The organism is Elioraea thermophila (ex Habib et al. 2022), from assembly GCF_003336755.1.
Taxonomy (GTDB): Bacteria; Pseudomonadota; Alphaproteobacteria; order Acetobacterales; family Acetobacteraceae; genus Elioraea; species Elioraea thermophila.
The window spans coordinates 112,118-168,240 of record NZ_QMDI01000013.1; the positions used below are offsets into that span (position 1 = coordinate 112,118).

Genomic DNA, 56,123 nt, shown 5'->3' on the forward strand with positions numbered 1-56,123 from the left:
GATGCCGTAGCCCGCGAGAAACGCGCCGCCGAGAAACCCCCGCCGGGCGCGCAGCCGGCCGTTCCGCGACAACAGAGCCATGACCGCGAACAGCACCAGCCCCTCGAGCACGGCCTGGTAGAGCTGGCTCGGGTGCCGCGCCAGCTGCAGGGGATCGGCCGGGAAGACCATCGACCACGGCCCGTCCCAGGGCCGGCCCCAGAGCTCGCCGTTGATGAAGTTGGCGATGCGCCCGAGCCCGAGCCCGATCGGGGTCGCCACCGCCACCCGGTCGATGAAGGCGTAGAAGTCGATCCCCCGCGCGCGGCAGAACAGGAGCGTGGCGAGGATCACGCCGATGAGGCCGCCGTGGAAGGCCATGCCCCCCTTCCACACCATCAGCGCCTCGAGCGGGTTCGCGAGGTAGTACGAGGGGCGATAGAAGAGGACGTAGCCGAGGCGGCCGCCGAGAATCACGCCGAGCACGGCCCAGGTCAGAAAGTCGTCGACCTGCTCCCTGCTCGCCGCGCGAGGCTCCTGCTCCACCAGGCGGCGCACCAGGCGCCAGCCGAGCACGATGCCGGCGATGTAGGCGAGCGCGTACCAGCGGATGGCGAACGGCCCGATGGAGACCAGGACCGGGTCGATCGCCGGGTAGGGGATCACGGCGCGCGTCCCTGATGGGCCGGCAGCAAATGCTCGCGCACGTAACGGGCCACGCCGTCCTCGAGCGGGGTGAAGGGTCGCGTGTAGCCCGCCGCCCGCAGCCGCTCGAGGCGGGCCTCGGTGAAGTATTGGTACTGCGCGCGCAAATGCGCGGGCGTGTCGATGAACGAAATGGCCGGTTCCCGCCCCAGCGCGGCGAAAATCGCGTGCACGAGGTCGAGATAGGTCCGTGCGCGGCCGGTGCCGACGTTGAACAGGCCCGAGACCTCGGGGTGATCGAGCAGCCAGAGCACGACGTCGACGCAATCCCCGACCCAGACGAAGTCGCGCGCCTGGTGTCCGTCCGCGATGTCGGGGCGGTGGCTGCGGAACAGGGTGGCGGGGCGGCCCGAGAGGATCTCGTCCGTCTTCACCTTCACCACGGAGATCATCGCGCCCTTGTGGTCCTCGCCCGGCCCGTAGACGTTGAAGAACTTCAGCCCCGCCCACTGCGGCGGGCGGGGACGGCCGCGCGCGATGAGGTCGGCGACGCGCCGGTCGAAGGCATGCTTCGACCAGCCGTAAAGGTTGAGGGGCCGCAGCCGAGCGAGATGATCCGGCGAGGAGTCGTCGTCGAAGCCGGCAGAGCCGTCGCCGTAGGTCGCAGCGGAGGAGGCGTAGATCAGCGGCACGTCCTTGCGCGCCGCCCATTCCCATAGCCGCAGCGAGAGCGAGACGTTGGTGTGTACGGCACGGTCGCCGTCCGTCTCCGTGGTGGACGAGACGGCCCCCATGTGCACGATGGCGGACAGAGGCGGCGACCGCCCGAGCCAGGCGTCGAGATCGTCGGGCAGGACGAACTCGGCAACGAGCGTGCGCGCCAGGTTCCGCCACTTCGGCCCCGCCCGCAGCCGGTCGCAAACGACCACCTCTTCGCCGCGTCCCGCGAGGGCGGCGGCGATGTTCGAGCCGATGAAGCCGGCACCGCCGGTGACGAGGATCATGGGGCGAGCATGCTGGGAAGGACGGGGGGACTCGGGCCGGTTGCCGCCGCGGCGTCGCGCTTATACGGTCCGCCGCCGGCCGGAAACAACGGCGCGGCAAGGAGGGGTCCAATGCGCGGGCGAACGATGCTCGACGATGCGGCGGGCGTGGCCGGGGGAGCGGTGTCGCTCCTTGTCGGCCTGCGGCGGGAGATGGAGGCGATGGCGCGCGCGGCGGCGGAGGCGGTGATCCGTCGCCTCGATCTCGTCACCCGCGAGGAGTTCGAGGTGGTGCGTGAGATGGCGCAGCGGGCGCGCGAGGAGAACGAGCGGCTGGCGGCCCGCGTCGCCGCCCTCGAGGGCCATGCGCCGCCGCCGCGGGACGAGGTGGAGGGCACCGCCCCCTGAGCCCCGCCGCGTGACGGCCGCGTGAAGTCTCATCGCCGGTGGAAGCACTTTCTTGCGCCGACGCGAGTCGGGTCCGTAGCCTAAGGGTGGTGGTGCGCGGCGGGGCGTTCCCCAACATCTCGCCGCTGCGACGCCGCCTCGCCCCCTCAGGACAGGGAGCCCAAGGCCATGGCCGACCGTCTCGCCCTGCGCGACCCGGATGTCACCCCGAACCCGCTCGACCTCCTCGAACAGATCGTCGCCGCCAACGACTGGACCTTCGACCGCCGCGGCGAGGACGCGATGGCGGTCGAGGTGCCCGGCAAGTGGTGCGACTACACGCTTTATTTCTCGTGGTGCGAGGAGATCAGCGCGCTGCATTTTTTCTGCGCCTTCGAGCTGAAGGTGCCGCCACCGCGGCGCGCGGCGGTGCATGAGCTGCTCGCGCTCGCCAACGAGAAGCTCTGGTTCGGGCATTTCGGCGTGTGGTCGGAGGAAAATACCCCCGTGTTCCGGCACTCGGTGCTGCTGCGCGGGGCGGGCGGGCTCTCCGTCGAGGCGCTCGAGGACATGGTCGACATCGCGGTAACGGAGTGCGAGCGCTTCTACCCGGCCTTCCAATACGTGCTGTGGGGCGGCAAGTCGCCCGCCGAGGCGCTCTCTGCCGCGATGCTGGAGTGTGCCGGCGAGGCCTGAGCGGGAGAGCCTCGGCGTGACGGCAAAGGACCGCCCGATCCTCCTCGTCGGCTGCGGCAAGATGGGCGGGGCCATGCGCGCCGGGTGGCTGGAGGCCGGGCGTGCGGTCGTGGTGGTCGAGCCGGGGCCCCACGCTCCCGACGGTGCCGTGTCATCCCCCGAGGCGCTTCCGCCGGACCTGGCGCCAGCCGCCGTGGTGTTTGCGGTCAAGCCGCAGGATGCCGCGAAGGTTTTGCCGGCCTATGCCCGGTTCGCGGGCGCAGCCGTGTTCCTCTCCATCATGGCCGGGCGAACCATCGCCGGCATGCGCGCGCTCCTCGGCGAGCGGGCGGCGGTGGTGCGGGCCATGCCGAACCTGCCGGCCTCGATCCGGCGCGGTGTGACCGTCGCCTGCGCCGGGCCCGGCGTGGGCGAGGCCGAGCGCGCGCTGAGCGACGCGCTCCTTCGTGCCATCGGGACCGTCGGCTGGGTCGAGGAGGAGGGGCTGATGGATGCGGTGACCGCGGTGTCCGGCTCAGGCCCGGCTTACGTCTTCCTGCTCGCCGAACTGATGGAGGCCGCTGGCCGCGCGCAAGGCCTGCCGCCCGATCTCGCCCGGCTGCTGGCGCGCGAGACGGTCGCCGGGGCTGGCGCGCTGCTCGCCGCCTCGAGCGAGGATGCCGCCGATCTGCGCCGTGCCGTGACCAGCCCGGGCGGCACGACGGCGGCCGCGCTTGCGGTGCTGATGGCCGAGGACGCCTGGCCGAAAGCGGTGGCTGAGGCGATCGCCGCCGCCGCCCGGCGTTCCCGCGAACTGGCAGGCTGAGCTGGCCGGGGCTATGTGAGCGGCATGGACGCGATCGACGCTTTCGACCGGGACGTCACCGCCGCGCTGATGCGGGTCGCCGCCCGCGAGGGCTGGACGAACACCACGCTCGCCGAGGTCGCGCGCGAGGCCGGAACCACGCTCGCCGCCCTTCGGCCACGCTTCCGCGATCGGGCCGACGTGCTCGACCGCTTCGGCATGGTGATCGACGCCACCGTGCTCGCCGGCACCCCGCCGCTCAACGAGGCGGACACGGTGAAGGACCGTCTGTTCGACATCCTGATGCGCCGGTTCGACGCCCTCGCCCCGCACCGGGCGGGCGTGCTCGAGGTGTGGCGGGCGATGCGGCGCGATCCCCTCTTCGCCGCCGCCCGCGTGCCGCCGACCATCCTGTCGATGCGGTGGATGCTGGAAGCGGCCGGCGTGCCCTCGTCAGGGCCGACGGGGCTCCTCCGCGCGCACGCGCTGTTCGCGGTCTGGCTCGCCGCCTTCCGCGCCTGGGAGACGGACGAGACGCCCGACATGGCGCCGACCATGGCCGCGCTCGACAAGGGGCTGACGCGGGCCGAGAGCCTGGCCGAGACGGTGGAGCCTTGGCTCGGCGGACGCGCCTTCTCCCCACCGCCGCCGCCCGAGACGCCGCGGGCCCCGCTGGGTGCCGCCTCGGAACCCTCCGGCGTCTAGACCTTCGAAGCGCGCCGTCCGTTTCGTTGTTGCGCTGCACAAGAACGTTTGACGGCGGCGGCGGCGCCCGCTAGACGCGCCGCGGCAGCCGGTGCCCTTCCCATGCTCGGCCCGGCCCGCCCACCCGATCCGCCAGCGAGGAGCCCGCGCCGATGACCAAGAAGCCAGAGAGCCTGTTCGACATGGACTTCACCAAGATCATGGCCGAGTTCAAGCTGCCTCAGGTCGACGTCGAAGCCCTGGTCGCCGCCCAGCGCAAGAACATCGAGAGCCTGTCCACCGCGAACCGCCTCGCCCTTGAGGGCATGCAGGCAGTGGCCAAGCGCAACATGGAGATCATGCAGGCGACACTCGCCGACCTGACGGAGGCGATGAAGGCGCTCGCCGCCGCCGAGGCCCCGCAGGCGAAGGCCGCCAAGCAGGCCGAGCTGATGAAGCAGACCTACGAGAAGGCCATGCAGCACATCCGTGAGCTGCAGGACATGATCCAGAAGATGTCCGGCGAGGCGATGAACGTGTTGAACAAGCGCATCGCCGAAGCACTCGACGAGGTGAAGGCGATGATGGAGAAGGCGAAGGCCTGAGCGGCGCCTGCCCCTCCCGTCGGTCGGCAAGGGCGCCCGCGGGCGCCCTTCCTGTTTGCGGGTTCAGGCGGGAAGCCTGATCCGCGCCCTCAGGCCTCCTTGGGGACTGTCCTCGAGCAGGATCTCGCCGCCATGCGCGCGCACGATGTCGCGCGCGATGGTGAGCCCGAGCCCCGTGTGCCCTGGGCCCGCGCTGTCGCCGAGGCGGACGAACGGTCGGAATGCCTCCTCCCGCCGTTCGGGCGGGATGCCCGGCCCGTCATCGTCGATGGTGATTTCCACCGCCTCGCCGCCCGGTCGCGCCACCCGCCGCGCCGCCAGCCACACCTTCTTGGCGTGACGACGCGCGTTGTCGATCAGGTTGGTCAGGCACCGGCGCATGGAGTCCGGCCGAAGCAGCAGCACGATCGGCGCCCCGCCCTCCCCCTCCACCTCGACCACGGCGCCCGAGGCACGGGCCTTCGCCGCCGCCTCGCCGAGCAGGGCGACGATGTCGGTCGGCTGCGCCTGCTCCGCCGCCTCGCCGCGGGCGAAGGCGAGGTAGCCCTCGATCATCCGCTCCATCTCGGCGACGTCCTCCTCCAGGGCGGCGATCTCCTCCGCCTCCTCCGGGTTGCGGCGTGCGAGCACCGCGAGAGCAAGCCGCATCCGCGTGAGCGGCGTGCGGAGATCATGACTCACCCCGGCCAGCATCTCGGTGCGCTGGGCGAGGAAACGGCGGATGCGCTCCTGCATCCGGTTGAAGGCGGCCGCCGCCTGGCGAATCTCGGTCGCACCCTCCGGCTTGATCGGGCCCGGATCCGCCCCCTTGCCGAAGGCTTCCGCCGCCGCCGCCAGCCGCCGCACGGGCTTGACTTGGTTGCGCATGAAGAGCGCGGCGATCGCGAACAGGATCAGCGCCGAACCGATCAGCCACAGCACGAACACGGTGACCGTTCCGGTGAAGAGCCGTTTCGCCGGCGCCTCGACGTGCAGAACCCCGTCCGGCAACTGCACCTGGATCTGCACCTCGCGATCGGTCCGGCTCGACCAGTCGATGCGAAACGGCAGGCCGAGCCGCTCGGCCAGCGCCGTGCGCAGCTCCGCCTCCGTCGGTCCCTCCAGCACGTCGGGTGGAGAGGCGGGCAGCGTCTCGCCCGGGGCGAAGCGGATGGCGAGATCGGTGCGGGCGAGGAATTGCCGTGTGAGCCACTCGCGGTCGGCCTCCGTGGGGAAGCGCTCGAGCGTGGCGACGGCGAGTGCGACGTCGCCCGCCACCGCATGCGCAAGCCGCCGCGACACCACCTCCCAGTGCGTGCCGTAGAACATCTGCAGGGCGATCGCCTGCAGCACCACGAGGGGCGTGACGATGATGAGAACGCTGCGCCCGAACAGCGTCCGCGGCAGGAAGCGTTTCAGTGCCGTCACGAGGGCTTCAACACGTAGCCCCGCCCGCGCACCGTCTGCAGGAAGATCGGTTCGCGCGGATCGGGCTCGATCTTGCGGCGAAGCCGCGTCACCTGCACGTCGATCGCGCGCTCGCCGGCCTCCTCCTGGCCGAGCGCGGCAGCGAGGTCCTCGCGGGTGAGAATCTCGCCGGCGCGGCGGGCAAGCGCCGCGAGGAGAGCGGCTTCGCCGCCGGTGAGGCGGATCGTCTCCGCGCCGCGGGTCAGCGTGCCGCGGGCGGGATCGAACACCGCATCGCCGAGGATGACGGGGGCATCCGCGGCGGCGGCCGGGCGCGCGGCCCGGCGGCGCAGGATGGCGCGGATGCGCAACGCAAGCTCGCGCGGCTCGAAGGGCTTGGCGAGATAGTCCTCCGCCCCGTGCTCGAAGCCGGCAATGCGGTCCTCCGGCGCGCCGCGCGCGGTGAGCAGCACCACCGGAATGTCGTGCGTGCGGGCGACCCAGGCGGTGAGGTCGAAGCCGCTCTCGCCCGGCATCATCACGTCGAGCACGATGAGGTCGAAGGCGAGCCCCGAAAGCTTGGCCCGCGCCTCGGTGGCATCCGCCGCCACGGTCACGCGGAACCCCTCCCCCTGCAGGAAGCGGCGCAGGAGGTCGCGCAGCCGCGTGTCGTCATCCACCACCAGGATGTGCGGCGCATCGGGCGGCGGTGCGGCTTCGCGCATCGGCGGCGCCATGCCCCGCCCCCGGCCGTTCCCCTCAGGCGACCTTGCCGGCGACCGGTGCCCCGGCCGCGGCGACGCGCAGCCCGAGCCGCGCCCGCGCCTCGGGTCCGAGCAGACCGAGCATCACCTTGCGGAAGCCCTCCACCGCCGGCCCGCCCGCATCGCGGAAGGCGCGCGCGAGCAGCGCGCGCTGGCTTTCGAACAGGCGCCGCTCCAGCGCCTCGCCGGCCGGGGTGAGCGAGAGCAGCCGCTGGCGGCGATCCGACCGCCCGCGCGACTGCACCACATAGCCCCCCGCGATCAGCGGCTGCAGCACGCGCCCGAGCGACTGCTTGGTGATGCGTAGGATTCCGAGCAGCTCGGAGACCGTGATGCCGGGATGGCGGCCGACGAAGTAGAGGACCCGGTGATGCGCCCGCCCCATGTCGAGTTCGGCCAGGATGGCATCCGGGCCAGCCGTGAAGTCGCGATAGCCGTAAAACAGCAGTTCCATGGCGAGGCGGATCTCCTCCTCGCGCAGGTAGAGAAGCCCCGCCGTGCCCCGCCCGTCCATGCGGACTCGTCTCCTCTGGGTCCCGCGCGGGATTACGTCAGTATCGTTGACATATCAACCCACCCCGCCTAGCGTCGCGTGGCGTTGCGCGAAACGCACCCGGCACGCAACACTCTTGCGAGGACCCGCCTCCATGGCTCTCGTTCCCTATGACGATCGCGACGGGCTGATCTGGTACGACGGCGTGCTGCGGCCGTGGCGCGAGGTCAAGCTGCACGTGCTGAGCCACGGCCTGCATTACGCCTCAGCCGTGTTCGAGGGGGAGCGCGCCTACAACGGCCACGTCTTCAAGCTGCGCGAGCACAGCCAGCGCCTCGTCGACTCCGCCCGCCTGATGGACATGGCCCTGCCCTGGACGGTGGAGCAGATCGACGAGGCGACCAAGGCCACCCTCGCCGCCTCAGGGCTTTCGGACGCCTATGTCCGCCCGATCGCCTGGCGCGGATCGGAGATGATGGGGGTGTCGGGGCAGAAGAACACCATTCATCTCGCGATCGCGGTCTGGTCCTGGGGGGCCTATTTCGGCGACGACCGCATGAAGGGCATCAGGCTGACCACCGGGGAATGGCGCCGCCCCCATCCGCAGACGGCGCCGACGGCGGCGAAGGCGGCCGGGCTCTACATGATCGCCACCCTGAACAAGCACGCCGCCGAGGCGAAGGGGTACAACGACGCGCTGATGCTGGACTGGCGCGGCCAGATCGCGGAAGCCACGGGCGCCAACATCTTCCTCGTCATCGACGGCGAGCTGCACACACCGACCCCCGACTGCTTCCTCGACGGCATCACCCGCCGCACGGTGATGGCGCTCGCGCGCAAGCGGCAAATGAAGGTGGTGGAGCGCGCGATCTGGCCGGAGGAGCTCGCCAAGGCGACCGAGGTGTTCCTGACCGGCACCGCCGCCGAGGTGACGCCGGTGGCGGAGATCGACGGCCATCGCTTCACCCCGGGCCGGATCACCGAGACGCTGCTGCAGGACTATGAGCGGCTGGTGCGGCTGCCGCCCGAGGAGGTCGAGCGTCTCGCGGCCTGACCGGGGCGGCGTCTGCGCATCGCGGAACGCCGCCAGTGCCGTCCAGGCGAATCCGGAGTCCGGCGGCGGCGGGGCCGGTCCGGTGTGTTGCTGTCTGAGGAAGTGAGGCGTCGGCGGCGCCCGCGTTGTTGAGACGCCGCTGCCGTTGGCGCCCGTCGCCCGCTCTGCCACACACCCTACCGTGCCCGCCCTCCTCGTCGTCCTCGTCCTCACCCTCGCCCGCGTCCTCTGGCTCGGGCTCAACGAGCCCAACCTCTACGCCGACGAAGCGCAGTACTGGATCTGGGCGCAGACCATCGCCGGCGGCTACTACTCCAAGCCCCCCCTGATCGCCTGGACCATCGCCGGCTTCACCGCCCTCTGCGGCGAGACGGAGGGCTGCATCCGCCTCTTCTCCCCGCTCGCCCACGCGGCGACCGCACTGCTCCTTGCCGCCACCGCGAACCGGCTGTTCGATCGCCCAACCGGGTTCTGGACGGCGCTGCTCTACGCCACCCTGCCCGCCGTCTCCGTCTCCTCCGCCATCGCCTCGACGGACGCGCTGCTCCTGCCGGCTTGGGCGGCAGGGCTCTACGCCCTTGTGCGCCTGCGCGAGGCCCCCTCCCTCGCGTGGTGGGCGGTGGTCGGCCTCGCGGTGGGGGTGGGCATGCTCGCCAAGTACACGATGGCCGGGTTTTTGCTGTCCCTGGCCCTGTGGTGGCTCGTCGAGCGCGGGCCCAAACCGGCGTTGACAGGACCGGGGCCCTGGCTCGCGCTCGGCCTCGCCCTCCTCGTGCTGACGCCCAACCTCGTGTGGAACGCGCTGCACGGCTTCGCCACCATCCGCCATGTCGGCGAGAACACCAATCTCGCCCGCGGCGCCTCGTTCAACCTTGGCGAGGCGGCGGAGTTCTTCGGCGCGCAGTTCGGCGTGTTCGGCCCCCTCACCTTCGCGCTCCTGCTCTGGATCCTGTCCCGCCGCGACACTTGGCGCGAGGCGCGCACGCGCCTCCTTGCCCTGTTCGTCGTGCCCTTGGGCGCGCTGATCCTCGGCCAATCCTTCCTCTCGCGGGCGAACGCGAACTGGGCGGCGCCGATCTATGCAGCGGGCACGATCCTGGTCGCCGCCTGGGCGGTGGCGCGGGCCCGCACCCTGCTGCTGCGGGCTTCGGTCGCTTTGCACGTCGCGGCCGCCCTGGCGATTTTCGCCGGGCCCCCTGCCCTCGCCGCCGCGGGGGTGGACCTCCCTCGCCGCTTCGACCCCTGGATGCGCCAGCGCGGCTACGACGTGCTCGGCCAGGCGATTGCGCGCGAAGCCGCCCCCCATGCGGGCGCGCGGTTCCTGTTCGACCAGCGGCGCGACATGGCGAGCTTGACCTATTACATCCGGCCGCACCCGTTCGACGCGCGGATGTGGGAACCGGACGGCGTGGCGCGCAACACCTTCGAGCAGACGGCTCCACTCAGGCCCGAGGATCGCGGCCCCTTCCTGTACGTGACGCGCCGCGAGGATCCGACCGACGTGGTGTCCCGCTTCGACCGCGCGGAACGCCTCGCCCGCCTCGTCGTGCCCACCCACCGCGACGCCGCGCTGCGCTACACGCTGTGGCGCCTGGACGGTTTCCGGGGCTACCGCGACTGACGCGCGCCCTCGCCCCCTCTTGAAGGCTCGCGACGCATTTCCCACAGCATCAACCGGCTACGCCCCGTCCTTGGGTGCGCTCGCCTGCGGGCGGGGCGGACCGGAACAGAGGAGACGCACGCCATGATGGACTGGAGGAAAGCCCTGTTCGGCGGCCAGATCCTCGTCGGTCTGGCGCTCGCCGTCACCCCTTGGCTGTTCGGTTTCGTTGGCGAGACCGTGCCGGCCTGGACTGCCTGGGCCACCGGCGCGGTGATGGCCTTGAGCGGGGTCGCCGCCCTCGCCTGGTTCGCCTTCGCCGCCTCCTGGGTGGCGCTGGTGGCCGGCGTATGGTCGATCGTCGCCCCCTGGCTGCTCACCTTCTCCGCCCAGACGGCGGCGATGTGGAGCCATGTGGCGGCCGGCGCCCTGATGGCGATCTCCGCCGCCGCGGCGCTCTGGTACGAATACCAGCCGCGCAAGACGGCGCAGGCCTGAGCCTGAGCGATCCCGACCGGTGGAGCATGAAAACGCCCGCGTGGCCCACCTCCGCGGGCGTTCCGCGTCTTCGGCTCCTACTCCGCCGCTGCCCGCCGCGGCGTGAGCCAGCGTGCTGCGGCGGCGTCGTCCTCGGCCCGCGCCGCCACCCAGGCAGAACTCCCGTCGCGGAACTCCTCACGCTTCCAGAACGGCGCCTTGGTCTTCAGCCAGTCTATCAGGAAGGCGCAAGCGTCGAGTGCGGCCTGACGATGCGCCGAGGCCGTCGCCACCAGCACGATCGGGTCACCCGGCATCAGTCTGCCCACGCGGTGGATCACCGTGCAGCCGAGGAGCGGCCAGCGCGTCTCGGCCTCGGCCGCGATCGCGCCGAGCGCCCGTTCCGTCATCCCCGGATAATGCTCCAGCGTCATCGCCACGATCGGCCGCCCGCCCGCGGTGTCGCGCACCACGCCGAGGAACAGGCCGATCCCGCCGATATCCGTCCGGCCCGCGGTCAGACGCGCGATCTCCGCCGCGGTGTCGAACGGCGCCTCCTGCACGACGATCCGCGCCATGGCCCTTCCTCCGTTCAACCGCCGGTCACCGGCGGGAAGAATGCGACCTCATCGCCCGGCGCGATGGGCGTCTCGGGCCCGGCGAAATCCTGATTGACGGCGCAGCGCACGGTCGCGAGGTCGGCGAAGGCTGCGGCGTGCCCCGGCGAACGGGCGGAAAGCCAAGCGATCAGGTCAGCGACCGTGCGCACGCCGGCGGGCGGCTCGACCTCCTCCGCCGCTGTTCCGGCCTTCTCGCGAAGCCACGCGAAATAAAGGATTTTCATCGCGGCGCCGGCACGGTGCGGATGCGCCCGTCCGCCCCCATCAGGGTCATCGTGCCGCCGTCCTGCAGGGTGGTGCCGCTGCCGGCCGGGCCGCCGAAGGTGCCGATGCGTCCCGTTCCGCCCGTCGTCACCGTGCCCGGCTCGGTGCCGGGGATCGCCTGGCCGCGGCGGACCACCGACGGGGGCGCGAGCTCGCGCGGCGGCACGCGCGCCTGCAGCTCGGCCGGGTCCTGACCGGTGATGGTTTCGGTGCCGGGCCGGGTGGAGGAGCCACGCGGGGCGCGCTCGCGCCGCTCGCGCGCGGCACGCTCCTCCTCCGTCTCGAACAGCGGACGCCGTTCCAACGTCATGCGCGGCCAGGCGACGGCCGGGTCGGCAACCAGGGGGCTCACCCCGTCATCGGCGCCGACGAGACGGCGCCCGGTGTAGCTGTCAGGCGGGACGGAGGGGCGAGACGAGGCGCCGAATCCGCCAAACCCCTCACCGGAGCCGGCGAAGCCAGCACACCCGGCCAGCAGCGACCCACCCACCAACAGGGCCATCAGCCCCACGCCGCGCATGACACGTCCCTCTCTCCGCCCCATTCCGATCTGCGCGTTTGCGGCCGGTGGCGCAAGCCTACTCCGCCGCCGGCGCACTGCGCACGTGCTTCAGCCCCGCCGCCAGATAGTCCCAGCCGGTGATCAGGGTCAGGGCGGCCGCCACCAGCAGCAGCCCCTCGCCGGCAAGCTGCACCGGCAACCATCCCAAGCCGAGCAGCGCCGCCGAAGCATCGCCCGCCAGCAGCATGCCCAAGGCGGTCATCTGCACCCCGGTCTTCCACTTGGCGAGCCGCGTGACGGGCAGCCCATGCGCGAGCCCGGCCAGATACTCGCGCAGGCCAGAGACCAGGATCTCGCGCGAGAGGATGACGACGGCGGCGATCAGCCCAAGATCGGACAGCCGCCCCAACCCGGCGAGCAGGACGAGGGTCGCCCCGACCAGCAGCTTGTCGGCGATCGGGTCGAGCATGCGGCCGAATTCGGAGGTCTGCTGGCGGCTGCGCGCCAAGTGGCCGTCGAGCCAGTCCGTGACCGCGGCGAGCACGAACACCACGCAGGCGGCAAGATCGCCGGCGGGGAGGCGGAGCAGGCCGAACAGCACGATCAGCGGGATCGCGGCGATGCGCGAGAGGGTGAGCAGGTTGGGCAGATCGCTCGGCACGGGCTCCTCGGGCTCAGCCGCGTGCGCCGAGTGTATCCGGCGCCGCACCGGGATGGAAATGCTCATAGATCCGCCGCGCCAGCGCCTTGTCGATGCCGGGGCAGGCCTCGAGCGCGGCGAGCCCCGCCTGGGCCACGCCGCGCACCGAGCCGAAGTGGTTGAGCAGAGCCCGCCGCCGCGCCGGTCCAACCCCCTCGATAGCGTCGAGGCCCGAACGGCCGAGCGCCCTCTGCCGGCCTGCGCGGTGGGCGGCGATGGCGAAGCGATGCGCCTCGTCCCGCAGGCGCTGCAGGTAATAGAGCACCGGGTCGCGCGGCGGCAGCTGGAGCGGCTCTCGCCCCTCCTGGAAGAACCGTTCCCGCCCGGCGTCGCGATCGGGGCCCTTGGCGATGGCGACGAGGGGCAGGTCGTCGATGCCGAGCTCCTCGAGGACGGCCCGGGCGGCGGAGAGCTGACCGGCACCGCCGTCGATCAGCACCAGATCGGGCCATACCCCCGCCTCGCGCGCGGGGTTCTCGCGCAGGGCCCGGCCGAAGCGGCGGGTGAACACCTCGCGCAGCATGGCGAAATCGTCGCCCGGCGCGACGGGGCCCTTGATCGCGAACTTGCGGTATTGCGCCTTCACGAAGCCTTGCGGGCCGGCGACGATCATCACGCCGTAGGGCTCGCGCCCCATGGTGTGGGAGTTGTCGTAGACCTCGATCCGCTCCGGCGGGGCGGGCAGGCCGAACACGCGGGCCACCCCCTCGAGCAGGGCCGCCTGGGCGGTGCTCTCGGCGAGCCTGCGCTCGAGCGCCTCGCGGGCGTTGCTGAGCGCGTGTTCGACCACCGCACGTTTCGATCCCCGCTGTGGCACGGTGATCTCCACCTTGCGCCCCGCCCGCAGGGAGAGGGCCTCGGCAATGAGATCCAGTTCCGGGATCGGGTGCGAGAGCAGGATCAGCCGCGGCGGCGGCTTGTCGTCGTAGAACTGGCCGAGAAAGGCGGCGAGCACCGCCCCCTCGTCATCGCCCTTGGCGTGGGCCGGGAAATGGGCGCGGTTGCCGTTGTTGCGCCCGCCGCGGACGAAGAACACCTGCACGCAGGACTGCCCGCCGGCGGTGTGGCAGGCGATGACGTCGGCATCGCCCAGGTCCGCTGGGTTGACCACGTCGGTGGACTGGACATGGGTGAGGCCGCGGATGCGGTCGCGGATCACCGCCGCCCGTTCGAAGTCGAGGGCCTCGGCCGCGGCCTCCATCTCGCGCGCGAGTTCCGCCTGCAGCGCAGTGGTATCGCCCTCGAGGAAGCGTCGCGCCTGGGCGACCAGGGCGGCGTAGGCCGCCTGATCGATCCGCCCCACGCAGGGTGCGGCGCAGCGCTTGATCTGATGCAACAGGCACGGTCGGGTGCGGTTGGCGAATACCGTGTCGCTGCAGGTGCGCAGGAGGAAGGCGCGCTGCAGGGCGGTGATCGCCTGGTTCACCGCCCAGGCCGAGGCATAGGGGCCGTAATAGTGCCCCTTTCGGCTCTGGCTGCCGCGGTGCTTGGTGAGCTGCGGGAACGGGTGGTCGGCGGTGAGCAGCAGCCAGGGGTAGGACTTGTCGTCGCGCAGGACGATGTTGAAGCGCGGCTTCAGCCGCTTGATCAGGTTGCTCTCGAGAAGGAGCGCCTCGGCCTCGGTGTGGGTGGTGACCACTTCGACCGCGACGGTTTCGTTCACCATCCGCCGCAGGCGTTCGGGAAGACGCGCCGGCTGGGTGTAGGCAGCAACGCGTTTGCGTAGGCTCTTCGCCTTGCCGACGTAGAGCGCGTTCCCCCCCGCATCGAGCATGCGATAGACGCCCGGGGCGAGCGGCAGGGTGGGCAGGGCGGCCTCGATGGCCGCCGCGCCGACAAGTCGCGTGTGCTGACCCTCGGTTCTCTCGCTCAAGGGTGGCTGCCCGTCATCTCGTCACTACTCGGAGGCCCGGTGTCACGATCCACGAAGCCTGTGGATAACCCTGGGGGCATTTCCGTGCCGCGGCGCCGAAATCGGCCTCTAAGCGTGATCTGACGAGTTTGCCCAAGTTTTCGGCATCTAACGTCAAACCTTTGTTTTTGAACGAACTCGCCGTGCGGCCACGAAACAAAAACCTCGCCTCGGCTGTCAAGTCCTTGACAGTTTCGGATGCACGCGTGCGCCCTTGCAGCGGTGGACAACCGTCGCGACCCCACAACCGAGATTTGCACCGACCGCATGGCCGGCGCCGAGCCATGTCACTCTTCGGGTGTCGCGCCGGACGGAGCCGCCCACTGCAGATGTTGCCCACCATCGAGCGCGATCATCTGGCCGGTCATCGACGGCAGGGCAAGGATGGCGAGCACGGCGCGGGCCACCTCCTCGGGCGAGGTCGGTCGCGCGAGCGGCACCGAGGCGGCCTGGCGGGCAAACTGCTCGGCGGTCTGGCGGGGGCTCGGCAGGGCCGGGCCCGGCCCGATGCCGTTGACCCGGATGCGCGGCGCAAGCGCGAGCGCAAGCGATTGCGTCAGCGCCCACAGCCCGGCCTTGCTCAGCGTGTAGGAGACGAAGTGCGGGGTGAGACTCCACACGCGCTGATCGAGGAGGTTGATCACCACCCCTTCCCGGTCGGCCGGCAGGGCGCGCGCCATCGCCTGGGTCAGCACGAACGGAGCGCGCAAGTTGGGCTCCAGATGACGGTCCCAACTGGCGCGAGTCACGTCGTGCCACTCGTCGCGTTCGAACACCGAGGCGTTGTTGACCAGAACGCCGATCGGCCCGATCGCGTCGCGGGCCGCATCGGCGAGGCGTACCACCTCCTCCTCGCGCGCGAGGTCGGCGGCGAGCGCCACCGCCCGACGGCCGTGGCCGGCGATGGCACGCACCACCTCGGAGGCATCGGCGGCGGAGGTATGGAAATGCACCGCAACGTCGAAGCCCGCCTCGGCGAGCGCGAGCACGATGGCGCGCCCGAGGCGCTTCGCCCCGCCGGTGACCAGGGCGGTACGCGGGATGGTGGGGAGGATGGCGTCGGCGAGCCTCATGCGCCGGGAAAATGAGCCACGAAGACGGACTGCCAAGGCAGAGCCGCGTGCGGTTCGCGGGGGGCCGGCATGCGCCCCTCACCCGACTGCGCGTTTACGCCGCCGCCGCGACCGGGCATGAAACGCCCATGCGCCTGGTTCCGCTCGCGCTGGCTGCCGCCCTCGCCCTGCCCGCCCTCGCCGTCGAGGCGCAGGAACGGAGCGTGCGCATCGTCAACCGCACAGGCGAAACCGCGATCGGTCTCACCGTGGACGGCGGACGCAACCTGATCGCCGGCCGCACCCTCGGCGCGGGCGGCTCGGTGGTGCTGCCTGTGCCGCCGGGTTGCCGGGCCGATCTTCGCCTCGTGCTCGCTTCGGGTGCGGTGCTCGACTGGCGCGGGGTCGATCTCTGCGCCGCGCCGGAGGTGTTCTTCACCCGCGGCGCTCCCGGCCGCCCCGCCGAGGTGACCGGCCCCGGCCGCACGCCGGAGGTCGCTGCGCCCGCCGTGTCGGAGGCGAGCTTGGTCGCCGCCGCCCAACGTACGCTGGCCGCGCTCGGTTATGATCCGGGCCCGGCGGATGGCGTCGCCGGCCCGCGCACGCGCCAAGCGCTCGCCGCCTTCCAGCGCGATCAGGGCCTGCCGCCGACGGGGATCCTGGATGGCCCCACCCTTGCCGCCCTGCGCCTGGCCGAGGCGCCCTCGCGACCGCCGTTGCCGAACGTCGCCGGCAAACCGCCCGCGGGGACGGACCGGCCGCAGCCGATCCCCGGCGACAGCGCTGCTTCCCCCCGCCCGCCGATACCCGCGCAAGCGCCGCAGCGCCGCGCCGCCACCGGCACCGGGTTCATCGTCGCCGAAGGCCGGGTGCTGACCAACGAGCACGTCACCCAGGGCTGCGCCCGCATGGTCGGCGTGCTGCCGGGCGGGCGTCGGGTCGACCTCGCGATCACGGCACGCGACGCCTCGCGCGACCTCGCCCTGCTCGCCGGCCCTCGTGACCTCGGGCCCGCCCTCGCTTTCCGCTCCACCCCGCCACGCCGCGGCGACGAGGTGGTGACCTACGGCTTCCCGCTGGTCGGGATCCTCGGCACCAGCCCGAGCCTGACCACCGGCGAGGTGTCGGCGCTCGCCGGGCTGAGGGGCGATCCGAACATGCTGATCACCTCGGCCCCGGTGCAGTCCGGCAATTCGGGCGGCCCGCTGCTCGATCGCGGCGGGCACGTGGTCGGGGTGGTGGTGGCGAAGCTCGCCGCGCTTCGGGTGGCCGAACGCACCGGAGGCGACCTGCCGCAGAACGTCAATTTCGCGATCCAAGGCCCTGTTGCCGTTGAATTCCTCCGTCGCAACGGCGTCACGCCCCGCCTTGCCGTAACAGCCCAGACGCTGCCGCCCGCCGAAGTCGGCGAGATCGCGCACCCCTCCACCTTGCTCCTCGAGTGCTGGCGCTGACAGGCCTTCGCCACCCGGTCGCTGACCGCCCCTCCTCAGCCGTAGCGCAAGAGCCGCGCGCCGTTGGCGGCAAGCCAAGCCTTCGCGGCGTCGGTGTGCGGGGTGAGGGCGCGCACCACGGCCCAGAAGCGCGGCGAGTGGTTCATCTCGACGAGATGCGCCACCTCGTGCGCCACCACGTAGTCGAGCACCCAAGGGGGTGCGAGCACGAGCCGCCAGGAGAAGGCGAGCGTGCCGTCGGGCGCGCAGGAGGCCCAGCGCGTGCGCGGGTCCTTGATCGCGATGCGTTTCACGGTTCGCCCAACCCGCGCGGCGTGATCGAGCGCGCGGGGGGTGATCTCCCGCCGCGCCTCCGCCCGCAACCAGTCCGCCACGCGGCGGGCGAGAAAAGCCCGCTCGCCCGCGACCCGGATCTCGCCGTCCTCGCGCCAAACGCCGCCGAACCCTTCGGGCTGATGCCGGATCGGGTGCGGCACGCCGAGGATCGGCACCATAGCCCCCTCCTCGAACAGAACGCGCGGGGCGAGCGCGCCGAGCCGATCCGCCACCCAACGGCTGTGCGCTTGCAACAGCGCCATGCCCTGCCGGCGCCCCGCGCGCGGCGGCAGGGTGACGACGACCGCCCCCCGCGCAGGGTCGATGCGCAAGGTCACGCGTCGGGCGCGCGCGCTGCGCCGCCACACCACGGGGGCAGGCCCATGCGGCAGGGAAAGGAGTTCGCGCTCGGCGACCGGGGAGTCGGCCATGGCAAGGGAGGATGGCGGGACGCGCGGGGGGCTTCAATCACATGGCTGCGCGCGGGCTCCGCCCCCTTGCCGGCCCGGCGGCCCACCCCCTACCCCTCCGCCCATGCGCGACCCGAACACGCCGCTTGAGGTCCTGCCGGATGACCGGGCGGAGGATCGCGCCCGGCTCGCCCGCTGGCGGCTCTATGCGGGGGCGGCAATGGCGGCGACCCTTGCCGCCACGGTCGGTCTCTACGCGGTCGAACCCCCGCGGCCGTGGTGGATCGACCTCGCCCACGCCGCCGCCAAGGCGGGCTTCGTCGGCGCGGTCGCCGACTGGTTCGCGGTCAACGCCCTCTTCCGCTACCCCTTCGGCCGCTGGACCGGCATCGGCGGGCTGATCCCCCGCGAGAAGCAGAGACTCGCCGGCGGCATGGGCCGCTTCGTCGCCCGCCAGTTCTTCACCCCGGATGCGATCCGGAAGGCGGTGGAGGGGGTGGACGTCGCCTCTGCCATGGCGCGCTGGCTCTCCGACCCCGCCTCAGCGCGGCGGGCGGCGACCGCGCTCGCCCCCTTCGTGCCGCGACTGATCGAGAGTATCGCCGACGGGCGGGCACGCGCGACCCTGCAGCAGCTGCTGCCCCGCGTGGTCGAGGGACCGGGCACGGGGCGGCTGCTCGGGCGGCTGTTGCGCACGCTGCTCGACGGCAACGAGCACCAGAAGGTGTTCGGCTTCGCCCTTGCCCGCACCAAGGAGGCCCTCGCCCGCAACGAGAAGAGGCTGAAGGCGGCGATCGAGGCCCGCGTGCGGGAGGAAGGCGGCCAGGTGGTGGGCATCGTCGCCGGGGCGTGGATCGCGCGCCGCATTCTCGCCGCGATCAATGCCGAACTGGCGCGGATCGAGCCCGACGACTCCGACCTTCGCGCCGCCTTCGATGCCTGGATCGAGCACGAGGTGCGCCGTCTCGAACGCGATCCGTCTCGTGCGGCCGGCATCGCCGAGGCGCTGAGCAACGTCTTCGGCCACCCTTCGGTGGTGGCTTGGCTCGAGGACTCCTTGCTTCGTCTCTCCCAGATGGCGCGGTTCGACATCGAGCATGAGGAGAGCCGGATCGTCGACGCGCTCGCCGGATTCATCGCCAATCTCGGCGCCACGCTCAACGCCGACGAGAGTGCCCGGCACGGGCTCAATCGGTTGATCGAGGAGATCGTCGCAGGCCTCGCACCCGCGGCGCAGGCGCGCATCGAGGGCTTCGTCGCCGCCAAGGTCGCTGGCTGGTCGGACCAGGACCTGGTGGAGCGCATCGAGCTGAAGGTGGGGCGCGAGCTGCAGATGATCCGACTCAACGGCACCATCCTGGGCGCCGCGGTCGGAGCGATGCTGTACGCGGTCCTCTCCGCCCTGTTCGGCCGCGTGCCGGTGTGACACGGGTCACACCGCCAAGTTCCCCAGCCTGCCAGGCTGAAGTGGACGGTGCTACGCGCCTCGAGGACGCCTCGAGGACCAAGACACGGCGACGGAGGGGGGTGTCATGGTTACGCACATCGTCGATTCGGACGGCCTCTATTTGCGGGGCTCCCCCGCAAGGCTTGAGGACAACGCGATCACGCTCCTGCCGCAGGGACACGGCGTTCGCTTTCTAGAAGCGACCGAGGCGCCCGGATGGTGGCGCGTGTCGACCGAGGTGGCGGGACAGCCGCTCGAAGGCTTTGTCACCGCTGAGTTCCTCAAAGCAGTCGCATCGGGCGCCCAGGCGATGAGCGGTCGGGTTCCGCCAGAGGTTCACCTCCCTCACAGCCCCGGCGTTGAGGTCACTCGCAGGAATGAGCGGCGTGCCCATCCGCTGAACGAGGTGAGCATGCCGAGGCGGCGTGTCGGCACGACGGATCCCGCGGGGGATTTGACCCGTATCATCGAGTGGCTTGACGTTGAAAACGACGCCCATCTGCGCTGGAAGCCCATCCCCAACGGAGCAACATTCTGCAATATCTACGCCTACGACGTCTGTTATCTTGCAGGTGCCTATCTGCCTCGTGTCTGGTGGAAGCCAAGTGCATTACAGCAAATTTCAAACGGGAGTGTTCCTCGGGTCGAATACAATCAAACGGTTTCAGAATTACGGGCGAATGGTCTTTTCGACTGGTTGAATGCATATGGGAAGGACTATGGTTGGCAGCGCGTCTTCGAGACTGGGGTCCTGCAGGACGCGGCGAACCAAGGGCGAATCGCTGTCATCTGCGCACAGGCGAGAGGAAACGCGCCGGGTCACATCAGCCTTGTCGTTCCTGAAACGCCGGAACGCTCAGCGGTTCGGAAAGGCCGAAGCGAGCTCAGCCCGCTGCAATCGCAAGCGGGTCGCCGAAACCTCCGCTACTTCACGGATGTCTGGTGGAAAAGCGCCGCTTTCCTTGAGTTCGGGTTTTGGATCGGCCCCTGACTGGGCCGAAGGCTCAAACCGCGCCGACGGGGCGAAGCTCGTCGAGCCGTGCGAACAGCTCCGCGCGGGGGAGCTGGGTGTAGTCCTTCGCCACCTCCTCGCGCACCTTCTGGGCGAGCGAAGAGGGCATCACGGCGCGCAGTTCGCCGAGGAACTTCGGGGGGGCGACCAGCACCACCGCCTCCGCCTCGCCGGACGCAACCGCTGCCTCGAGATCAGCCACCAGATCGCGGGCGAAGTCCTTTTTCGCCGCCTCCTTCGGTGTCTCGCGCGGTTCCATCGCACTGCGCTGCGGGCCGAGGCTGTCGAAGGCACGGCCGGGCTTGTCCTCACCGAGTTCGGCGTCGCGACGGTGCGCATCGGGGTTCTCCCAGGTCCGCACGGTGTCGTAGCCCGTCTCGCCGCGGCGCTTGATGAGCGCCTCGGCACGGGCGGCATCGGCGATCACGAACCAAGTCGGGCGAGCAGGCATTCGGCCCTCCAGACGCTTGCGGATGATTGGCGATCATACCCCGCCTGGGAGCGGGGGAAACCCCCGGGCGGTCAGCGGCCGCGCGCGGCGCGCCACTTCATGCCGAGCCAGGCGATCAGCCCGGCACCGATGGCCACGGGGACCGCGATCAGAGCGACGGTGGCGGCGAAGGCGAGCATGAGCGCCAAGAGGCCAATCACGCCGGCGACCACCGCGATGGAGATCACGCTGCGCATCAGGCTCGAGCCGGGCGGCGTGGCGGGGCCGGACCGCGAATTCGGCTCGGCGGGGAGGATCTCGACCGCCCAGACCGTCTCGTGGTCGTGGTCCTGGTCCGTTTGGCGCTGGCGTCGCATGCTCAGGAGATCGCGACGCGAGGGGGCGGTTTCAAGCGAAAAGACGGGTGGCGGGGGGATGAGCCCCACTGCTGGTCCGGTTTTTTGATCGCGCCCCGTTTTCGCCGGCTCAGAGCGGAACGTCGATGCCGCGGAGCCGGGCGGCGATGAAGGTGGCGTAGGGGTCGGTCATGCCGGCGGTGGCATCGATGGCGGAGCGCAGGATCTCCTCGCGCGGCCAGGCGGGGTCGGGGCGGTAGTCGCCGAAGATCGCCAAGGCCTGGCGGTAGCGCCGAGGCAGTTTCTCGGCGTCGCGCGTTTCGGCGAAGGCGAGCGCGGCGGGGAAAAGGAGATCGAGCACGGTGTCGATGATCTCGTCGGCGGCCAACTCGAAGCCGACCTTGCGGTCGTGACCGTAGACGCGGGTCTCGTTGGTGCGGCGGGCGGCGTGGAAGGCCTCACCCAGCGTCGCGTCGAGCGCGGCGAGATCATCGAGCAGGGCCCCCCCGCGATAGGGCTCTCCGGCGAGGATCTCGTCGATGCGGGCGGCGAAGAGTTCGGCCGCGGCGTCGATCAGTCGTCCGATCGCCTGGCCGCGCAGGGAGGCGACAGAGCCGTCGCGCCGGCCGGCGATCGGCCCGACGAGTTCGACGAACTCGCGGGCGGAAACGATGCCGAGATCGACCGCGTCCTCGAGGTCGGCGATGGTGTAGGCGATGTCGTCGGCAGCCTCCATCAGCCACGTCGCCGGGTGGCGGGGCGCGAGGGCGGGGTCGTCGAGCCCGTAGAGATGGCGGACGACGTCGGCGAAGGCCTGGGCTTCGGTGGCGAAGACGCAGAACTTGGTGCCCCGGCGAGAGCGCTCATCGAGTGCCCCCCAGGGGTATTTCAGCATCGCCCCCAGCGTGGCGTAGGTGAGGCGGAGGCCCCGGTCCATCCGGTGCATGTCGATCTTGGTGACGATGCGGAAGCCCTGCGCGTTGCCGTCGAAATGGGCGAGGTCGGCGGGGGCGTCGTTGACGCGGTGTTCGGGGATCAGGCGGGCGAGCGCGGCGGCGATCGCCTCCTCGCCGGCGTGGCCGAAGGTGGGGTTGCCGATGTCGTGCACCATGCACGCGGCGCGTACCACCGCCCCCACCTCCTGCGGCGTGATGCCGGCGGGTTCGAGCAGGTGTTCGATGCGCCCGGCGGCGAGCACGCCGAGCGAGCGGCCGACCGAGGCGACCTCGAGGGTGTGCACGAGGCGGTTGCGCACATGGCTGTCGTGCGGGAGGGGATGCACCTGCGTCTTCGCCTGCAGGCGTCGGAAGGGCCGGGCGTAGGTGATGCGGTCCTGGTCGCGCTGGAAGGCGTCGCGGTGCGGCTCATCGCGCGGGGCGGTTTCGCCGAAGCGCACGCGGGAGAAGGCGCGGGCGAGGTCGAGCATGGCGGGCAGGGTGTGGCGGAGGCGGGCAGCGCGGGCAAGGCCGACCCCGAGCTGTCGGCAGAATGCCGTCATCTGCGGCCTGGCGCCGTGGGCCTCCTTCTCCTTGTCTCCTTGTGGAGTGAGGGAAAGGACGGGCTGGGCATGATCCTCCTCCTCTCCTCGACGCATCGTGCGGACGACCGGCGGCTTGCCTGGCTCGAGGCGGTGAGCCTTGCCGAGGCGGGGCTGGAGGTGGTTCATGTCTGCGTCGCCGGCGGGACACCGCCGCCGAGGGTGGCGAGCCTTGCCCTGCGCCGGGCCCCGGGGGCGCTGCGGCGGCTTTTGTTCCTCGTGCCGATCGGCCTCGTCGCGGCGCGGCAGCGGCCCCAGGTGGTGCAGGCGGGCCATCGCGCTGCTCCTCAAGGCTCTCCTCCGCTGCCGCGTGGTGTTCGACGCACACGAGGATTACCTCGACGTGCGTCGTCTTGCCGCCGTACCGCGACCGCTGCGTCGGCTCGCCGCGCGGGCTTTGGAGCTCATCTTCCGCGCCTTCGCCCGCGTCTCGGACGGAATCCTCGGCATTTCGGCCGCGCGGGCGGCGGTGTTTCCGCTGCCGCGGCGTGCGCCGCCCGTCGTAATCGTGCGCACACGGTGCGGCGGGCCGAGACCCTCGCACTGCCGCGAGCCGATGCGGCCGCACTCGTCGCGGACATCGGCTGCGGGGTCGCGGTCGACGCCGAGCGCGATGGCGCCCTCGGGGGCGCGATGACGGATCTCTTCTTTCGCCCGCTCCATCGGCTGGTGATGGGCGAGCTCGCGCGGCGGGCGTGTCTCGGGGCGCTGGCGTGGGAGGAGGATGCGGCGGTCCTGGTGGCTTTGCACCGCGCGCTCGCCGATTCGCCTGGGGCGATGGGATAGGGGGTCGCGGGGGAAAGGGCCCATCGGCCCTTTCCCCCGAAGTTTCCTCCTCGATCCCAGGGATCGCGGCGGCCTTCCCTACTCCGCCGCCTGCGCCGCCGCGGCCGCGGCACCGCGACCGCGGGCGATGTCGAGGAACACCTCCTCCAGGTCCTCCCGCCCGTAGCGCGCGATCAGCTCAGCCGGCGCGCCCTGATCGACCACGCGCCCGCGCTTCAGCATCAGCACCCGGTGGCACATCCGTTCCACCTCCGCCATGTTGTGCGAAGCAAGCACAATGGCGGCCCCCGTTTCGGCGCGATAGCGTTCGAGCCAGCTGCGCATGCGATCGGCGGTGTCGGGGTCGAGCGAAGCGGTCGGTTCGTCGAGCAGCAGCACCTCGGGGGCGTTGATCAGTGCCTTGGCAAGGGCGGCGCGCGTCTTCTGCCCGGCGGAGAGCTCGCCGCCCGGCCGATCCAGCAGGCCCGCGAGATCGAGTTCCTCCGCCAGCCGTTCGATCCGCGCCTCGAGCCTCGGCACCCCGTAGAGATGACCATAGACGCGCAGGTTCTCGCGCACGGTGAGACGGTGGGGAAGCGCAACGTAAGGCGAGGAGAAGTTCATGCGTGCGAGCGCGGCGAAGCGGTCGGTCGCCATGTCGTGGCCGAGCACCTCGATCCGCCCGGCATCGGGGATCAGCAGGCCGAGCAGCATGGCGATGGTGGTGGTCTTGCCCGCACCGTTGCCGCCCAAGAGGCCCAGGGTCTCGCCGCGGCGGAGGGTGAAGGAGAGGTCCGCCACCGCGAGCACTTCGCCGTAGCGCTTGGTCAGGCCCTCGGCCCTGATGGCGATGTCCATGCCCCGCAGCATCGGAGCCCTACGGCCCGGCGCAAGGCCCCCTTCGGCCGGCGCCTACCCGGCGGGGTTTCACCGCTCTCCCCCCGCTGATATGGTCCGCCGCCTTCGCAACCCCTCGTCGCCGAGACCACGATGCTGATTTCCCCGGCCTATGCGCAGAGTGCGGACCCCACGGGGGGGCTGATGTCCCTCCTGCCGCTCGTCCTGATCTTCGTCGTCTTCTACTTCATCCTGATCCGCCCACAGCAGAAGAAGGCGAAGGAGCATCGGGAGATGCTGGCAGCGCTGAAGAAGGGCGACCGCGTGGTCACCGGTGGCGGGGTGATCGCGACCGTGGTGCGCGTGGCACCCGACAGCGATGAGGTGATCCTGGAGATCGCCAAGAACCCGCAGGTGCGGGTGACCGTGGTGAAGAACACGATCAGTTCCGTGTTGCGCGAGGAAGGCGAGGCGGCGGCGAAGGACGCGAAGCCGGCGGCGCCGTCGAAGGAGCAGCCAGAGCCCGCGCCCGCCAACGACGCGGGCCGGGAGCGCTAAGCCCCGCCCCGTCCGCGCCGTGCGCGTGGAACGGACGGAGGAAGGTGCGGCGCCGGCCCGCCTGCCCGAGGGGCTCCGCGTTTACGCCATCGGCGACGTGCATGGTTGTGCGGATCGCCTTGCCCGTCTGCTCGACCTGATCGCCGAGGACGCGGCAGCGGCGCCACAGGCGGAACGCCGCATCGTCTTCCTCGGCGACTACGTCGATCGCGGCCCCGACAGCCGGGGGGCGATCGAGCGGGTGCTGGCCCCCCTCCCCTTCGCCGCCGAGACGGTGCCGCTGATGGGCAACCACGAGGCGATGATGCTGGCCGCCCTCGAACGGCCGAACGAGGAGACGGTCTCGCTCTGGCTCGCCAACGGGGCGGCGGCGACGCTCGCCTCCTACGGCGTGGATGATACGCTGCCGGCCGCGCGCTGGGCCGACCGGGTGGGCGAGCCGCATGTCGGCTTCCTGCGTCGGCTCGCGCGATGCCACAGGGCAGGAGGATATCTTTTCGCGCATGCCGGCATCCGGCCCGGCGTGCCGCTCGAGGCGCAGGATGAGGAGGATCTGCTCTGGATCCGCGAGCCGTTCCTGTCGTCACCGGACGACCATGGTGCGGTGATCGTCCACGGTCATACGCCGACGCGCGAGCCCGTGGTGCGGCCGAACCGCATCGGCATCGACACCGGCGCGGTCTACGGCGGCAAGCTCACGGCCCTCGTGCTGTGGGCGGATCGTATGCGCTTCCTTCATGTCTGACCTGCGACCTTGCCGGTCCGAAACGCTGCCGCTAATCGAACTGTCATGAACGAGCCCGACCAGCCCGACCTCGCCTCCGCCGTCCGCAGCCTGAGGCGAGGGTCGGTGCTGGTGGTCGGTGACGCGATGCTCGACCGCTACGTGTACGGCACGGTCGAGCGGGTGAGCCCGGAGGCGCCGATCCCCGTCGTCACGGTCGAGCGTGAGGTGGCGATGCCGGGAGGGGCCGGGAACGTCGTTCGCAACATCACGGCGTTGGGCGGTTCTGCGGCTTTCCTCACGGTGGTCGGCGACGACGAGGCGGGGGCCGATCTCACCGCCCTGATCGGCGGCCAGCCAAACGTCGAGCCCTGGCTGCTCGTTCAGGGCGGGCGGCTGACCACGGTGAAGACGCGCTACATCGCCGCCGGGCAGCAGCTGCTGCGGGCGGATCGCGAGACGGTCGAGCCCATCCACCCGAAACTGGCCGATCGCCTGATCAGCATCGCAGCGGATGCCATGGCGGCCTGTCGGGTGGTGGTGATCAGCGACTACCAGAAGGGCGTGGTGGCGAACGATACGGCCGCACGGCTGATCGCGGCGGCGCAGGAGCGGCGCCGGCTGGTGGTGGTGGATCCGAAGGGGCGCGACTACGGGCGCTACGCCGGAGCCGACCTGGTGACGCCGAATCGGCGCGAACTCGCCGAGGGCACGGGCCTGCCGACCGAGACCGCCGAGCAGGTGGTGGATGCCGCCCGGGCCTTGATGCGCGCGCACGGCATCCGGGCCGTGCTGTGCACCCGTTCGGAGGACGGGATGACACTGGTCGAAGGCCCCGAAGGCGCCTTCGTCAGCCATTTCGCGGCCGAGGCGAAAGAGGTCTATGACGTCTCCGGAGCCGGTGACACGGTGGTGGCGACCGTCGCGCTCGGCCTCGCCGCCGGACTGAAGCTCGCGGTGGCGGCGCGGCTTGCCAACATCGCGGCCGGCATCGTGGTCGGCAAGATCGGCACTGCGGTCGCGCGCGAGGCGGAACTCCTGGAGGCGATCGCCCCGGCCACGGGGGCGCTGCGCAAGGTGGTGTCGCGCGAGGCGGCGGCCGAGCAGGTGGAACGCTGGCGGCGCAAGGGCTGGCGCATCGGCTTCACCAACGGCTGCTTCGATCTGCTGCATCCGGGCCATGTCCATCTGCTCGAGCAGGCGCGCGCCGCCTGCGATCGGCTGGTGGTGGGGCTCAATTCGGACGCGTCCGTTCGCCGTCTGAAAGGGCCAGGCCGGCCAGTTCAGCAGGAGGCCGCCCGCGCCGCGGTGCTCGCCTCGCTCGCCGATGTCGACCTCGTCACGATCTTCGAGGAGGACACCCCCATCGAGCTCATTCGGCTGTTGCGGCCCGACGTGCTGGTGAAGGGGGCGGATTACACGCTTGACCAAGTGGTGGGGGCCGATCTCGTCCGGTCCTGGGGCGGCCGGGTGCTACTTGCAGAGCTTCTGCCGGGCAACTCGACCACGGCGACCATCGCGCGGCTCAGGGGGTGAGGGCCGGCCGCAACCGCGGGCGGCGGGGGTCAGTCTGCGATGTGATGCTCGCGCATGACCTCCTCGAGGAGGTTCAACCAGAGGGGGGCGATCCTCTCGGGCGCGAAGTCAGCCGCTCGGGCCCGGGCACGGGCGGCATGGTCGGCGCGCAGCGCCGGGTCGGCCATCAGCCTGGCCAGCGCCTCGGCCAAGGCCTCCGGGTTCTCGGGCGGGACGAGGAGGCCGTGCTTGCCGCCTTCCAGGATCTCGCGCGGGCCGTGCGGGCAGTCGGCGGCGACGACGGGCAGCCCGCAGGCCATGGCTTCGATCAGGGCGTTGGGAAAACCCTCATAGCGGGAGGGGAAGGCGAACACGCCGCCCGCTTCGGCGGCGGCCCGCAGGGGCGGTGCCGGGCTGCGCACCGCTCCGGGCAGTTGAACGCGGCCGTCGAGCCCGAAGCGCGCAACCAGCCTTTCCAGGGCCGCGCGCTCGGGCCCCTCGCCGAGAATGGTGAGGTGCCAAGCGGGAAACTGCGGCGCGAGACGGGCGAAGGCCTCGAGCAGCAGGTCGAAGCCTTTCTGGGGATGGAGTCGGCCGAGGGCGATGAGGTGTGGCGAACCGGCAGGCACGAGACGGGGGTCGTGCGGACCAGCTTGACCATCGACCTGCACGGCGTTGGGAATGACGACGACCTTGCCCTCGGGCAGCCAGGCGCGCTCGGTGGCGATGCCCTGCGTGATTGCGACCAGGCGCGCGGCGCGCGGATAGAGGAGCCGCACGGCGACCCGCCAGAGGCCGCGTTCCATCCCGTCCTGCGATGGGGCGACGCGGTCGGAGACGACCACGGGCAGGCCGAGGCCGCGGCTGGCGGCGAGGGCGAGCAGGGATGGCGTGTTGCCCAGGCCGACGATGACGTCGGGCCGGTGCGCGCGGAGGACGGAGCGGAGCGCGAGGGCTTGCGCGACGGAACGGCCGGCAAGCCCCAACCCGTTCGCGCGCCCCTTGGCCCGCCAGCCCTCGATCACCGCGATGGCGGGTGGGAGCGTGAAGTGGCGCGGCCGATCGGCACAAAGGAACACATCCACCCGCCAGCCGGCCCGGGCGAGGGTTTCGGCGAGGAAAACGGTGGCGCGTTGCGTGCCACCGAGTTCCAGCGAGTAGGTGACGAGGAGGGCGCGGCGTGGCATGAGCCGGCCCTACCGGCTGGCGCCCTGTGCGGCAACGGCCTTCCTGTCCCGTCTCGCCCGGAGCAACGCACCGTCCATGCTGTCGCTCGACGCCAAGCACCGTCTGGCCGACCGGCTCGGCCACGTCTTCGCCGCCGTCATGCGCGGCGTGCTCGTCGCCGGTACCGCGCTGCTGCCGAAGAACGGGCGGGAGCATGTCCGTCGCGTCGCGATCAGGAGGTAACGACGGCCCTGCAGGATGTCGACCTCTTCGGGCAGACGCTTCGGCTCGAGTGGGGAGCGCTGATCACCGGGCAACCGCTGCGCTGGCTGGAGCCGGAAACGATCGGCTGGCTCGAGACGCATGTGCGCGACGGGGATGTGCTCTGGGGCATCGGGGCGAATGTCGGCCTGTATGCGCTGTGGTGCGCCAAGCGGCACCCGGGGTGCCGCGTGGTCGCGTTCGAGCCGAACGCGCTGACTTATCCCGTGCTGGTTCGGCATGTGATTGGCAATGGCGTGGCGGATCGCGTGCAGGCCCTGCCCCTGGCGCTGAGCGATGCGCCGATGCGGGTCGAGACGTTCCGTCTCTACACCCTCATGCAGGGCTGGGCGGGAAATCAGCTTGAGGTCGCAGGCGCCCCGCCGATGTGGTACGGGCGCGAGGCGGCGCGTTACGCGGTGGTGGCGTGCTCGGCCGACGAGCTCTGTTCCCGGCTCGCCGTCCCCTGGCCCGACCACATCAAGCTGGACGTGGACGGCATCGAACCGCTGATCCTCGCCGGTGCCCGCGACGTGCTGCACCGCGTCCGCTCCGTGCTCGTCGAGGTCGAGGACGTGCACGTGCGACACCATGCGGAGGGGGCAGAAGCCATCTGCCGCCCCCTGCGCGAGGCCGGGCTGGTGGAGGACGAGTCGTTCCGCGGCCGCGGGTCGGGGCGAAACCGGCTGTTCGTGCGCCCCTCAGGCTGAGTGGCGTCGTTCCGCCAGCACCTCCTCGGCCAGCGCAAGCCAGCGGGGCGCGATCTTCTCCGGCGCGAAGTCCGCCGCTCGGGCCCGGGCGCGGGCGGCGTAGTCTGCGCGGAGCGCCGGGTCGGCCATCAGCCGGGCGAGGGCCTCGGCCAAGGCCTCCGGGTTCTCGGGTGGCACGAGGATGCCGTGCTTGCCGCCTTCCAGGATCTCGCGCGGGCCGTGCGGGCAGTCAGCGGCGACGACGGGAAGCCCACAGGCCATCGCCTCGACGAGGGTTTGCCCGAACCCCTCATAGCGCGAGGGAAAGGCGAACACGCCGCCCGCCTCTGCGGCCGCGCGCAGGAGTGCGCCCGGATGACGAGAAGCGCCTGGAAGGTGGACAAGGTGGGAAATGGCGAGCTCACGCGCCTGTGCCTCGAGGGAGGCGCGTTCCGGCCCATCACCTACAATGGTCAGATCCCAATCGGGAAAATATGATGTTAACATTCGGAAGCTCTTGAGCAAGACATCGAATCCCTTCTGTGAGACGAGACGTCCAAAGGTAAAGATATGCTTCCAGCCCTCTTGCAAGACGATTGGACTTTCAGGATCGTCAGCGTCGGCCACCTGAACAGCATTTGGAATGACGACGACTTTTCGAGACGACACCCATGACCGCTCGTCAGCAATGCCATTGCTGACACAAACCAGTCTTGAGGCAAGTGGATAGAGAAAACGAACCACCAAATGCCACTGGGGTGGCTCATTTGGATCTCGTGAAGGTGCATTATGATCTGAAATGATGATGGGAATACCTAGCCCACGCGCCGCCAAGATAGTCAAGCAATTCGCAGATATCAAAAGAGAGATGATTAAATCAGGAGACTCTGATTTCAAAACACCTCTTATTATTTTTGCTCGTCCAAGGTTTGTGACGAGGCCATTTAACTTATTTGATGAATTTCCTTCAAGTTGGAGACGAATTCTCTTTACTCCTTGAGGAGCGGCATAAAAGTCATCAAAGTTATGGAGCGTTAACAATGTAGTTCGCCACGCCGCCTCAACAAACGTTCGTGCGATGAAAATCGCGACTTTCTCCGCTCCGCCGAGACGTAGGCTCTCGGACACGATCAGGACGTGACGTGAGCCGACCACTTGCCTTTCCTTTCCTAGCAAAAACTCGTCGAATCCTTTTCCGTGAATCGTACTCGCGCCCCAGCTTCGCCACCAAGCCCGCCAAGCGGTTGGGGGACGGCCGCTCGAGGGCGAGGCGCACCCGCCCCACCCCCTGGGGCAAAGGGTAGAAATCGGGCTCGTCGTGCAGGGTCACCAGCGTCGTCCTCCAGCCGGCCTCGGCGAAGCTGCGGCAGAGGAACACGGTCACCTGCTCCGCCCCGCCGAGGCCGAGCGAACGGGAGACGATGGCGATGTGCCGCGCCATGTCGCACCTGCCTCGGGTCAGCGCTTCAGGCGAGGCCGAGCGTGTTCCGCCGACCGTCGGCGTGATGAAGACAGAGGACGTTTTCGCAATGCCTCGGTTCGCGCGCGACGGAACGCTCGAAATCCTCGATGCGGAACGGGGCCAACCGCGCGCGCCAGCCGATGGTGAAGAGGCGGTACCCCCGCCCCTCGAGCCACGCGACGAGGTCGGTTACGGCGTAGCCGGCCGCCTGGGTCGTGGCGTTGTTGAGTTCGAGGATGAGGGCCGGACGGTGCGTCGTGATGGTGCGCTCGGCCCCGCGCAGCAGTGACAGTTCCGCACCCTCAACGCCGATTTTCATGACGTGAATGGCGTCAAGCCAATGCTCGGCCAGCACATCGTCCAGCGCAGTGGTGCGCACGATCTCGAACCGGGCTGCAAAGCCGGGGGGAAAGGGGGAATGCTCGGCCGTTACGATGCCGGCCATCCCTCGGTTGGAGAACCCCTCGGCCGATGCGCCCACCGGAATGGCGAGCGTGGCCTCAGCCTCCACGTCGGCCAAGCCTCGTTCCTCCACCGCGACATTGCGCAACCCGTTGCGGGCGGCGATGCGGCGCAGGCGCTCGGCGAGCTGCCGCTGCGGCTCGAAGGCCAACACACGCCCTTCCGGCCCCACCGCCTTGGCAGCGACCAGCGTGAACTCCCCGGTGTTGGCGCCACACTCGATGAACACGTCGCCGGGACGAAGAAGCGTCTTGAGCACGGCGATTTCCCACCGCTCGTAGTAGCCGCTCCAGAAGCTGCGACTGTCGAGCTCGCTCGAGAGATCGAGATCCGTCGTCAGCGTGCCGTCGAAGTCGTGCACCACGACCCTGAGGGGGATGGGCCCGATGGCACGGCGCAGCGTGTCGGCCAGCCCGGCGAGGCCGCGCACCCGATGCATCTGCACCGTGACCTTGCGCGCCGCCTTGAGCGCCGCAGCCAGCGCGCGCTCGCGGAACGTCACGGGCAGAGGCCGGACATCGGGTGGCGCCACCTGCCGCTCAGCCGCACCGGAAGGAGCATGGTAGGAAACAGCTTCCGCTCGCTTGCGCAAAGGGCCACGCGCCAACATGCGGGTTATGACGTCACGCCTCCGCATCATCCATCGCAGGGTGAAGAATGGAGACGTCAAGAAAGCCCGCGCCAGCAGCCCGAAAGCCGAAACCCGGGACCCAAAGTCGAATTCGCCAGATGCCCGCTCGATCAACATCTTTGCGAGCAACCTGGTGCGCCTCGCGCGCCGGAGCCCTCCCAGGACGGTACCGTACCAATCTCGAATAGCAACGAAGAGCAATCGTTCGAGCATAGTTCCACTGCGCACGCGCCTCGCGACGACGCGATCGTTCGAGTACCAGTAATCGACTGTTTTTCGATCGAGAAAGGTGACCGAAGTTCGTGACATGACTGCTCGGGCAACCAAATCCCTGTCTTCGCCACGCCACCACTCCGGGGCATCGTCGAACAAGCCAAGGTTTTGGAGGGTTTGCTTTGAAAAAACGGCACATTGCGTGCTCGCCCCATTCGCAAAGACGATGACTTCCTCAAGGCGCGGCGGCCAACAGAGTTCCCCATCTAAGGCAGGGAACAGTTTTTCCATGAACAGACGCGATATGGACGCCTCCGCCCCGCTCTCCCGCAGCGCGGCGAGATGCACCTCCAGGTGGTTGGGCAACCATTCGTCGTCGTCATCGTTGAAGGCGATCCACCGCCCGCGTGCTGCGCGAATGCCCGTGTTGCACGCCGCCGCACGCCCGCGCCGCACCTCGTGGCGGATCAGCCGCACCCGCGGGTCGCCGAAGCGGTCGAGCACCGCCTGAACGTCCGCCCCCGAATCGTCGTCGACGACGATCACCTCGAAATCCCGCAGCGTCTGGTTCAACACCGAGGCGAGGGAGAGCGGGAACCGTTCCGGTGCCGTCGCGGTCGGGATGATGACGGAGACGAGCGGGGCTGGGGTGGACGGGTTCGAGTCGTTCATGCCGGGGCCTCTGCGAGCCGCGGCGATAGCCGCCCGCCGCCGCGGCGGCAACCGCGCCCCTGGCCCGCTCGCCGCGAAGGCCCTAAGAGGCGCCCGCCATGTGCGGCATCGCCGGCCTCCTCGCCCCTTCCCACGCGCCCGAAACCCTCGCCCGCCACGCGGCGGCGATGGCGGATGCCCTCGCCCATCGCGGCCCCGACTCCCGCGGCATCTGGACGGACGCCGAAGCGGGCCTTGCCTTCGCCCACACCCGGCTTGCCATCCTCGACCTCTCCCCCGCCGGGCATCAGCCCATGGTGTCCGCCTCGGGCCGCTTCGTCATCGCCTACAACGGCGAAACCTACAATACCGAGGAGCTCCGCGCCGCCCTCCCTCCCCACAACTGGCGCGGCCATTCCGACACCGAGGTGATCCTGGAAGCCATCGCCCACCTCGGCGTGGAGGAGACGGCACGGCGGATGAACGCCATCGCCGCGCTTGCCGTGTGGGACCGCACGGAACGCCGGCTGTGGCTGGTGCGGGACCGAATCGGCGTCAAACCCCTCTACTGGGGGCGCTTCGGGGATTCGTTCCTGTTCGGCAGCGAACTCAAGGCGTTGTGCGCAACACCGCTCATCCCCCGCGAGGTCGACCCCGCCGCCCGCGCCCTCCACTACCGGCTCGGTTACATCCCCGCCCCCCACGCCATCTGGCGCGGCGTGGCCAAGCTCGAACCCGGCACCATCCTCTCTGTCCGCGCCGGCGAAGAGCCGCGAATCACGCGCTATTGGGACCTGCGTGAGATCGCCGCCCGCGGCCTCGCCGAACCCTTCGCCGGCGCCGAAGCGGAGGCCGAGGAGAGGCTCGCCGCCCTGCTCGAGGACGCGGTGCGCCGCCAACGCGTGGCGGACGTGCCGCTCGGCGCCTTCCTCTCCGGAGGGGTCGATTCCTCCACCGTGGTCGCGCTGATGGGCGCGGACGGCACGGTGCCGAAGACGTTCACCATCGGCTTCGACGATCCTGGGCTGAACGAAGCGCCCTTCGCCGAGGCCGTGGCCCGCCACCTGGGCACGGACCACACCACTCTGACCGTCACCGAACGCGAGGCGCTGGAGGTGGTGCCGCGCCTGCCCGAACTCTACGACGAGCCGTTCGCCGACACCTCTGGCGTGCCGACGGCGGTCGTCTGTCGGCTCGCCCGCACCCAGGCCACCGTGGCGCTGTCCGGCGACGGGGGAGACGAGCTCTTCTCCGGCTATCGGCGTTACGTGGTCGGGCTCGACCTCTGGCGCCGCGTCCGGCGCTTTCCTCGCCCCCTGCGCGCGCTGGGCGGGGCGGTGCTGAGCCGCGTGCCCTTGCGCCTTGCCGACGCGCTGGGCCGCGCCCTGCCGGGCGGGGCGCCGGTGAAGGCCTTCGGCGATCGCTTGCGGGCCATCGGCCAAGTCCTTGGCGACGGCTCGTTCCCTCACCTCTACGTCCAGATCGTCGCCATGTGGCGCGAGCCCCCACTGCGCCACCCCTTCACGCCGCCCGACCCGGCCGACCTCCCACCCGGCCTCTCACCCCTCGAGCACATGCGGCTGTTCGACCAGCTGACCTACCTGCCGGAGGACATCCTGACCAAGGTCGATCGCGCCTCGATGGCGGTGGGGCTCGAGGTGCGCGTGCCGCTGCTCGATCACCGCGTGGTCGAGTTCGCCTGGTCGCTGCCCCCCGCCTGGAACCCGGCCGAGGGGGGAGGCAAGCGTCTGCTCCGTCGCGTGCTGTATCGGCACGTGCCGCGGGCGCTGATCGAGCGGCCCAAGCAGGGGTTCTCGCCGCCGACGGGAGCCTGGCTCAAGGGGCCGCTGCGGGAATGGGCGGAGGAGCTGCTTTCGCCCTCCGCCCTCGACGCCGCGGGCCTCGACCCGGCTCCGATCCGCGACCGCTGGCAGGCCCACCTCGCCGGCCGGGCGGACGAGCAGTACCGGCTGTGGACGGTGCTGATGGACCAGGCCTGGCGCCGGCACTGGCTCGGGTGACGCGGCCCCTTCGTGTCCTGCACGTCATCACCACCCTCGGACCCGGCGGCGCCGAGGCGATGCTGGCCAAGCTCGTCGCCGCCACCCCCGAGGTGACCCACGCCGTCGTCTCGCTCGACCACCGGACGGATACGGTAGCGGCCCTGCGCGCGGCCGGCGCCTCCGTCACGGTGCTTGGCCTCTCGTCTCCCACCGCCTTTCTGGCCGCCATCCCGCGGCTGACCCGCACCATGCGCGGCTTTCGCCCAGACCTGATCCAGTCCTGGCTCTGGCACGCCGACCTTGCCGCGACGGTCGCGCGCGCCACACTGCGCCCCCGGCCACCGCTCGTCTGGTCGATCCGCTGTTCCGACATGGACCTCGCGCGCTATCGGCCGACGACACGGCTGGTGGTCGCGGCCCTCGCCCGCCTCTCCGCCATTCCGGACGCGGTGGTCGCCAACAGCGAAGCGGGGCTCGCCTGGCATCTCGCCCGCGGCTATCGCCCGCGCCGGACCCGGGTGATCCCCAATGGTTTCGATCTCGGCACCTTCCGGCCTGACCCCACGGCCCGCGCGCGTCTCCTCACCGCGCTCGGGTGGCCCGAGCAGACCGTGCTGGTCGGGCTGATCGCGCGCGTCGATCCGATGAAGGACCACGCGACCTTCCTCGCCGCCCTCGCGCGCACGGCCGAACCGATCCGCGCGGTTCTCATCGGCCGCGGCACGGAGGCCCTCGCCATTCCGCTCGCTCTCCGCCCCCGCCTCGCCGCCCTCGGCCAGCGCCGTGACATCGCCGCCCTTCTGCCGGGCCTCGACATCCTCTGTCTCTCCTCGCGCTTCGGCGAGGGGTTCCCCAATGTGCTGGGCGAGGCGATGGCGTGCGGCGTGCCGTGCGTGACGACCGATGTCGGCGACTCCGCCCGCGTGGTGGTCGGGGCCGGTCTCGTGGTGCCGCCGGGCGACGCGGCCGCGCTGGCCGACGCGATCACGACCCTCGCCGCCGACCCCGCTCGCCGCCGCGCCATGGGCCAAGCGGGGCGGGAGCGGGTGGAACGCCTCTATGCGATCCGCACCATCGCGGACGCCCATCGCGCCCTGTGGCAGGAGCTTGCGGCGTCCCCTCCGTCCCCCGCTTGACGTGCCGTCCCCACCCGCGTTCCCTCGCCCCCGCGCGGCGGGAGGAGGATCGTGGCGGACGGCGGGTTCGGGCGGCTGATCGGGCGCAAGCGGCACCTCCTCGGCATCGCAGGCCTTGACCCGCGCGCCGTCGCCTCCGTGCTCGACCTCGCCGAGACCTACATCAGCCTCGCCCGCAAGGGGGGCGCCCGCGACGTGCTGCGCGGGCGCACCGTGCTCAACCTCTTCTTCGAGACCTCGACCCGCACCCGCACGAGTTTCGAACTCGCCGGCAAGCGGCTCGGGGCTGATGTGATCAACATGTCGCCTTCGGGTTCGGCCATGGCGAAGGGCGAGAGCCTGCTCGACACCGCCACCACCCTGAACGCGATGGCGATCGACGTCCTCGTCGTCCGCCACGACCAAGCGGGCACGGCGGCCCTGCTCGCGCAGAAGGTCGAGGCTTGCGTCATCAACGCCGGCGACGGCGCGCATGAGCACCCGACCCAGGCCCTGCTGGATGCGCTGACCATCCGTCGCCACCGCGGCACGCTCGCTGGGCTGACGGTCGCGATCTGCGGCGACGTGCTGCATTCGCGCGTCGCCCGCTCCAACGTCCGGCTGCTGACCATGATGGGCAGCCGGGTCCGGCTCTGCGGGCCGCCCACCTTGCTGCCCGCCGGTGCGGCCGAGTGGGGGGTGGAGGTGTTCACCGACCTGCGCGCCGCGTTGCGCGAGGCCGACGTGGTGATGATGCTGCGCCTGCAGCGCGAGCGGATGAGCCGTGCCTTCGTCCCCTCGTCACGCGAGTACTTCCGCTTCTACGGCCTCGATCCGGAAAAACTCGCGCTCGCCAAGCCCGACGCGCTCGTCATGCACCCGGGGCCGATGAACCGCGGTGTGGAGATCGACAGCTCGGTCGCCGACGATCTCGCGCACAGCGTGATCGAGGAGCAGGTGGAGATGGGAGTCGCCGTCCGCATGGCGGTGCTCGACCTGCTGGTGCGCGACGCCCGGCGCAACGCATGAAGACCCTCTTCCGCGACGTCCGCCTCCTCGACCCCGTCTCGGGCCGCGACTCGCCCGGCTCCCTGCTCGTCGTCGAGGGCCGGATCGCCGCCCTCGACCCGGCGGAGGCGCCTTCGGATGCCGCGGTGATCGCGGGAAACGGGCTCTGCCTCTGCCCCGGCCTGATCGATCTGCGGGTCGGGCTGCGCGAGCCCGGCGAGGAGCACAAGGAGAGCCTCGCCACCCTCGCCGCACGTGCCGCCGCCGGCGGTGTCACAACCCTGGTAGCACTGCCGGACACAACCCCGCCGCTCGATCAGCCCGCCCTGGTCGAATTCGTCTCCCGCCGCGCCGCCTCCTTCGGCTTCGTCACCGTGCTGCCCATGGGGGCGGCGACGAAGGGCTGCGCCGGCCAGGAACTCGCCGAAATGGGGCTGTTGCGGGAGGCAGGCGCGGTCGCCTTCTCCGACGGCCGTCGCGCCATAGCGGACGCCCGCACCATGCGGCTTGCTCTTGCCTACGCCGCCACCTTCGGCGCGATGGTGGTGCAGCACCCGGAGGAGCCTTCGCTCACCGCGGGCGCGGTGGCCACCGAGGGTCTGCTCGCGTCCTCGCTCGGTCTGCCCGCCAGCCCGGCCGCGGCGGAGGCGATCCTCGTCGCCCGTGACATCAGGCTGGCAGAATTGACCGGCGGGCATGTCCATTTCTCCCCCGTCAGCACCGGCGAGGCGCTCAGCCTGATCCGTGCGGCCAAGGCGCGCGGCGTGCGCGTCACCTGCGACACCGCCCCGCCCTACTTCGACCTCAACGAGACCGCGATCGGCGAGTGGCGCACCTATGCCCGCCTCTCGCCGCCGCTGCGGTCGGAGGCCGATCGCCTCGCCGTGCTCGCTGCGCTTGCCGACGGCACCATCGACGCCATCGTTTCCGACCATCAGCCGCAGGACACGGACGCGAAGCGCCTCCCCTTCGCGCTCGCCGAACCGGGTGGGGTCGGCGTGGAGACCCTGCTCGCGGTGACGCTGACTGCCGTGCACAACGGCAGCCTTTCTTTGCTTGACGCGATCGCGCTGCTGACCAGCCGCCCCGCCGCCCTGCTCGGCATCGACGCCGGGAGGCTCGCGCCCGGGGCACCTGCCGACCTCTGCCTCTTCGACCTCGATCGCGCCTGGCAGATCCGTGCCGACGACCTGATCGGGCCGAGCCGCAACACGCCGTTCGACGGGCGCGCGGTGCAGGGCCGCGTCGTCGGCACCTGGAAGGGCGGGGTGAGGGTGTTCGGATGAACACGCTGGGTCCCCTCGTCCTCGGCTTCCTGCTCGGCTCGATCCCCTTCGGCCTGATCCTCACCCGGCTCGCCGGGGCGGGCGACGTGCGGCGCATCGGCTCGGGCAACATCGGGGCGACCAACGTCCTGCGCACCGGGCGGAAGGATCTCGCCGCCGCCACGCTGCTGCTCGACGGCGGCAAGGGCGCGCTCGCGGTCGTGCTGGGTGCCGAGTTCGGGGGCGGGCATACCGCCGGCCTGCTCGCCGGCTTCGCCGCGGTCATGGGGCACATGTTCACGCCCTGGCTCGGTTTCGCCGGGGGCAAAGGTGTCGCGACCGGGCTCGGCACGCTGATCGGCGCCGCCTGGCCGGTCGGTGTGGCGGCCTGCGCGGTCTGGATCGGCACCGCGCTGCTGACACGGATCTCCTCGCTCTCCGCCCTTTTCGCCTTCGCCGCCGCGCCCGCTCTCGCCGCCTGGTTCGCGGGCAAACCGGAGATCGTGCTGGCGCTTGCCATCTGCGGCTTCGTCTGGCTTCGCCACTGGGCGAACATCCGCCGCCTGATCGACGGGTCGGAGCCGAAGATCGGGCAGACGAAGAAGGACGAGTGACGGAGGAGGAACGGCTCGCGCGGCTCAGGCTCGCGCGTACCAGCGGCCTCGGAGAGGCGACCGCGCGCGCGCTGATCGCGCGCGAGGGGTCGGCGCAGGCCGCACTCGAGATGCTGCCGCGCACGCGCCGCGGGCGGACGTTCGTCGTTCCGCCGGTGGGCGCCGTCCAGGCGGAGGTCGCCGCCCTTGCCCGGCTCGGTGCGCGGCTGGTCGTGCTCGGCGATCCGGACTACCCGCCCGCGCTCGCCGCGCTGTCGGATGCGCCGCTGGCTCTGGCGGTCGCGGGCGACGTGGCCGCCCTCTCCGCCCGTGCGGTGGCCATCGTGGGGGCGCGCAACGCCTCCGCCGCCGGGCGGCGGATCGCGGCCGATCTCGCGCACGGCCTGGTCGAGGCTGGGGTCGTCGTCGTCTCGGGGCTGGCGCGGGGGATCGACGCCGCGGCGCACGAGGCCGCCCTCGCGAGTGGTGGTCTCACGGTCGCCGCCATTGCCACGGGACTTGATTGCCCCTATCCGCCCGAGCACGCCGGGCTGCAGGACCGGATCGCGGCGTCGGGGGCCGTGGTGACCGAGGCGCCGCCCGGCACGGCGCCGCATCGCACGCTCTTTCCGCGCCGCAACCGCATCATCGCGGGGCTGTCCCTCGGCGTGGTGGTGGTCGAGGCCGCCGAGCGCTCCGGGTCGCTGATCACCGCCCGCCTTGCGGTCGAGGAGGGGCGGGAGGTCTTCGCGGTTCCCGGCTCTCCGCTCGAACCCAGGGCGAAGGGACCCAACGGGCTGATCCGCCAGGGTGCCCACCTCGTCGAGACGGTGGAGGACGTCCTGGCTGCGCTTCCTGCCGTCCCCCTCTCAGCCCCGGGCCTGATGCCCTTGCGCCTGCAGGAAAACCGATCGGCACCGGCAGCGACTGCCGCGCTTCCGGCCGCCGCTCCGCGCACCGACGAGGTGGGGGTGGCCCTCTCCGCCCTCAACGCCTTGCTCTCGCCCACCCCGGTCACGGTTGACGAGCTGGTGCGCCGCTGCCCATGTTCCCCCGCCGCCGTCGCGGCCGCCCTGCTCGAACTCGATCTTGAGGGCCGGATCGAACGGCTGCCCGGGAACCGTGTGGCGTTGTGCACGCGGTAGGCCGCTGGCCCTGCACGAAGAGGGCCCTGGACGCAAGGCATGGACGTCGTCGTCGTCGAATCCCCCGCCAAGGCGAAGACCATCAACGGCTATCTGGGCCGCAACTACACCGTCGTCGCCTCCTATGGCCACGTGCGTGACCTGCCCGCGAAGGACGGCTCCGTCCGCCCCGACGAGGATTTCGCCATGGACTGGGAGGCGGACGCACGAGGCGAGAAGCAGGTCCGCGCCATCGCCCAGGCTCTGAAGGGGGCGAAGACCCTCTATCTCGCCACCGACCCCGACCGCGAGGGGGAGGCGATCTCCTGGCATGTGAAGGAAATGTTGGCGGAACGCCGGGCGCTGAAGGGGATCGACGTCAAGCGCATCGTCTTCAACGAGATCACCAAGAGTGCGGTGAAGCGGGCGCTCGAGAACCCGCGCGACCTCGACCCCGACCTGATCGACGCCTATCTCGCGCGCCGCGCGCTGGACTACCTGTTCGGCTTCACCCTCTCCCCCGTGCTCTGGCGCAAGCTGCCCGGCAGCCGCAGCGCCGGGCGGGTGCAGAGTGTCGCCCTTCGCCTCATTTGCGAGCGCGAGGCCGAGATCGAGGCCTTCCGTCCGCGCGAATACTGGACCGTCGAAGGCCTCTTCCTGACCGAGGCGGGGGCGCCGTTCTCCGCCCGTCTTACCGTGCTCGACGGGAAGAAGCTCGAGCAGTTCGACCTCGCCGACGCGCAGGCGGCAGAGGCGGCGAAGCGGGCGGCGGAAGCCGCGCGCTATCGGGTGAGCGCGATCGAGCGCAAGCGGATCAGGCGCAACCCGCCCCCTCCCTTCACCACCTCCACCCTGCAGCAGGAGGCCTCGCGCAAGCTCGGCTTTTCCGCCACGCGCACCATGCGCGTCGCCCAACAGCTCTATGAAGGCGTCGAGATCGGTGGCGAAACCGTCGGTCTCATCACCTACATGCGGACGGATGGGGTGCAGATGGCCGAGGAGGCGATCGCTGCCATCCGCGGCCATCTCGGCCGCACCTTCGGCCAGGACTACCTCCCGCCCGCCCCGCGCCGCTACGCCACCAAGGCGAAGAACGCCCAGGAAGCGCACGAGGCGATCCGCCCGACCGACATCGCCCGCCGCCCCGAAGACATCGCCCACGCGCTCACCGAGGATCAGCGCCGCCTTTACGAACTGATCTGGAAGCGGGCGGCGGCGAGCCAGATGGCATCGGCCGAGTTCGACCAGACCTCGGTCGAAATCGCCTCCGAGGATGGCCGGATCGTCTTTCGCGCCTCCGGTTCGGTCCTCGTCTTCGACGGTTTCCTCAAGCTCTATCGCGAAGACCGCGACGAGCCGGCGGAGGACGAGGAGAGCCGCTCGCTGCCGGCGATGCGCGAGGGCGAACGTCCTTCACTCACGGAGGCGAAGCCGGAGCAGCACTTCACGCAGCCGCCGCCGCGCTACACCGAAGCAAGCCTGGTGAAGAAGCTGGAGGAGCTCGGCATCGGCCGCCCCTCCACTTACGCCTCCATCCTGCAGGTGCTGCAGGATCGCGCCTACGTGCGGCTTGAAAACCGGCGCTTCGTGCCGGAGGACCGCGGGCGGATCGTCACCGCCTTCCTCGAGAACTTCTTCGAGCACTACGTCGCCTACGACTTCACCGCCTCGCTCGAGGAGAAGCTCGACGACATCTCGGGCGGACGGGCGCGCTGGCGCGAGGTGATGCGCGAGTTCTGGCGCGACTTCGTGCGCGCGGTCGAGGAGACCAAAGAGCTCCGCATCGCGGATGTCGCTGCCGCGCTCGATCGCGAGCTGGGGCCCCACTTCTTCCCGGACAAGGGCGATGGCACCGACCCGCGCGCGTGCCCGCGCTGCGGCACCGGGCGATTGGGCCTGCGCATCGGCGGCAACACCGGCGCCTTCATCGGTTGCTCGAACTATCCCGAGTGCCGCTACACCCGGAACCTCACCTCGAGCGACGCCGAGGGCGAGGAGAGGCTGCTCGGCCACCACCCGGAAACGGGCGAGCCCGTTCACCTGAAAAAGGGGCCCTACGGCTTCTACGTCCAGCTCGGTGAGAACACGGAGGCGCCGGCGGCGGAGGAAGCCGGGGCCAAGCGGAAAAGGGGCAAGGGCAAGGCGGCCGAGAGAGCGCCCAAGCCGAAGCGTGCCTCGGTGCCGAAGGGCATCGACCCCGCTTCCGTCACCCTCGAACAGGCGCTCGCTTGGCTGTCGCTGCCCCGATTGGTTGGCATCCACCCCGAACGCGGTGAGCCGATTTATGCCGGCCTCGGTCAGTTCGGACCCTACGTGAAGGTCGGCAACGTCTACGCCTCGCTCGACAAGGACGACGACGTTCTGAGCATCGGCCTCAACCGCGCCGTGGTGTTGTTGGCGAAGAAGCTCGATTCGGTCCGCAGCCTCGGCCAACACCCCGACGGCGGGGAGGTGACGGTGCGCCGCGGACGCTTCGGGCCCTACGTGCAGCACGGAACGCGCGTCGCCTCGCTACCCAAGGGTGCGGCGATGGAGAGCGTCACTCTCGAGGACGCGGTGCGGCTTCTCGCGGAGAAGGGCAAGGCGCTGGCACCGCCCCGTGGCGCCGGGAAAGGAACGGCGGCCGGCAAGGGGCGCGGCAAGCGGGCAACCGCAGGCGGCTGAGCGGAGGTCAGTCGCGCACGGCGGCGCGACTTCGCCGACGCGGCAAGCTGCCGCATAATCGTGGCGCACCGAACCGTTTCGGATTCGATCGGCCATCCTTCGCCCAACCATCCTCTCCGGCCTTCGCCTTCGCCTTCGCTGGCCGTGGCAGCTGACGTGCTGGCTCTGTGGGGTCGGCGTCGTCTGTCTGGCCCTCTGCCGTGCGGTCGCTCCGGCGGTTGCCGCTGATGCAGGGGGGCTCGCCCCCGTGCTGCGCAGCGCGTACGCGGCGGTGGCGGAGCGTCATCTCAACCCGCCCGATTTTCCTGGCTTCACCGCTGCGGGTTTGCGCGGCCTCATCGCCGTTGACCGCGGGCTTGCCCTGGAGCGGGAGCGTGAGCGGCTCGTACTGCGTGGAAACTCCGGTGTGCTCGCGCGCCTGGACCCCCGCGCGATGGGCGGCGCGCCCGAGGCGTCGCAGGCCGCGCTGCAGACGATCGCGGCCGCTCTCGCCGCGTCGTCCGCCCTGCGCGCGCAGAGCAACGAGACGTTGCTCCGTCTCTTCCTCGACGAGGCGCTGGCCGACCTCGATCCCTACTCGCGCTACGTGCCGCGGTCCGAGGCCCGTGCCGCACGGGCACGGCGCTTCGGTGAAGCGGGACTGGGGCTCGATCTCGCTCCGGACGGCAACGCGGCGGTGGTGGTGCGCGTGGTCGACGACTCGCCCGCCTGGGCCGCCGGGCTCAGACCGGGCGACAGGGTGCTCGCCATCGACGGGCGACCGACGCGGGGGCTGGATACGGGGTCGCTGGACCGGCTGCTGCGCGGCGAGGAGAACGAGCCGCTTTCGCTCACGATCGCCCGCCGCGGCAGCCGGCCCGAGACCGTGGTGCTGGTGCGGGCGATGGTCGCGGCGGAGACGGTGTTCGTGGTCTGGCACGGCACGGTGCCGATCCTCCGGATCTCGGGCTTCAACCGCCTGACCGACCGCCGTCTGGCCCGCGCCGTGGTCGAGGTCGCCCATCGCGATCCCACGCCGCCCGGTCTGGTGCTCGATCTGCGCGGCAACCGCGGCGGCCTGCTCCGCCAAGCCATCGCTGCCGCCGATCTTTTCCTGACCGAAGGAGTGATTGCCGAAGCACGCGGCCGCCACCCGGAGGCCTCCCGCATCCATCGCGCCGCGGGCCCCGATCTCTCCGCGGGACTGCCGCTCGTCATCCTGGTGGACGGCGCATCCGCCTCCTCGGCCGAAGTGCTGGCCGCCGCGCTGCAGGACAATGGCCGCGCCGTCCTCGTCGGCTCCGTCACCACCGGCAAGGGGCTGATTCAGACCGTGGTGGCGCTGCCGGATGAGAGCGAACTCCATCTCACCTGGTCCGCCCTGCACGCCCCCACTGGGTACCCCATCCAGGGTCTCGGCGTGCTGCCGGATGTCTGCACCAGCCTCGGGCCTGAGGCGACGGAACAGGCGCTGCGGCTGTTCGCCGCCGGCCGTCGACCCGACGCCGCGCGCGCCTGGCGCACGGTGCGGGACTGGACAGCGGCTCCGGCGGAGTTGGCACGGCTGCGCGACGCCTGCCCACCTGCTGCGGGCGGCGAGCTTGACATCACGGCGGCCCTATGGCTCTTGCAGCGCCCCGAAGGAGACCGAACCCGTCCTCTCGCAACGCACGGCGTCCCGTAGCTGGGGCAGCGGCACGCGTGGGGGCGATCGATCAGGTGAGAGTTTGCGGCTCCGGCCGGGCGTGGCGAAGCCCCGGTCCGTCCGCACGGAGCAAGCGCGATGGCGAAGGCCAATACCGTACTGATCAAGCTGGTCAGCACTGCCGATACGGGCTACTTCTACGTCACCAAGAAGAATGCCCGCACGAAGACCAACAAGCTTGAATTCCGCAAGTACGATCCGGTCGTGCGCAAGCACGTGATCTTCAAGGAAGCGAAGATCAAGTAGACGGGCTTCTTGAGCAGCGAGCGGCGAAGGGTCGCAGGTTCGGCTTCTGGTCAAAGGGCAGGAACCACTTCGCCCTCGCCCTCCACCACGACGACGCGGTTCCTGCCTTGGCGCTTTGCCCGATAGAGCGCCTCGTCGGCGCGACGCAGGATGTGTTCGACAGCACTCGTCTCGTCGCTGGCCGCCGCCGCCGTCAGCCCCGCCACGCCGATGCTGATGGTCAGAGGATGCACGACCCCGTCGACGGGCTCGAAACGCAAGCCGGCAATCTCGCGCCGAAGGCGCTCCGCCGCCACTGCGGCATCGGCCACCGACGCGCCGGGCATGATGACGGCGAACTCCTCGCCACCGTAGCGGGCCACGGTATCGAACAGCCGCACGTGATTGCGGATGCAGGTGGCGACCGCCTGCAGCGCGGCGTCACCCGCTGCATGGCCGAACCGATCGTTGATCGCCTTGAAATGGTCGACGTCGAGCATCATCGCCGCGAGCGACCCACCCGTGCCGCGCAAGGACGCGATCAACGACCTGAGGTGGCCGCGCAAGTAACGCTGGTTGTGAAGACCCGTCAGCGGATCGGTGAGCGCCAGCGAGATTGAATAGGCCAAGTCAGCCCGCATCCGATCCTGATAGAGCTTGCGCCGGATCTGGTTGCGGGCGCGCACGCGCAGCTCGTTCGCATCGAGCGGGCGGACGATGTAGTCGTTCGCCCCCAAGTCGAAGCCGCGGAACAGCAGCTGGCGGTGGTCCGGTTCGGCGAGCAGCAGCACGGGCATCTCGCGTGTTGCCTCCTCTGCCCGTAGGCGAGAGGCGAGGCGCAACGGATCCTCCGAAGCGAGTCTCAAATCGAGAAGCACCAGGTCGTAGGGGGCAGCCGCCAGCCGCGCCATCGCCTCGAGCCCTCCCGCGACCCGGTCGCAGGCGATCCCCTCCGCCGCTAACGCGGCGCCGATCCGCTCCCACTCGATCGCGTCGACGACGAGGGCGAGCGCCCGGCTGCCCCGCACCGAGGGCGCGGTCTCGGGACCGGCGCGGACGCCGAGCTGGCTCGTCGTCTCCGCCCGAAGCCGCCACTCGTCGAGCAACCGTTTCAGCCGCACGAGCGATCGGACGCGGGCGAACAGGGTTTCGTCGTCGACCGGCTTGGTCAGGAAGTCATCCGCCCCTGCCTCGAGGCCGCGGATGCGTTCGGCGCTCTCGCCGAGCGCGGTCACCATGACGATCGGGATGTGCTCGGTCGCCGGGTCGGCCTTCAGCCGTTCGCACACCTCGAACCCGTCCATCCCCGGCATCATCACGTCGAGCAGGATGAGATCGGGCGCCCAGACGGGGGCCAGTTCCAGCGCGGCGGGCCCCGATTGGGCCGTGCGCACTTCGTAATACTCGGCGGCAAGCCGGGCTTCGAGGAGCTTCACGTTGGAGGGAACGTCGTCGACGACGAGGATTCGCGCGCTCATGGGCCCTGTCGGCACCCGCGGGCGGTCAGCCTTGGCCGCCCAGGTCCTTGCATCATGCCACGGCCCCCCGCCGAGTGCACGATGTTCCGCCCCGCCATGGTCGACGCTGTCATCGAACTGCGATAGTCCTGCAATCGTCCCGATGCTTCACAGGGCGTCCATCCTGCGCAACCCTCCGACCAGGCGTTTTCCCGCATGACTCAGGCTCACGCCGAGGGCGCAACCGGCGCTCACCCTGCCCTCTCCGCCGCCGCGCGCGGCTGGCTGTTCTTCCGACGCTGGCTCGCCAATCCCCTCGAGATGGGCTCCATCGTGCCGTCCTCGCCCGTGCTGGGGCGCAAGATCGCCGAGGCGGTACGCACCGGGCCGCCGGGTCCGATCCTCGAGCTCGGCGCCGGAACAGGGGCCATCACCCGTGCCCTGCTCGATGGCGGGATCGCCCCCTCGCGCCTGACCGTGATCGAGATCGTGCCGGAGATGGCGGAGGTGCTGCGCCAGAGCTTCCCCGGCGTGACGGTGATTTGCGGCGACGCTTGGCAACTCTCCGACATCCTCGATCCCGCCCTGCCCGGCACGATCGGGTCGGTCGTCTGTGGGATACCCCTTGTGCTTCTGCCGCGCGAGAAGCAGGCGTCGCTGATCGCGGCCATCGAGGCGGTCGCTCCTGGCCGCGGCTTCCTGCACTACACCTACTGCGTCACCTCGCCGCTGCCGATCCACGCTCACCGCCTCGAGGGCCGGCGGATCGCCTGGACCCCCCTCAACATTCCGCCCGCCTCCGTCTGGCACTACCGGCGCATCGGGCCTTGATCGCGATCAACGCGGTTCCCAGTTCTCCGGCGTAATCACCGGCGGGTCGCACCGGCAGCTCTAGGCGCGGTGTGGCCCGACTTTCCTGACCGAATTCACCGCAACCGGAGGAGACGAAGCCATGGCCATGCTTCCGTCGCTGTTCGGCCCGGGCGGGCTCGACCGCATGATCGAGGAAATGCGCCGCCTGCAGGAAGGGCTGGAGAAGAGTTTCGGCTCGCTCGCACCGATGCCGGTGTTCCGCACCGACTGGCGACCGGCGATCGACGTCAAGGAGACCGACACCGGGCTCGTCGTCACCGCCGAATTGCCGGGGATGAGCGAGCAGGATGTCGAGCTCTCCGTGGAGGATGACTTGCTTACCATCAAGGGCGAGAAGAAGAGCGAATCCTCCAAGGAGGATAAGGGCTGGCACGTGCAGGAGCGCTCCTACGGCGCTTTCGTCCGCACCCTGCAGCTCCCTTTCACGCCCAAGCCCGAGGAGGTGACGGCCGAGTTCGCCAAGGGCGTGCTGACCATCACCATCCCCCGCCCGCCCGAGCCCGCCAAGCCCTCCTCGCGGATCGCGATCAAGTCCACCGGCTGATCCCAGCCTTTCCTCCCCGTTCCGACCGCGGCACCCTCGCTCCCGATTGCTTCGGGAGCGAGGGATGAACCTGCCAACGCACGAACGCTACGACTACGCCGCGATCACCGAACGCGCCGACTACGTTTGGCCGATCGGTGCGAGGCTCGCCGTCTCTATCGGGTTCAACCTCGAGCATTTCGCCTTCGGTGAAGGGTTGGGGGCGGAACTCGCTCCCGGCGGGCCGCAGCCCGACGTGCTGAACTACGCGTGGCGCGACTGGGGCAACCGCGTCGGCGCCTGGCGGATGATCGAGCTTCTCGACTCCCTCCGCCTGCCGGCCTCCGTCCTCGTCAATTCGGCGATGTATCAGTACGCGCCTTCCCTCCTCGCCGCGCACCGCGCACGCGGGGACGAGATCGTCGGCCACGGGCGGACGAACGCGGAGCGTCAGTCGGTGCTCGACGAAGCGGCCGAGCGGGATCTGATCGCTGAGGCGACCGCCACCATCGCCGCGCACGAAGGTGCACCCCCGCGCGGCTGGCTCAGCCCCTGGATCGCGGAGAGCCGAGTAACACCTGATCTGCTCAAGGAGGCCGGCTACGCCTACACGCTGAACTGGTGCATGGACGACCAGCCGGTGTGGCTGCGGACCCGCGCCGGCCCGCTCCTTGCCATTCCCTTCCCGCAGGAGGCGAACGACATTCCCTCCATCGTGGCGCGCAAGGACGGCGCCGCCGAATTCGCGGCGATCATCGTCGATACCTTCGATGAGATGCTCGAACAGTCCGCCCGCCAACCGCTGGTGATGGGGATCGCGCTCCACCCCTACATCGTTGGCCGGCCGCATCGGCTGCGCCATCTGCGCTCCGCGCTTGCGCACATCGCGGCACGACGCGACCGCATCTGGTTCACCACGGCGGGCGCCATCCACGACGCGATTTGCGCCCTGCCACCGGGAATCGTTCCCGGCGACTCTCGTCTCTGTTGAGACTTCCCCCGGCTCGCTCCTACCATGGCGCAAACATGCTCGCCCGCGTCCCGACCTTCGCCTTCCACGGCATCGATACCGTACCGGTTGAGACGCAGGTGCAGATCGCACCCGGGCTCCCGGCCTTCGCCCTCGTCGGCCTGCCCGACAAGGCGGTGGCGGAAAGCCGCGAGCGTGTGCGGGCCGCTCTCACCTCGATGGGGCTCTCGCTGCCCCCGAAACGCATCCTGGTCAACCTCGCTCCGGCCGATCTCGGCAAGGAAGGCAGCCACTTCGACCTTCCCATCGCGCTCGGGCTTCTCGCCGCGATGGACATCATCCCACGCGAGGCGGCCACCACACACGCCGCACTCGGCGAGCTCGGGCTGGACGGGAAGCTCGCCCCTGTCGCGGGCGTGCTCCCGGCGGCGATCGGCGCGGCGGCGCGGGGCCTCGGTCTCGTCTGCCCCGCCCCGCAGGGGGCGGAGGCCGCGTGGTCCGGCCACGCGCCCATCTTGCCCGCCGAGTCCTTGCTCCAGCTCGTCGCCCATTTCCGCGGCGACGCCGCCATCCTGCCGCCTTCCCGTCCCGCCCCACCGCCGTCCCCACCCGAGCCGGACCTGATCGACGTGAAGGGGCAGGAGACCGCCAAACGCGCGCTCGAGGTGGCGGCGGCAGGTGGACACAACCTGTTGCTGATCGGCCCACCCGGTGCGGGCAAGTCGATGCTCGCCGCCCGTTTGCCCGGCCTCTTGCCCGACCTCACGCCGGCCGAGGCGCTGGAAGTGAGCATGATCCACTCCGTCGCCGGCCTGTTGCGCGAGGGCAGGCTCATCACCCGCCCACCCTTCCGCGAACCGCATCACACCGCCTCGCAGGCCGCGCTCGCCGGCGGCGGGCACCGCGCCAAGCCGGGCGAGATCAGCCTCGCCCACCGCGGCGTGCTGTTCCTCGACGAACTGCCCGAGTTTCCCCGCCTCACCCTCGAGGCGCTGCGCCAGCCTTTGGAAACGGGGCGCACCACCGTCGCCCGCGCTTCCGCCCACGTCACCTATCCCGCCCGGTTCCAGCTCGTGGCGGCGATGAACCCCTGCCGCTGCGGCCACCTGGGCGATCCCTCGCGCGAGTGCGCCAAGGCACCGCGCTGCGGTGAGGAGTATCAGGGCAGGCTATCCGGGCCGTTGCTCGATCGCATCGACCTCTTCGTCGAGGTCATGCCCATTCCGCCGGCGGAACTGACGCGGGTGCGCCCGGGCGAATCCTCCGCCACCGTCGCCGCCCGGGTGGCGGAGGCGCGCGCCCGCCAGCGCCATCGCTACGGGGCGGACGGCCCGCGTTGCAACGCCGAGGCCGACGGGGCGGTGCTGCGCGAGACGCTCGCCGCCGATGCCGAAGCCCTCGCCTTCGCCGAGACCGCGGCGGCCCGGCTTCGCCTCTCCACCCGGGGCTTCGCCCGTACGCTGCGCGTCGCACGTACGCTCGCCGACCTTGCGGGCTCCGAGTTCGTCCGCCGCGTCCACGTCGCCGAGGCCCTCACTTGGCGGTCCCGCACCGTGCGCGAGGTGGCCTGATCCAGAACTCCCCTTGCGCTCCATCAAGGCGGGCGGGGCACCGCGCATGATCGCCTGCACCTGGGATCGAAGAAGAGCGGGAGGGCACAATGGAACGGCCGGTCGTTTGGCTGGAGGAGGTCGGGCGCGAGGATGTTGCCCGGGTGGGGGGCAAGAACGCCTCGCTCGGCGAGATGATTCGCGCGCTCGGGCACGCCGGCGTGCGCGTGCCGCCCGGCTTCGCCACCACCGCCGCCGCGTACCGTGCCCACCTCGCCGCGCACGGCCTGCCCGAGCGGATCCGCGCCCTGCTCGACGCCTACCATGCCGGGCGCGCGAGCCTTGCCGACACCGGAGCGGCGATCCGTCGCCTGATCCTGGAGACGGAATTCGCCCCCGACCTCGCGGACGCGATCCGCTCCGCCTACGCCGAGCTCGGCCGCCGCCTCGGCGAGGCCGACCCCGCGGTTGCCGTCCGCTCCTCCGCCACCGCCGAGGACCTGCCGGACGCCTCCTTCGCCGGCCAGCAGGAAACCTTCCTCAACGTGCGCGGGGCGCGTGCCCTGCTCGATGCCTGCCGCGCCTGCTTCGCCTCGCTCTTCACCGACCGCGCCATCGCCTACCGCGACCTGCAGGGCTTCGACCATCTCGCGGTCGCCCTCTCCGTCTGCGTGCAGGCGATGGTGCGGGCCGATCTCGGCGCGGCGGGGATCATGTTCTCCATCGACACCGAAAGCGGCTTTCCCGGCGTGGTGCTGATCAACGCGGCCTGGGGGCTCGGCGAGCCGATCGTGCAGGGCGCGGTCGATCCCGATCGCTACCTCGTGTTCAAGGCCCCGCTCTCCGACCCGGCCAAGGTACCGATCCTCGAGAAGACGCGCGGGGCGAAGGCGGTGAAGATGGTCTATGCCGAAGGTGGGTCGGCCCGCACGGCACTCGTCGAAACCACCCGCCGCGAACGCGACGCCTTCGTTCTTTCCGATGCCGAAATCCTCGAACTCGCCCGCGCCGCCTGCACCATCGAACGCCACTACGGCCGGCCGATGGACATGGAATGGGCGAAGGACGGGGCGACAGGGCTGATCTGGATCGTGCAGGCGAGGCCCGAGACGGTGCACGCCACCCGCCAGGGCGCGGTCCTGCGCACCTGGCGGCTCACCGGCAAGCCGCGCCCGCCGCTGCTGACGGGTGCGGCCGTCGGCGACAGGATCGCCGCCGGCCCGGTGCGCGTCGTCCACTCGCCGGAAGCGATCGCCGACTTTCCTGAGGGCGCCGTTCTCGTGACGGAACAGACCGACCCCGATTGGGTGCCGCTGATGAAGCGCGCGGCGGCGATCGTCACCGACCACGGCGGCACCACGAGCCACGCCGCCATCGTCTCGCGCGAGTTGGGCCTGCCGGCGGTCGTCGGCACGCAGCTCGCTACCCGCACCTTGCGCGACGGGCAGGAGGTGACGGTGAGCTGCGCCGAGGGCCCGGAGGGTCGCGTCTATGACGGGCGGGTGCCGTTCGCCGCCACCGACGTCGATCTCGCCGCCATTCCCGCCACGCGCACGCGGATGATGCTGAACATCGCCTCTCCGGCCGCCGCGCTGCGCTGGTGGCGCCTGCCGGCCAAGGGCGTGGGGCTTGCGCGCATGGAGTTCATCATCAATGCGGTGATCAAGGCGCATCCGATGGCGCTGGTGCGCTTCGATCAGGTGACGGATCGTGCCGCCCGCCAGGAGATCGAGCGGCTCACACGCGGCTTCCCCGACAAGCCCTCCTACTTCGTCGAGACGCTGGCGCGCGGCATCGCGCTGATCGCCGCTCCCTATCACCCGAATCCGGTCATCGTGCGATTGTCCGACTTCAAGTCGAACGAATATGCCCACCTCATCGGCGGGGCGGCCTTCGAGCCCGCGGAGGAGAACCCGATGCTCGGGCTCAGGGGCGCCTCACGCTACGCCTCGCCGCGCTACCGCGAGGCCTTCGCCCTCGAATGCCGCGCGGTGAAGATGGCGCGCGAGGTGATCGGGGCGGACAACATCGTGGTGATGATCCCGTTCTGCCGCACCCCCGAGGAGGCGGATCGCGTGCTCGCGCTGATGAGCGAACACGGGCTCAAACGCGGCGAAGGAGGGCTTCAGGTCTACGTGATGTGCGAGATTCCCTCGAACGTGATCCTCGCCGAGGCCTTCGCGGAACGTTTCGACGGCTTCTCCATCGGCTCGAATGACCTCACCCAGCTCGTGCTCGGCGTCGATCGCGACAACGCCGAGCTGCGCGAGCTGTTCGATGAGCGCAACGAGGCCGTCCGCCGCATGATCGCCGACGTCATCCGCCGCGCGCACGCGGCCCACCGCCCGGTCGGCATCTGCGGCGAGGCGCCCTCCAATTACCCGGACTTCGCCGCGTTCCTGGTTGAACAGGGTATCGATTCGATCTCGCTCAACCCGGACGGGTTCGTCGCCGCGGTGCGCCGTGTGGCCGAAGCGGAAGCTGCTCAGGAGGCGAAGGAGAGGATGAGCGAGCCCGCAGCCGCGAGGTAGATCAGGCACGGGAGCAGAGTGGCGCGCAGGATCGCCCCCTCCGCCCCCGCGATGCCGACCGTCGCCGCACCGGCCACGATGTTGTGCGGGCAGATGATGTTCCCCACCCCTGCCCCCACGCCCTGGGCGGCGAGCAGCAGCACGGGCGGCAGGCCAAGGCCTTCGGCGGTCGCTTCCTGGAGCGCCGAGAAGAGGATGTTCGAGGCGGTGGCCGAGCCAGTGACGAAGGAGCCGAGGGCGCCCACCGCCGGCGCGAGCAAAGGGTAGAGCGGCCCGATGCCGCCGATCGCCGCCTCGGCCAACGCCGCGATCATCCCCGCATGCAGCATCAGCCGCGCGAGCACGAGCATCGCAATCAGGGCGGCGGCGACGCGGCCGAGGCCGAGCGCGGTGCGGGCGAGCGCGCGCGCGAGCACGCCGAGCCGCGCCCCGCGCCACAGCCCGCCGGCGAAGTACGCCGCCGCGAGCAGCGTGCCGGGATGGAACAACGGGCGGACCGAGCCGCCGAACCGCCCCCAAAGCTGCCAGGAAAGAACCGGGGCCTCGGCGAGCGCGCGCACCGGCGGCACGAGGCGCGTGACGAGGACGAGCCCGATCAGCACGAGGTAGGGCGCGAGCGCGGAGCCGAGACGGAAGCCCATGACCGGCGGCGGTCGGAAGCGTGTGATGACGAGGACGAACGCCGCCCCGCCGGCGAGCGCGCCCACCAGGGTGGGCAACTCCGGCCCGACTGCATGCGCGATCAGCACCGACGGCGTAAGGAACAGCACCGCGGCGAGGATGGCGAGCGCGAAGCCCCGTCCCGCTGCCTCGCGCATGGTGCCCGCCCAAACGACGGCGGCGATGGCCAGGATAGGGCCGAGCAGGCCGTGGATCAGCGCGGTCGGGCCCGAAAGCTCCCCCTCGGCGACCGAGACGAGCTCCGCCTGGGCAAGCACCGGGGTGCCGACGGCGCCGAAGGAGACCCCGACCGAATGCCCGATCAACGCAACCGCCACCGCCCGCGCGGGCTCGAGCCCGAACCCCACCAACAGGGGGGCGGCGAGGGCGACCGGCGTGCCGAACCCGGCCGCGCCTTCGATGAACAGGGCGAAGAACCAGCCGACGAGAAGGGTCCGCGCTGCCGCATCGGGGGCCAGCCCGGCGAGCGCGTCGCGGATCCGCTCCGCCGCTCCCGTCTCCGTCTGCCAGCGGTGGAGTGCGAGGGCGGGCCAGACGATGGCGAGCACGGTGGCGGCGAGAAACAACCCCTCCAGGGTCACGCCGAGCAAGGCATGCGCGATCCCCACCCCCGTCGCTCCATCGAGCGCGAAGGGCCCGAACACGAGCGCCACCGCCAGCGCGAGCCCTGCCGCCCCGGCGAACGCCGCCGAGCGGCCGAATCCCGCCATCAGCAGGAGCACGAGGAGGATCGGCGCGGCGGCGAGCCAAGGGCGAAGTGGCATCGGTGGCTCCGTGTCGAGGTCCCGTCGCCGTCCTTCTGCCATGCCACTGCCTCGGCGCGCGCGCTACCCTTCTTCGATAACCGCTCGGGAACCGCAGACCGATGAGCGCGCCGCGCCTTCTCGCCCGCACCGACCTCTCCGGGCTCGAACCGATCACGTTGGAGGGGCGGGTGGTGCTCGACGCCTTTCCGCGTCTTGCCGCGCGCCTCGCCGCGCTGGGCGCCGAACCCACTCTTTTTGCCGAACCAGTCCTCACACGCGGCGCGGGCGGGACCCCCACCGCGGTCGCCTGGTACGGCGAGGGCGAAGGCGAGCCGCGTCCCCTGTCATCGCTCTCGCCAGCCCGTCGGGCCGAGGCCGAGGCGCGGCTGCGCGAGGCCCTGGCCGCCCTGCGCCCCGCCTTCGACGATGCTGAGGACGGGGCGCTCCTGCGCCGGGCTCTCGTGCTCGCCGATCTCGACGGGATTCTCGTCCTCGACCGCGGCATCGTTCTGACCGGCTGGGGACTTGCCCCGAAAGGCACGGGCGACGACCCCTCCCGCCTTGCCACGCTGCTGGCCCAAGGGATTGGGCGCTACCTGCCGTCGCTTGCCGAGCCGCACGGCCCGTCGCCCGAAAATCGGCCGCCGCCTCGGCCGACTGTCGCAGCGCCGGTGTCGCCCTTGCCCCCTTCGCGCCCACCGGCGGTCACCGCCCCAGTGTCACCGTCCACTGCCGCCACCGCCTGGGGCGGTTGGTGGCTGCTGCCGGCCGGCGTGACGGTCGCGATCATTTTCCTCCTTCTCGGGTTCTGGCTGGGCTGGCGGGCGGCGGTCGGCGAGTGGGCGGGGCGGGAGCTCCTCGCGGTGGTGGCGGAGGAGACGCCGCACCGCACCGCCCTCGAGCAGGCGCGGGCGGCAAACCTTGAGCTCGAGCGGCGGATTGCCGCCCTGCGGGCCGTGTTGGCCGGCGATGTCTGTCGGGCAGAGGGGACGCTGCCGAGCCTCGAGCCGCCCCGCGAAGGCGGGTCTCCGGCGGAGGGCGAAGCGGTTCCCGCGCCCGACCCGTCCCCGCCGTCCGGCCGCTGACCGCGCGCGATGCCGACCCCGCGCGCCATCGCCACCTTTCCGGCCGAGCGGCTGCATCCGCTGTCCGTCGGAGGGCGGCCCGCCATCGAGGCCTTTCCCCAGATCGCGGCACATCTGCGGCGCGCGCGCGGGGCCGATCACGCCGCCTTGTTCGCCGAACCGATGGCCGATCGCGACCGCGGCGTCGTCGATTGGTACGCCTCCGGCGAAGGCGCGGCGATGCGGCTCGACGATCTGCCGGCGGACGCCCGCGCAACCGCACAAGCCCGGCTCGACCGGCTGGTTGCCGAGGTCGAGGCCGAAGCCGCCGCGCTGCAGGCCTCCGCAACCGAGAGCGATCGCCTTCTGGGCCAGGCCCTCGCCACCGCCTTGCGCGTTCCGGACCGAAGCTTCGTCCGTGTCGTCGACGGTCGCCCGGTGCTGGTGGGCTGGGCGCACGAGGAGAACGGGCGCTCGATCGGCCCCGAGGCGCTGCGCCGTCCGATCGAGCGCGCACCCGGCCGCATGCCGATCCTGTTCCCTGCCGTGGCGGACCGTGCCGGCTGGTGGCGTCGGTTCTGGCTCGCGCTCGGTTTATTGCTCGCTGCCCTCCTCCTCCTGCTTCTGCTCATTCTGTGGTGGGACCCGTGGCGCTGGTTCGCCCTGCCCGCCCCGGTCTGCCTGCCCGACCCGCGGGGGCTGATCGCGCTCGAGGAGCGTCGGCAGGAGGAGGACCGGACCCTCGCCCTGCGCGCGGACCTCGCCCGTCTGGCACGCCAGGTCGGCGAGGCCCGGCTTGCCTGCCCGCCGATCCCGGCTGCCGGTCTGTCTCCCCGCGCGGAGGTGCGACCGCCCGAACCGCCAAGGCCGAACCCGGATGCCGAGCGCGCCCGCCGCGAAGGCGCACGCGAGGGCAACACGCAGATCATCCTTGCCTGGGACGACGTGAACGATCTCGACCTGGCCATCATCTGCCCCGACGGCACCAGGATCTATTTCGAAAATCGAAGGGCTTGCGGGGCTGAGCTCGACGTCGACATGAATGTTGCAGGCGGCACCCGGCCGATCTCTCGCGCCCCCGTCGAGAACGTGACCTGGGCCGCCGAACCTGCGCCGGGCAACTACCGCATCGAGGTGACGCATTACGGGCGCAATCCGGGTGGGCCGCAGGTCTCGCCCTTCCGCGTCACCATCCGCCGGCCCGGCCAGCCCGACAGGGTACTGCGCGGCGAGGCCGGGGCAGGCCAGACCGTCGTGGTCGGCACGGTGCGGCTGCCATGAGCCTCACCCTCGCCCGCACGCCGGCCCGGCCTCCGGAGCTGATCGGCACCCTGCCCGGTGGCATGACCGCGGCCGAGGCGCACGCCCAGCTCGCCCACTTTGCCGCCGGCGTCCTCGGCCCCGGGTGGGAGCGGCTGTTCGCCGCCCCGCACGACGAGGGCGGAGTCACCCTCTGGTCGGTCGAGGGCGAACGATCCTCGCCTTACCTCGGGCTTCCCGCCGGCGAGAGGGCCGCCGTCCGCGCCTCGCTCGGCCGGGCGGTGTCCGCGCTGCGCCGAGCGGC

General features: G+C 70.9%; 55 protein-coding genes (2 of these 55 running past the window's edge). 34 read left to right on the forward strand and 21 right to left on the reverse strand.

All coding sequences use genetic code 11. The features are described 5' to 3' along the window. Together lgt and rfaD are read right to left on the reverse strand one after the other, a co-directional pair. Positions 1-645: the 5' portion of a prolipoprotein diacylglyceryl transferase gene (gene lgt, locus DWB05_RS14145; protein WP_114377855.1), read on the reverse strand. The gene continues 147 nt to the left of window position 1, outside the view; 645 of the gene's 792 nt are visible here — the first part of the coding sequence; it begins with the start codon at positions 643-645; the stop codon falls past the left edge of the window. Continuing rightward, complete coding sequence (rfaD, locus tag DWB05_RS14150) at positions 642-1,628, reverse strand: ADP-glyceromanno-heptose 6-epimerase (protein ID WP_114377856.1); 987 nt, start codon at positions 1,626-1,628, stop codon at positions 642-644. The genes lgt and rfaD overlap by 4 nt, the downstream gene beginning before the upstream one ends. Positions 1,629-1,739: 111 nt before the next feature. Between rfaD and DWB05_RS14155 the strand changes: the two genes are divergently transcribed. The 5 genes from DWB05_RS14155 to DWB05_RS14175 all read left to right on the forward strand — a co-directional run bounded on the left by DWB05_RS14155 (position 1,740) and on the right by DWB05_RS14175 (position 4,763). Next, complete coding sequence (locus DWB05_RS14155) at positions 1,740-2,015, forward strand: accessory factor UbiK family protein (protein WP_114377857.1); 276 nt, start codon at positions 1,740-1,742, stop codon at positions 2,013-2,015. Between the two features lie 168 nt (positions 2,016-2,183). Next, on the forward strand, positions 2,184-2,690 hold the full coding sequence (locus DWB05_RS14160) for a type III secretion system chaperone family protein (RefSeq protein WP_114377858.1): 507 nt from the start codon (positions 2,184-2,186) through the stop codon (positions 2,688-2,690). Positions 2,691-2,706: 16 nt separating this feature from the next. Further along, complete coding sequence (proC, locus tag DWB05_RS14165; RefSeq protein WP_456298235.1) at positions 2,707-3,495, forward strand: pyrroline-5-carboxylate reductase; 789 nt, start codon at positions 2,707-2,709, stop codon at positions 3,493-3,495. 24 nt (positions 3,496-3,519) lie between these two features. Beyond that, positions 3,520-4,179, forward strand: coding sequence for a TetR family transcriptional regulator (locus tag DWB05_RS14170; RefSeq protein WP_114377859.1), 660 nt, complete (start codon positions 3,520-3,522; stop codon positions 4,177-4,179). 152 nt (positions 4,180-4,331) lie between these two features. Continuing rightward, positions 4,332-4,763 carry a phasin family protein gene (locus DWB05_RS14175; protein ID WP_114377860.1) on the forward strand — a complete coding sequence of 144 codons (432 nt, stop codon included), beginning with the start codon at positions 4,332-4,334 and terminating at the stop codon, positions 4,761-4,763. A 63-nt stretch (positions 4,764-4,826) separates the two neighbouring features. Here DWB05_RS14175 and DWB05_RS14180 read toward each other — a convergent pair whose 3' ends face one another. From DWB05_RS14180 to DWB05_RS14190, 3 genes are read right to left on the reverse strand one after another with little or no spacing between them, the layout of a single operon-like run. Next, entirely contained in the window at positions 4,827-6,170 is a 1,344-nt protein-coding gene (locus DWB05_RS14180; protein WP_232818559.1) for an ATP-binding protein, read from the reverse strand. Continuing rightward, complete coding sequence (locus DWB05_RS14185) at positions 6,167-6,886, reverse strand: response regulator (RefSeq protein ID WP_232818560.1); 720 nt, start codon at positions 6,884-6,886, stop codon at positions 6,167-6,169. Before DWB05_RS14185 ends, DWB05_RS14180 begins: the two co-directional genes overlap by 4 nt. A 22-nt stretch (positions 6,887-6,908) precedes the next feature. After that, positions 6,909-7,427 (reverse strand): MarR family winged helix-turn-helix transcriptional regulator, encoded by a 519-nt coding sequence (locus DWB05_RS14190; RefSeq protein WP_114377861.1) that lies wholly within the window; start codon positions 7,425-7,427, stop codon positions 6,909-6,911. 133 nt (positions 7,428-7,560) lie between these two features. Here DWB05_RS14190 and DWB05_RS14195 point away from each other — a divergent pair, with 133 nt between their 5' ends. The 3 genes from DWB05_RS14195 to DWB05_RS14205 all read left to right on the forward strand — a co-directional run bounded on the left by DWB05_RS14195 (position 7,561) and on the right by DWB05_RS14205 (position 10,558). After that, positions 7,561-8,460 carry a branched-chain amino acid aminotransferase gene (locus tag DWB05_RS14195; protein ID WP_114377862.1) on the forward strand — a complete coding sequence of 300 codons (900 nt, stop codon included), beginning with the start codon at positions 7,561-7,563 and terminating at the stop codon, positions 8,458-8,460. Between the two features lie 181 nt (positions 8,461-8,641). Continuing rightward, entirely contained in the window at positions 8,642-10,081 is a 1,440-nt protein-coding gene (locus tag DWB05_RS14200; RefSeq protein WP_157967218.1) for an ArnT family glycosyltransferase, read from the forward strand. A gap of 126 nt (positions 10,082-10,207) precedes the next feature. Next, entirely contained in the window at positions 10,208-10,558 is a 351-nt protein-coding gene (locus DWB05_RS14205; RefSeq protein ID WP_198669189.1) for an SPW repeat protein, read from the forward strand. Between the two features lie 77 nt (positions 10,559-10,635). Here the strand turns inward: DWB05_RS14205 and DWB05_RS14210 are convergent, their stop codons facing one another. The 6 genes from DWB05_RS14210 to DWB05_RS14235 form a co-directional block, all read right to left on the reverse strand. Beyond that, complete coding sequence (locus tag DWB05_RS14210; RefSeq protein WP_114377865.1) at positions 10,636-11,115, reverse strand: molybdenum cofactor biosynthesis protein MoaE; 480 nt, start codon at positions 11,113-11,115, stop codon at positions 10,636-10,638. A gap of 14 nt (positions 11,116-11,129) precedes the next feature. Next, positions 11,130-11,381, reverse strand: a complete 252-nt coding sequence (gene moaD / locus DWB05_RS14215; protein ID WP_114377866.1) for a molybdopterin converting factor subunit 1 — start codon at positions 11,379-11,381, stop codon at positions 11,130-11,132. Then, positions 11,378-11,941, reverse strand: a complete 564-nt coding sequence (locus DWB05_RS14220; protein WP_114377867.1) for a hypothetical protein — start codon at positions 11,939-11,941, stop codon at positions 11,378-11,380. Before DWB05_RS14220 ends, moaD begins: the two co-directional genes overlap by 4 nt. Before the next feature lie 58 nt (positions 11,942-11,999). Continuing rightward, the gene (pgsA, locus tag DWB05_RS14225; RefSeq protein ID WP_114377868.1) at positions 12,000-12,584 is read right to left on the reverse strand and encodes a CDP-diacylglycerol--glycerol-3-phosphate 3-phosphatidyltransferase; all 585 of its coding nucleotides are present in this window, start codon (positions 12,582-12,584) and stop codon (positions 12,000-12,002) included. A 13-nt stretch (positions 12,585-12,597) separates the two neighbouring features. Then, positions 12,598-14,496, reverse strand: a complete 1,899-nt coding sequence (gene uvrC / locus DWB05_RS14230) for an excinuclease ABC subunit UvrC (RefSeq protein ID WP_114377869.1) — start codon at positions 14,494-14,496, stop codon at positions 12,598-12,600. 326 nt (positions 14,497-14,822) lie between these two features. Beyond that, complete coding sequence (locus DWB05_RS14235) at positions 14,823-15,608, reverse strand: SDR family oxidoreductase (protein ID WP_114377870.1); 786 nt, start codon at positions 15,606-15,608, stop codon at positions 14,823-14,825. 128 nt (positions 15,609-15,736) lie between these two features. On the opposite strand from DWB05_RS14235, the gene DWB05_RS14240 reads away from it, so the two are divergent. Continuing rightward, positions 15,737-17,041, forward strand: a complete 1,305-nt coding sequence (locus DWB05_RS14240; protein ID WP_198669190.1) for a trypsin-like peptidase domain-containing protein — start codon at positions 15,737-15,739, stop codon at positions 17,039-17,041. A 35-nt stretch (positions 17,042-17,076) separates the two neighbouring features. Here DWB05_RS14240 and DWB05_RS14245 read toward each other — a convergent pair whose 3' ends face one another. Beyond that, entirely contained in the window at positions 17,077-17,787 is a 711-nt protein-coding gene (locus DWB05_RS14245) for a M48 family metallopeptidase (protein ID WP_198669191.1), read from the reverse strand. 103 nt (positions 17,788-17,890) lie between these two features. On the opposite strand from DWB05_RS14245, the gene DWB05_RS14250 reads away from it, so the two are divergent. Continuing rightward, positions 17,891-19,192 carry a DUF445 domain-containing protein gene (locus DWB05_RS14250; RefSeq protein WP_157967219.1) on the forward strand — a complete coding sequence of 434 codons (1,302 nt, stop codon included), beginning with the start codon at positions 17,891-17,893 and terminating at the stop codon, positions 19,190-19,192. A 106-nt stretch (positions 19,193-19,298) separates the two neighbouring features. Then, complete coding sequence (locus DWB05_RS14750; RefSeq protein WP_157967220.1) at positions 19,299-20,204, forward strand: hypothetical protein; 906 nt, start codon at positions 19,299-19,301, stop codon at positions 20,202-20,204. A 13-nt stretch (positions 20,205-20,217) separates the two neighbouring features. Here DWB05_RS14750 and DWB05_RS14255 read toward each other — a convergent pair whose 3' ends face one another. From DWB05_RS14255 to dgt, 3 genes are all read right to left on the reverse strand, one after another. After that, on the reverse strand, positions 20,218-20,676 hold the full coding sequence (locus DWB05_RS14255; protein ID WP_114377873.1) for a host attachment protein: 459 nt from the start codon (positions 20,674-20,676) through the stop codon (positions 20,218-20,220). A 71-nt stretch (positions 20,677-20,747) separates the two neighbouring features. Continuing rightward, positions 20,748-21,032 (reverse strand): hypothetical protein, encoded by a 285-nt coding sequence (locus DWB05_RS14260; protein ID WP_157967221.1) that lies wholly within the window; start codon positions 21,030-21,032, stop codon positions 20,748-20,750. A 109-nt stretch (positions 21,033-21,141) separates the two neighbouring features. Then, a complete protein-coding gene (gene dgt, locus DWB05_RS14265) occupies positions 21,142-22,677 on the reverse strand; it encodes a dGTP triphosphohydrolase (protein ID WP_232818561.1) in 1,536 nt (511 codons plus the stop codon). A 390-nt stretch (positions 22,678-23,067) separates the two neighbouring features. Between dgt and DWB05_RS14270 the strand changes: the two genes are divergently transcribed. Beyond that, a complete protein-coding gene (locus tag DWB05_RS14270; protein ID WP_114377875.1) occupies positions 23,068-23,334 on the forward strand; it encodes a hypothetical protein in 267 nt (88 codons plus the stop codon). Between the two features lie 78 nt (positions 23,335-23,412). Here DWB05_RS14270 and DWB05_RS14275 read toward each other — a convergent pair whose 3' ends face one another. Then, positions 23,413-24,171, reverse strand: coding sequence for an ABC transporter ATP-binding protein (locus DWB05_RS14275; RefSeq protein WP_114377933.1), 759 nt, complete (start codon positions 24,169-24,171; stop codon positions 23,413-23,415). 132 nt (positions 24,172-24,303) lie between these two features. Between DWB05_RS14275 and yajC the strand changes: the two genes are divergently transcribed. The 3 genes from yajC to rfaE1 are packed head-to-tail and all read left to right on the forward strand — an operon-like array spanning position 24,304 to position 26,968. After that, positions 24,304-24,708 (forward strand): preprotein translocase subunit YajC, encoded by a 405-nt coding sequence (gene yajC, locus DWB05_RS14280; protein WP_114377876.1) that lies wholly within the window; start codon positions 24,304-24,306, stop codon positions 24,706-24,708. A gap of 25 nt (positions 24,709-24,733) precedes the next feature. Beyond that, positions 24,734-25,453, forward strand: coding sequence for a metallophosphoesterase family protein (locus DWB05_RS14285; protein WP_114377934.1), 720 nt, complete (start codon positions 24,734-24,736; stop codon positions 25,451-25,453). 45 nt (positions 25,454-25,498) lie between these two features. Then, complete coding sequence (gene rfaE1 / locus DWB05_RS14290; RefSeq protein ID WP_114377877.1) at positions 25,499-26,968, forward strand: D-glycero-beta-D-manno-heptose-7-phosphate kinase; 1,470 nt, start codon at positions 25,499-25,501, stop codon at positions 26,966-26,968. Between the two features lie 29 nt (positions 26,969-26,997). Here the strand turns inward: rfaE1 and DWB05_RS14295 are convergent, their stop codons facing one another. Then, positions 26,998-28,134 carry a glycosyltransferase family 4 protein gene (locus DWB05_RS14295; protein ID WP_114377878.1) on the reverse strand — a complete coding sequence of 379 codons (1,137 nt, stop codon included), beginning with the start codon at positions 28,132-28,134 and terminating at the stop codon, positions 26,998-27,000. Between DWB05_RS14295 and DWB05_RS14755 the strand changes: the two genes are divergently transcribed. Next, positions 28,133-28,357, forward strand: coding sequence for a hypothetical protein (locus DWB05_RS14755; protein ID WP_157967222.1), 225 nt, complete (start codon positions 28,133-28,135; stop codon positions 28,355-28,357). The two genes, DWB05_RS14295 and DWB05_RS14755, sit on opposite strands and share 2 nt — an antisense overlap. A 122-nt stretch (positions 28,358-28,479) precedes the next feature. Further along, entirely contained in the window at positions 28,480-29,085 is a 606-nt protein-coding gene (locus tag DWB05_RS14760) for an FkbM family methyltransferase (RefSeq protein ID WP_157967223.1), read from the forward strand. Here DWB05_RS14760 and DWB05_RS14305 read toward each other — a convergent pair. After that, positions 29,077-30,219, reverse strand: coding sequence for a glycosyltransferase (locus DWB05_RS14305; RefSeq protein ID WP_157967224.1), 1,143 nt, complete (start codon positions 30,217-30,219; stop codon positions 29,077-29,079). The two genes, DWB05_RS14760 and DWB05_RS14305, sit on opposite strands and share 9 nt — an antisense overlap. A 311-nt stretch (positions 30,220-30,530) precedes the next feature. Further along, a complete protein-coding gene (locus DWB05_RS14310) occupies positions 30,531-32,504 on the reverse strand; it encodes an FkbM family methyltransferase (protein ID WP_114377880.1) in 1,974 nt (657 codons plus the stop codon). A gap of 98 nt (positions 32,505-32,602) precedes the next feature. Between DWB05_RS14310 and asnB the strand changes: the two genes are divergently transcribed. From asnB to rpmG, 9 genes are all read left to right on the forward strand, one after another. Further along, positions 32,603-34,504, forward strand: coding sequence for an asparagine synthase (glutamine-hydrolyzing) (gene asnB / locus DWB05_RS14315; protein ID WP_114377881.1), 1,902 nt, complete (start codon positions 32,603-32,605; stop codon positions 34,502-34,504). Then, a complete protein-coding gene (locus tag DWB05_RS14320; protein ID WP_198669192.1) occupies positions 34,501-35,622 on the forward strand; it encodes a glycosyltransferase in 1,122 nt (373 codons plus the stop codon). Before asnB ends, DWB05_RS14320 begins: the two co-directional genes overlap by 4 nt. A gap of 51 nt (positions 35,623-35,673) precedes the next feature. Next, positions 35,674-36,630, forward strand: coding sequence for an aspartate carbamoyltransferase catalytic subunit (locus DWB05_RS14325; protein WP_114377882.1), 957 nt, complete (start codon positions 35,674-35,676; stop codon positions 36,628-36,630). Then, complete coding sequence (locus tag DWB05_RS14330; RefSeq protein WP_114377883.1) at positions 36,627-37,895, forward strand: dihydroorotase; 1,269 nt, start codon at positions 36,627-36,629, stop codon at positions 37,893-37,895. The genes DWB05_RS14325 and DWB05_RS14330 overlap by 4 nt, the downstream gene beginning before the upstream one ends. Beyond that, the gene (gene plsY / locus DWB05_RS14335) at positions 37,892-38,488 is read left to right on the forward strand and encodes a glycerol-3-phosphate 1-O-acyltransferase PlsY (protein ID WP_114377884.1); all 597 of its coding nucleotides are present in this window, start codon (positions 37,892-37,894) and stop codon (positions 38,486-38,488) included. Before DWB05_RS14330 ends, plsY begins: the two co-directional genes overlap by 4 nt. After that, entirely contained in the window at positions 38,485-39,612 is a 1,128-nt protein-coding gene (gene dprA, locus DWB05_RS14340; protein ID WP_198669193.1) for a DNA-processing protein DprA, read from the forward strand. Before plsY ends, dprA begins: the two co-directional genes overlap by 4 nt. 39 nt (positions 39,613-39,651) lie before the next feature. Next, a complete protein-coding gene (topA, locus tag DWB05_RS14345; RefSeq protein WP_114377885.1) occupies positions 39,652-42,255 on the forward strand; it encodes a type I DNA topoisomerase in 2,604 nt (867 codons plus the stop codon). 247 nt (positions 42,256-42,502) lie between these two features. Next, entirely contained in the window at positions 42,503-43,918 is a 1,416-nt protein-coding gene (locus DWB05_RS14350; protein WP_114377886.1) for a S41 family peptidase, read from the forward strand. A 99-nt stretch (positions 43,919-44,017) separates the two neighbouring features. Then, the gene (gene rpmG / locus DWB05_RS14355) at positions 44,018-44,185 is read left to right on the forward strand and encodes a 50S ribosomal protein L33 (protein ID WP_114377887.1); all 168 of its coding nucleotides are present in this window, start codon (positions 44,018-44,020) and stop codon (positions 44,183-44,185) included. Positions 44,186-44,235: 50 nt separating this feature from the next. Here rpmG and DWB05_RS14360 read toward each other — a convergent pair whose 3' ends face one another. Next, a complete protein-coding gene (locus DWB05_RS14360; protein WP_114377888.1) occupies positions 44,236-45,642 on the reverse strand; it encodes a PleD family two-component system response regulator in 1,407 nt (468 codons plus the stop codon). 195 nt (positions 45,643-45,837) lie between these two features. On the opposite strand from DWB05_RS14360, the gene DWB05_RS14365 reads away from it, so the two are divergent. From DWB05_RS14365 to ppsA, 5 genes are all read left to right on the forward strand, one after another. Then, positions 45,838-46,452 carry a class I SAM-dependent methyltransferase gene (locus DWB05_RS14365; RefSeq protein WP_114377889.1) on the forward strand — a complete coding sequence of 205 codons (615 nt, stop codon included), beginning with the start codon at positions 45,838-45,840 and terminating at the stop codon, positions 46,450-46,452. A 121-nt stretch (positions 46,453-46,573) separates the two neighbouring features. Then, entirely contained in the window at positions 46,574-47,038 is a 465-nt protein-coding gene (locus DWB05_RS14370) for an Hsp20/alpha crystallin family protein (RefSeq protein WP_114377890.1), read from the forward strand. A gap of 64 nt (positions 47,039-47,102) precedes the next feature. Next, positions 47,103-48,008, forward strand: coding sequence for a polysaccharide deacetylase family protein (locus DWB05_RS14375; protein ID WP_114377891.1), 906 nt, complete (start codon positions 47,103-47,105; stop codon positions 48,006-48,008). Positions 48,009-48,043: 35 nt separating this feature from the next. Then, positions 48,044-49,558: a YifB family Mg chelatase-like AAA ATPase gene (locus tag DWB05_RS14380; RefSeq protein ID WP_114377892.1), complete on the forward strand. Its 1,515-nt coding sequence runs from the start codon at positions 48,044-48,046 to the stop codon at positions 49,556-49,558. Positions 49,559-49,647: 89 nt separating this feature from the next. Continuing rightward, positions 49,648-52,068, forward strand: coding sequence for a phosphoenolpyruvate synthase (gene ppsA, locus DWB05_RS14385; protein WP_114377893.1), 2,421 nt, complete (start codon positions 49,648-49,650; stop codon positions 52,066-52,068). Here the strand turns inward: ppsA and DWB05_RS14390 are convergent. Next, complete coding sequence (locus DWB05_RS14390) at positions 52,023-53,513, reverse strand: L-lactate permease (protein WP_114377894.1); 1,491 nt, start codon at positions 53,511-53,513, stop codon at positions 52,023-52,025. The genes ppsA and DWB05_RS14390 overlap by 46 nt on opposite strands. A 101-nt stretch (positions 53,514-53,614) precedes the next feature. On the opposite strand from DWB05_RS14390, the gene DWB05_RS14395 reads away from it, so the two are divergent. The 3 genes in view from DWB05_RS14395 to DWB05_RS14405 are tightly spaced (at most 9 nt apart) and all read left to right on the forward strand, a layout consistent with a single transcriptional unit that may run on beyond the window. Continuing rightward, positions 53,615-54,580 (forward strand): hypothetical protein, encoded by a 966-nt coding sequence (locus DWB05_RS14395; protein WP_114377895.1) that lies wholly within the window; start codon positions 53,615-53,617, stop codon positions 54,578-54,580. A gap of 9 nt (positions 54,581-54,589) precedes the next feature. After that, positions 54,590-55,840 (forward strand): DUF2135 domain-containing protein, encoded by a 1,251-nt coding sequence (locus tag DWB05_RS14400; protein ID WP_114377896.1) that lies wholly within the window; start codon positions 54,590-54,592, stop codon positions 55,838-55,840. After that, positions 55,837-56,123, forward strand: the start of a protein-coding gene (locus DWB05_RS14405) for a hypothetical protein (protein WP_114377897.1). Its footprint extends 820 nt past the window's final position; only the first 287 of its 1,107 coding nucleotides appear in the window; it begins with the start codon at positions 55,837-55,839; the stop codon falls past the right edge of the window. Before DWB05_RS14400 ends, DWB05_RS14405 begins: the two co-directional genes overlap by 4 nt.

Bases quoted from the DNA above. Each gene is read 5' to 3' on its own strand.
- moaD (WP_114377866.1), bottom strand. From the start codon at position 11,381: ATGAAAATCCTTTATTTCGCGTGGCTTCGCGAGAAGGCCGGAACAGCG.
- DWB05_RS14370 (WP_114377890.1), top strand. From the start codon at position 46,574: ATGGCCATGCTTCCGTCGCTGTTCGGCCCGGGCGGGCTCGACCGCATG.
- DWB05_RS14245 (WP_198669191.1), bottom strand. From the start codon at position 17,787: ATGGCCGACTCCCCGGTCGCCGAGCGCGAACTCCTTTCCCTGCCGCAT.
- DWB05_RS14210 (WP_114377865.1), bottom strand. From the start codon at position 11,115: ATGGCGCGGATCGTCGTGCAGGAGGCGCCGTTCGACACCGCGGCGGAG.
- DWB05_RS14395 (WP_114377895.1), top strand. From the start codon at position 53,615: ATGAGCGCGCCGCGCCTTCTCGCCCGCACCGACCTCTCCGGGCTCGAA.
- DWB05_RS14275 (WP_114377933.1), bottom strand. From the start codon at position 24,171: ATGGACATCGCCATCAGGGCCGAGGGCCTGACCAAGCGCTACGGCGAA.
- DWB05_RS14360 (WP_114377888.1), bottom strand. From the start codon at position 45,642: ATGAGCGCGCGAATCCTCGTCGTCGACGACGTTCCCTCCAACGTGAAG.
- DWB05_RS14365 (WP_114377889.1), top strand. From the start codon at position 45,838: ATGACTCAGGCTCACGCCGAGGGCGCAACCGGCGCTCACCCTGCCCTC.
- ppsA (WP_114377893.1), top strand. From the start codon at position 49,648: ATGGAACGGCCGGTCGTTTGGCTGGAGGAGGTCGGGCGCGAGGATGTT.
- DWB05_RS14750 (WP_157967220.1), top strand. From the start codon at position 19,299: ATGGTTACGCACATCGTCGATTCGGACGGCCTCTATTTGCGGGGCTCC.
- DWB05_RS14205 (WP_198669189.1), top strand. From the start codon at position 10,208: ATGGACTGGAGGAAAGCCCTGTTCGGCGGCCAGATCCTCGTCGGTCTG.
- DWB05_RS14310 (WP_114377880.1), bottom strand. From the start codon at position 32,504: ATGAACGACTCGAACCCGTCCACCCCAGCCCCGCTCGTCTCCGTCATC.
- DWB05_RS14185 (WP_232818560.1), bottom strand. From the start codon at position 6,886: ATGGCGCCGCCGATGCGCGAAGCCGCACCGCCGCCCGATGCGCCGCAC.
- DWB05_RS14295 (WP_114377878.1), bottom strand. From the start codon at position 28,134: ATGCCACGCCGCGCCCTCCTCGTCACCTACTCGCTGGAACTCGGTGGC.
- DWB05_RS14255 (WP_114377873.1), bottom strand. From the start codon at position 20,676: ATGCCTGCTCGCCCGACTTGGTTCGTGATCGCCGATGCCGCCCGTGCC.
- DWB05_RS14380 (WP_114377892.1), top strand. From the start codon at position 48,044: ATGCTCGCCCGCGTCCCGACCTTCGCCTTCCACGGCATCGATACCGTA.
- DWB05_RS14240 (WP_198669190.1), top strand. From the start codon at position 15,737: ATGCGCCTGGTTCCGCTCGCGCTGGCTGCCGCCCTCGCCCTGCCCGCC.
- DWB05_RS14190 (WP_114377861.1), bottom strand. From the start codon at position 7,427: ATGGACGGGCGGGGCACGGCGGGGCTTCTCTACCTGCGCGAGGAGGAG.
- DWB05_RS14175 (WP_114377860.1), top strand. From the start codon at position 4,332: ATGACCAAGAAGCCAGAGAGCCTGTTCGACATGGACTTCACCAAGATC.
- dgt (WP_232818561.1), bottom strand. From the start codon at position 22,677: ATGAACCACCTCCAGCCCCGCCTCGGCAAGGCTCACCGCCTCGAGCCA.
- DWB05_RS14250 (WP_157967219.1), top strand. From the start codon at position 17,891: ATGCGCGACCCGAACACGCCGCTTGAGGTCCTGCCGGATGACCGGGCG.
- DWB05_RS14400 (WP_114377896.1), top strand. From the start codon at position 54,590: ATGCCGACCCCGCGCGCCATCGCCACCTTTCCGGCCGAGCGGCTGCAT.
- DWB05_RS14330 (WP_114377883.1), top strand. From the start codon at position 36,627: ATGAAGACCCTCTTCCGCGACGTCCGCCTCCTCGACCCCGTCTCGGGC.
- rfaE1 (WP_114377877.1), top strand. From the start codon at position 25,499: ATGAACGAGCCCGACCAGCCCGACCTCGCCTCCGCCGTCCGCAGCCTG.
- DWB05_RS14155 (WP_114377857.1), top strand. From the start codon at position 1,740: ATGCGCGGGCGAACGATGCTCGACGATGCGGCGGGCGTGGCCGGGGGA.
- yajC (WP_114377876.1), top strand. From the start codon at position 24,304: ATGCTGATTTCCCCGGCCTATGCGCAGAGTGCGGACCCCACGGGGGGG.
- DWB05_RS14170 (WP_114377859.1), top strand. From the start codon at position 3,520: ATGGACGCGATCGACGCTTTCGACCGGGACGTCACCGCCGCGCTGATG.
- DWB05_RS14235 (WP_114377870.1), bottom strand. From the start codon at position 15,608: ATGAGGCTCGCCGACGCCATCCTCCCCACCATCCCGCGTACCGCCCTG.
- DWB05_RS14160 (WP_114377858.1), top strand. From the start codon at position 2,184: ATGGCCGACCGTCTCGCCCTGCGCGACCCGGATGTCACCCCGAACCCG.
- rfaD (WP_114377856.1), bottom strand. From the start codon at position 1,628: ATGATCCTCGTCACCGGCGGTGCCGGCTTCATCGGCTCGAACATCGCC.
- topA (WP_114377885.1), top strand. From the start codon at position 39,652: ATGGACGTCGTCGTCGTCGAATCCCCCGCCAAGGCGAAGACCATCAAC.
- rpmG (WP_114377887.1), top strand. From the start codon at position 44,018: ATGGCGAAGGCCAATACCGTACTGATCAAGCTGGTCAGCACTGCCGAT.
- DWB05_RS14260 (WP_157967221.1), bottom strand. From the start codon at position 21,032: ATGCGACGCCAGCGCCAAACGGACCAGGACCACGACCACGAGACGGTC.
- DWB05_RS14220 (WP_114377867.1), bottom strand. From the start codon at position 11,941: ATGCGCGGCGTGGGGCTGATGGCCCTGTTGGTGGGTGGGTCGCTGCTG.
- plsY (WP_114377884.1), top strand. From the start codon at position 37,892: ATGAACACGCTGGGTCCCCTCGTCCTCGGCTTCCTGCTCGGCTCGATC.
- asnB (WP_114377881.1), top strand. From the start codon at position 32,603: ATGTGCGGCATCGCCGGCCTCCTCGCCCCTTCCCACGCGCCCGAAACC.
- DWB05_RS14195 (WP_114377862.1), top strand. From the start codon at position 7,561: ATGGCTCTCGTTCCCTATGACGATCGCGACGGGCTGATCTGGTACGAC.
- DWB05_RS14755 (WP_157967222.1), top strand. From the start codon at position 28,133: ATGAGCCGGCCCTACCGGCTGGCGCCCTGTGCGGCAACGGCCTTCCTG.
- DWB05_RS14375 (WP_114377891.1), top strand. From the start codon at position 47,103: ATGAACCTGCCAACGCACGAACGCTACGACTACGCCGCGATCACCGAA.
- DWB05_RS14390 (WP_114377894.1), bottom strand. From the start codon at position 53,513: ATGCCACTTCGCCCTTGGCTCGCCGCCGCGCCGATCCTCCTCGTGCTC.